At 63.0% G+C, this 56,252-nt stretch carries 50 protein-coding genes and 1 tRNA gene (2 of these 51 running past the window's edge); 21 read left to right on the forward strand and 30 right to left on the reverse strand.

The window, feature by feature from the left end; all coding sequences use genetic code 11:
- The 3 genes from ACQZAB_RS07660 to ACQZAB_RS07670 all read left to right on the forward strand — a co-directional run.
- Positions 1–419 carry the 3' end of an esterase/lipase family protein gene (locus tag ACQZAB_RS07660; protein ID WP_428388585.1) on the forward strand. 1,468 nt of this gene lie to the left of the window's left edge, so only the last 419 of its 1,887 coding nucleotides appear in the window; the start codon falls outside the window, past its left edge; its stop codon occupies positions 417–419.
- 217 nt (positions 420–636) lie between these two features.
- On the forward strand, positions 637–1,086 hold the full coding sequence (locus tag ACQZAB_RS07665; protein WP_428388587.1) for a SprT-like domain-containing protein: 450 nt from the start codon (positions 637–639) through the stop codon (positions 1,084–1,086).
- Between the two features lie 111 nt (positions 1,087–1,197).
- Complete coding sequence (locus ACQZAB_RS07670; RefSeq protein WP_428388589.1) at positions 1,198–1,689, forward strand: hypothetical protein; 492 nt, start codon at positions 1,198–1,200, stop codon at positions 1,687–1,689.
- A 244-nt stretch (positions 1,690–1,933) separates the two neighbouring features.
- Here the strand turns inward: ACQZAB_RS07670 and ACQZAB_RS07675 are convergent, their stop codons facing one another.
- Positions 1,934–2,182, reverse strand: a complete 249-nt coding sequence (locus ACQZAB_RS07675) for a hypothetical protein (protein WP_428388591.1) — start codon at positions 2,180–2,182, stop codon at positions 1,934–1,936.
- A 131-nt stretch (positions 2,183–2,313) separates the two neighbouring features.
- Here ACQZAB_RS07675 and ACQZAB_RS07680 point away from each other — a divergent pair, with 131 nt between their 5' ends.
- Complete coding sequence (locus ACQZAB_RS07680; RefSeq protein ID WP_428388592.1) at positions 2,314–3,576, forward strand: NupC/NupG family nucleoside CNT transporter; 1,263 nt, start codon at positions 2,314–2,316, stop codon at positions 3,574–3,576.
- A 116-nt stretch (positions 3,577–3,692) separates the two neighbouring features.
- Here ACQZAB_RS07680 and tpx read toward each other — a convergent pair whose 3' ends face one another.
- Both tpx and ACQZAB_RS07690 read right to left on the reverse strand, forming a co-directional pair.
- Positions 3,693–4,208: a thiol peroxidase gene (tpx, locus tag ACQZAB_RS07685; RefSeq protein ID WP_428388593.1), complete on the reverse strand. Its 516-nt coding sequence runs from the start codon at positions 4,206–4,208 to the stop codon at positions 3,693–3,695.
- A 76-nt stretch (positions 4,209–4,284) separates the two neighbouring features.
- Positions 4,285–5,175: an alpha/beta hydrolase gene (locus tag ACQZAB_RS07690; protein WP_428388595.1), complete on the reverse strand. Its 891-nt coding sequence runs from the start codon at positions 5,173–5,175 to the stop codon at positions 4,285–4,287.
- A 220-nt stretch (positions 5,176–5,395) separates the two neighbouring features.
- On the opposite strand from ACQZAB_RS07690, the gene cysK reads away from it, so the two are divergent.
- The 3 genes from cysK (at position 5,396) to ACQZAB_RS07705 (ending at position 8,987) form a co-directional block, all read left to right on the forward strand.
- Positions 5,396–6,361, forward strand: a complete 966-nt coding sequence (gene cysK / locus ACQZAB_RS07695; RefSeq protein WP_428388597.1) for a cysteine synthase A — start codon at positions 5,396–5,398, stop codon at positions 6,359–6,361.
- Positions 6,362–6,431: 70 nt separating this feature from the next.
- Positions 6,432–6,505, forward strand: a tRNA-Cys gene (locus ACQZAB_RS07700).
- A gap of 88 nt (positions 6,506–6,593) precedes the next feature.
- Positions 6,594–8,987: a PQQ-binding-like beta-propeller repeat protein gene (locus ACQZAB_RS07705; RefSeq protein ID WP_428388599.1), complete on the forward strand. Its 2,394-nt coding sequence runs from the start codon at positions 6,594–6,596 to the stop codon at positions 8,985–8,987.
- 36 nt (positions 8,988–9,023) lie between these two features.
- On the opposite strand, the gene ACQZAB_RS07710 is transcribed toward ACQZAB_RS07705, so the two are convergent.
- The 3 genes from ACQZAB_RS07710 to ACQZAB_RS07720 are packed head-to-tail and all read right to left on the reverse strand — an operon-like array spanning position 9,024 to position 11,521.
- Positions 9,024–10,340: an MFS transporter gene (locus ACQZAB_RS07710; protein WP_428388601.1), complete on the reverse strand. Its 1,317-nt coding sequence runs from the start codon at positions 10,338–10,340 to the stop codon at positions 9,024–9,026.
- Between the two features lie 54 nt (positions 10,341–10,394).
- Entirely contained in the window at positions 10,395–11,018 is a 624-nt protein-coding gene (locus ACQZAB_RS07715) for an NrsF family protein (protein WP_428388603.1), read from the reverse strand.
- Positions 11,015–11,521, reverse strand: coding sequence for a sigma-70 family RNA polymerase sigma factor (locus ACQZAB_RS07720; RefSeq protein WP_428388604.1), 507 nt, complete (start codon positions 11,519–11,521; stop codon positions 11,015–11,017). The genes ACQZAB_RS07715 and ACQZAB_RS07720 overlap by 4 nt, the downstream gene beginning before the upstream one ends.
- Positions 11,522–12,030: 509 nt before the next feature.
- Here ACQZAB_RS07720 and ACQZAB_RS07725 point away from each other — a divergent pair.
- Complete coding sequence (locus ACQZAB_RS07725) at positions 12,031–14,310, forward strand: hypothetical protein (protein WP_428388605.1); 2,280 nt, start codon at positions 12,031–12,033, stop codon at positions 14,308–14,310.
- 59 nt (positions 14,311–14,369) lie between these two features.
- Here ACQZAB_RS07725 and ACQZAB_RS07730 read toward each other — a convergent pair whose 3' ends face one another.
- The 4 genes from ACQZAB_RS07730 to ACQZAB_RS07745 all read right to left on the reverse strand — a co-directional run bounded on the left by ACQZAB_RS07730 (position 14,370) and on the right by ACQZAB_RS07745 (position 17,404).
- The gene (locus ACQZAB_RS07730) at positions 14,370–15,131 is read right to left on the reverse strand and encodes a type II secretion system protein (protein ID WP_428388606.1); all 762 of its coding nucleotides are present in this window, start codon (positions 15,129–15,131) and stop codon (positions 14,370–14,372) included.
- Positions 15,128–16,132: a dockerin type I domain-containing protein gene (locus ACQZAB_RS07735; protein WP_428388607.1), complete on the reverse strand. Its 1,005-nt coding sequence runs from the start codon at positions 16,130–16,132 to the stop codon at positions 15,128–15,130. Before ACQZAB_RS07735 ends, ACQZAB_RS07730 begins: the two co-directional genes overlap by 4 nt.
- A 77-nt stretch (positions 16,133–16,209) precedes the next feature.
- Positions 16,210–16,908 carry a hypothetical protein gene (locus ACQZAB_RS07740; protein WP_428388609.1) on the reverse strand — a complete coding sequence of 233 codons (699 nt, stop codon included), beginning with the start codon at positions 16,906–16,908 and terminating at the stop codon, positions 16,210–16,212.
- Positions 16,909–17,035: 127 nt separating this feature from the next.
- A complete protein-coding gene (locus ACQZAB_RS07745) occupies positions 17,036–17,404 on the reverse strand; it encodes a hypothetical protein (protein WP_428388610.1) in 369 nt (122 codons plus the stop codon).
- A gap of 79 nt (positions 17,405–17,483) precedes the next feature.
- Between ACQZAB_RS07745 and ACQZAB_RS07750 the strand changes: the two genes are divergently transcribed.
- Positions 17,484–18,878, forward strand: a complete 1,395-nt coding sequence (locus ACQZAB_RS07750) for an alkaline phosphatase (RefSeq protein WP_428388612.1) — start codon at positions 17,484–17,486, stop codon at positions 18,876–18,878.
- Here ACQZAB_RS07750 and ACQZAB_RS07755 read toward each other — a convergent pair.
- The 4 genes from ACQZAB_RS07755 to ACQZAB_RS07770 all read right to left on the reverse strand — a co-directional run bounded on the left by ACQZAB_RS07755 (position 18,875) and on the right by ACQZAB_RS07770 (position 25,013).
- A complete protein-coding gene (locus tag ACQZAB_RS07755) occupies positions 18,875–20,953 on the reverse strand; it encodes a hypothetical protein (RefSeq protein WP_428388614.1) in 2,079 nt (692 codons plus the stop codon). The genes ACQZAB_RS07750 and ACQZAB_RS07755 overlap by 4 nt on opposite strands.
- A gap of 161 nt (positions 20,954–21,114) precedes the next feature.
- Positions 21,115–23,028, reverse strand: coding sequence for a PEP-CTERM sorting domain-containing protein (locus ACQZAB_RS07760; protein ID WP_428388616.1), 1,914 nt, complete (start codon positions 23,026–23,028; stop codon positions 21,115–21,117).
- Between the two features lie 77 nt (positions 23,029–23,105).
- Positions 23,106–24,107, reverse strand: a complete 1,002-nt coding sequence (locus ACQZAB_RS07765; protein WP_428388618.1) for a type II secretion system protein — start codon at positions 24,105–24,107, stop codon at positions 23,106–23,108.
- Between the two features lie 228 nt (positions 24,108–24,335).
- The gene (locus tag ACQZAB_RS07770) at positions 24,336–25,013 is read right to left on the reverse strand and encodes a lamin tail domain-containing protein (protein WP_428388620.1); all 678 of its coding nucleotides are present in this window, start codon (positions 25,011–25,013) and stop codon (positions 24,336–24,338) included.
- A 326-nt stretch (positions 25,014–25,339) separates the two neighbouring features.
- Here ACQZAB_RS07770 and ACQZAB_RS07775 point away from each other — a divergent pair, with 326 nt between their 5' ends.
- Positions 25,340–26,557 (forward strand): endonuclease/exonuclease/phosphatase family protein, encoded by a 1,218-nt coding sequence (locus ACQZAB_RS07775; protein ID WP_428388622.1) that lies wholly within the window; start codon positions 25,340–25,342, stop codon positions 26,555–26,557.
- A 344-nt stretch (positions 26,558–26,901) separates the two neighbouring features.
- The gene (locus ACQZAB_RS07780) at positions 26,902–27,270 is read left to right on the forward strand and encodes a hypothetical protein (protein ID WP_428388624.1); all 369 of its coding nucleotides are present in this window, start codon (positions 26,902–26,904) and stop codon (positions 27,268–27,270) included.
- 66 nt (positions 27,271–27,336) lie between these two features.
- On the opposite strand, the gene ACQZAB_RS07785 is transcribed toward ACQZAB_RS07780, so the two are convergent.
- Positions 27,337–28,446, reverse strand: coding sequence for an ATP-binding protein (locus ACQZAB_RS07785; protein WP_428388626.1), 1,110 nt, complete (start codon positions 28,444–28,446; stop codon positions 27,337–27,339).
- 57 nt (positions 28,447–28,503) lie between these two features.
- Here ACQZAB_RS07785 and ACQZAB_RS07790 point away from each other — a divergent pair, with 57 nt between their 5' ends.
- Entirely contained in the window at positions 28,504–29,304 is an 801-nt protein-coding gene (locus ACQZAB_RS07790; protein ID WP_428388628.1) for a ferredoxin--NADP reductase, read from the forward strand.
- A gap of 60 nt (positions 29,305–29,364) precedes the next feature.
- Here the strand turns inward: ACQZAB_RS07790 and ACQZAB_RS07795 are convergent, their stop codons facing one another.
- The gene (locus ACQZAB_RS07795; RefSeq protein ID WP_428388630.1) at positions 29,365–29,844 is read right to left on the reverse strand and encodes a nucleoside deaminase; all 480 of its coding nucleotides are present in this window, start codon (positions 29,842–29,844) and stop codon (positions 29,365–29,367) included.
- Positions 29,841–30,845 (reverse strand): ParA family protein, encoded by a 1,005-nt coding sequence (locus tag ACQZAB_RS07800; protein ID WP_428388632.1) that lies wholly within the window; start codon positions 30,843–30,845, stop codon positions 29,841–29,843. The genes ACQZAB_RS07795 and ACQZAB_RS07800 overlap by 4 nt, the downstream gene beginning before the upstream one ends.
- 265 nt (positions 30,846–31,110) lie before the next feature.
- Between ACQZAB_RS07800 and atpD the strand changes: the two genes are divergently transcribed.
- Positions 31,111–32,553: a F0F1 ATP synthase subunit beta gene (gene atpD / locus ACQZAB_RS07805; RefSeq protein ID WP_428388633.1), complete on the forward strand. Its 1,443-nt coding sequence runs from the start codon at positions 31,111–31,113 to the stop codon at positions 32,551–32,553.
- Positions 32,554–32,746: 193 nt separating this feature from the next.
- On the opposite strand, the gene ACQZAB_RS07810 is transcribed toward atpD, so the two are convergent.
- Positions 32,747–33,325 carry a response regulator gene (locus tag ACQZAB_RS07810; RefSeq protein WP_428388634.1) on the reverse strand — a complete coding sequence of 193 codons (579 nt, stop codon included), beginning with the start codon at positions 33,323–33,325 and terminating at the stop codon, positions 32,747–32,749.
- A 257-nt stretch (positions 33,326–33,582) separates the two neighbouring features.
- On the opposite strand from ACQZAB_RS07810, the gene ACQZAB_RS07815 reads away from it, so the two are divergent.
- Entirely contained in the window at positions 33,583–34,761 is a 1,179-nt protein-coding gene (locus ACQZAB_RS07815) for an MFS transporter (RefSeq protein ID WP_428388635.1), read from the forward strand.
- Positions 34,762–34,794: 33 nt separating this feature from the next.
- Here ACQZAB_RS07815 and ACQZAB_RS07820 read toward each other — a convergent pair whose 3' ends face one another.
- From ACQZAB_RS07820 to ACQZAB_RS07830, 3 genes are all read right to left on the reverse strand, one after another.
- Positions 34,795–35,313 (reverse strand): hypothetical protein, encoded by a 519-nt coding sequence (locus tag ACQZAB_RS07820; protein ID WP_428388637.1) that lies wholly within the window; start codon positions 35,311–35,313, stop codon positions 34,795–34,797.
- A gap of 185 nt (positions 35,314–35,498) precedes the next feature.
- On the reverse strand, positions 35,499–36,989 hold the full coding sequence (locus ACQZAB_RS07825; protein WP_428388639.1) for a hypothetical protein: 1,491 nt from the start codon (positions 36,987–36,989) through the stop codon (positions 35,499–35,501).
- Between the two features lie 40 nt (positions 36,990–37,029).
- The gene (locus tag ACQZAB_RS07830; RefSeq protein WP_428388641.1) at positions 37,030–38,172 is read right to left on the reverse strand and encodes a glycosyltransferase family 4 protein; all 1,143 of its coding nucleotides are present in this window, start codon (positions 38,170–38,172) and stop codon (positions 37,030–37,032) included.
- A 71-nt stretch (positions 38,173–38,243) separates the two neighbouring features.
- Here ACQZAB_RS07830 and ACQZAB_RS07835 point away from each other — a divergent pair, with 71 nt between their 5' ends.
- The 3 genes from ACQZAB_RS07835 to ACQZAB_RS07845 are packed head-to-tail and all read left to right on the forward strand — an operon-like array spanning position 38,244 to position 41,662.
- Complete coding sequence (locus ACQZAB_RS07835; RefSeq protein WP_428388643.1) at positions 38,244–39,803, forward strand: S8 family serine peptidase; 1,560 nt, start codon at positions 38,244–38,246, stop codon at positions 39,801–39,803.
- A 44-nt stretch (positions 39,804–39,847) separates the two neighbouring features.
- Positions 39,848–40,768, forward strand: coding sequence for a D-hexose-6-phosphate mutarotase (locus ACQZAB_RS07840; protein ID WP_428388644.1), 921 nt, complete (start codon positions 39,848–39,850; stop codon positions 40,766–40,768).
- 36 nt (positions 40,769–40,804) lie between these two features.
- Positions 40,805–41,662, forward strand: coding sequence for a Cof-type HAD-IIB family hydrolase (locus ACQZAB_RS07845; RefSeq protein WP_428388646.1), 858 nt, complete (start codon positions 40,805–40,807; stop codon positions 41,660–41,662).
- Between the two features lie 13 nt (positions 41,663–41,675).
- Here the strand turns inward: ACQZAB_RS07845 and ACQZAB_RS07850 are convergent, their stop codons facing one another.
- Both ACQZAB_RS07850 and ACQZAB_RS07855 read right to left on the reverse strand, forming a co-directional pair.
- Positions 41,676–42,155, reverse strand: coding sequence for a type II secretion system protein (locus ACQZAB_RS07850; protein ID WP_428388648.1), 480 nt, complete (start codon positions 42,153–42,155; stop codon positions 41,676–41,678).
- Positions 42,156–42,250: 95 nt separating this feature from the next.
- Positions 42,251–43,177 carry an aminotransferase class IV gene (locus ACQZAB_RS07855; RefSeq protein WP_428388651.1) on the reverse strand — a complete coding sequence of 309 codons (927 nt, stop codon included), beginning with the start codon at positions 43,175–43,177 and terminating at the stop codon, positions 42,251–42,253.
- Between the two features lie 114 nt (positions 43,178–43,291).
- Here ACQZAB_RS07855 and ACQZAB_RS07860 point away from each other — a divergent pair, with 114 nt between their 5' ends.
- The gene (locus tag ACQZAB_RS07860; protein WP_428388653.1) at positions 43,292–44,344 is read left to right on the forward strand and encodes a DUF1611 domain-containing protein; all 1,053 of its coding nucleotides are present in this window, start codon (positions 43,292–43,294) and stop codon (positions 44,342–44,344) included.
- Positions 44,345–44,357: 13 nt separating this feature from the next.
- On the opposite strand, the gene ACQZAB_RS07865 is transcribed toward ACQZAB_RS07860, so the two are convergent.
- The 4 genes from ACQZAB_RS07865 to ACQZAB_RS07880 are packed head-to-tail and all read right to left on the reverse strand — an operon-like array spanning position 44,358 to position 48,025.
- On the reverse strand, positions 44,358–44,750 hold the full coding sequence (locus ACQZAB_RS07865; RefSeq protein ID WP_428388656.1) for a hypothetical protein: 393 nt from the start codon (positions 44,748–44,750) through the stop codon (positions 44,358–44,360).
- Between the two features lie 2 nt (positions 44,751–44,752).
- Positions 44,753–45,043 (reverse strand): DUF1294 domain-containing protein, encoded by a 291-nt coding sequence (locus tag ACQZAB_RS07870; protein WP_428388658.1) that lies wholly within the window; start codon positions 45,041–45,043, stop codon positions 44,753–44,755.
- A 40-nt stretch (positions 45,044–45,083) separates the two neighbouring features.
- On the reverse strand, positions 45,084–46,214 hold the full coding sequence (gene nagZ / locus ACQZAB_RS07875; protein WP_428388660.1) for a beta-N-acetylhexosaminidase: 1,131 nt from the start codon (positions 46,212–46,214) through the stop codon (positions 45,084–45,086).
- 50 nt (positions 46,215–46,264) lie between these two features.
- The gene (locus ACQZAB_RS07880) at positions 46,265–48,025 is read right to left on the reverse strand and encodes a TolC family protein (protein ID WP_428388661.1); all 1,761 of its coding nucleotides are present in this window, start codon (positions 48,023–48,025) and stop codon (positions 46,265–46,267) included.
- A 183-nt stretch (positions 48,026–48,208) separates the two neighbouring features.
- Between ACQZAB_RS07880 and ACQZAB_RS07885 the strand changes: the two genes are divergently transcribed.
- The gene (locus ACQZAB_RS07885) at positions 48,209–49,624 is read left to right on the forward strand and encodes a 3-isopropylmalate dehydratase large subunit (RefSeq protein WP_428388663.1); all 1,416 of its coding nucleotides are present in this window, start codon (positions 48,209–48,211) and stop codon (positions 49,622–49,624) included.
- Between the two features lie 102 nt (positions 49,625–49,726).
- On the opposite strand, the gene ACQZAB_RS07890 is transcribed toward ACQZAB_RS07885, so the two are convergent.
- A complete protein-coding gene (locus ACQZAB_RS07890; protein WP_428388666.1) occupies positions 49,727–50,470 on the reverse strand; it encodes a non-canonical purine NTP pyrophosphatase in 744 nt (247 codons plus the stop codon).
- Between the two features lie 4 nt (positions 50,471–50,474).
- A complete protein-coding gene (locus ACQZAB_RS07895) occupies positions 50,475–52,187 on the reverse strand; it encodes a 1,4-alpha-glucan branching protein domain-containing protein (RefSeq protein ID WP_428388668.1) in 1,713 nt (570 codons plus the stop codon).
- Between the two features lie 70 nt (positions 52,188–52,257).
- On the opposite strand from ACQZAB_RS07895, the gene murC reads away from it, so the two are divergent.
- A complete protein-coding gene (gene murC, locus ACQZAB_RS07900; protein ID WP_428388670.1) occupies positions 52,258–53,682 on the forward strand; it encodes a UDP-N-acetylmuramate--L-alanine ligase in 1,425 nt (474 codons plus the stop codon).
- Here murC and ACQZAB_RS07905 read toward each other — a convergent pair whose 3' ends face one another.
- Entirely contained in the window at positions 53,683–54,870 is a 1,188-nt protein-coding gene (locus ACQZAB_RS07905) for a phosphoribosylaminoimidazolecarboxamide formyltransferase (protein WP_428388672.1), read from the reverse strand.
- Between the two features lie 232 nt (positions 54,871–55,102).
- On the opposite strand from ACQZAB_RS07905, the gene ACQZAB_RS07910 reads away from it, so the two are divergent.
- Positions 55,103–56,252, forward strand: partial view of an LEPR-XLL domain-containing protein gene (locus tag ACQZAB_RS07910; RefSeq protein ID WP_428388674.1) — the start only. It continues 2,870 nt past the right edge of the window; the window shows 1,150 of its 4,020 coding nt (coding positions 1–1,150); its start codon is at positions 55,103–55,105; the stop codon falls past the right edge of the window.

Raw genomic sequence — 56,252 nt, forward strand, 5'->3', positions numbered from 1 at the left:
CCAGACTGGGTTCTGTGTTCGTGAATCTGCCTGACGACTTCGAGACGTTGATGCGTGGGTTGGCGGCGGCGAATCGTGAGAGGCTGACGGCTGGTGCACGGCGGCTGTTTGAGGGGGGAGGTGTGACGAGCATCCAGGCTCTGGGTTCGGGTTCGCCGATCATTCTGTCGTTGGCGGACCTTCCGATTGCTGAGGGGATTACGTATCACACGATCGTGGGTGATCGTGGTCGTGGTGACGGGGTTCGGAGTTCGGATGGAGTGGTTCGGTTCACGAGTTCGTATTTGGAGGGTGCGGCATCGACGCTTGTGGTTCCATCGGGTCACGATGCGCACGCTCATCCCCGGGCGGTGGCGGAGGTTCGGCGGATTCTGGGTGAGCACTGGCGTGGGCGGGACTCTGTGTTAGCCCGGCGATGACCGGAGGTTTTTTTTGCTGATTGCGGCTTGTTTCTGCGAACTGTTTTTGAGACGGGGACGTATCATTAGGGAATAAAATGAGTGATGTTCTCAAGTGTTTTGAGGGCTTCGTCCGATAGCTTTTTTTGTCAAACACGCTTTCTCCCCTCCGCCCCGTTGATGCCTCGGTGTCAACGGGGTTTTCTTATGGTCTTACACGTTTTATAAAGCGGTTGCTATGGAACTGATTGAGGCGGAGCGTCTGGCGCGGGGGTTGATGGCGGAGCATGGTCTGTCGGACTGGGGTTTTCGGTTTAATCGTCGGAAGCGGGTGCTGGGGCTGTGCTGTTTTACGGATCGGCGGATTGAGTTGTCGCGGGTGTATGTGGAGCTGCATGGGCGGGAGGAGATTCGGGAGACGGTGTTGCACGAGATTGCGCACGCCCAGGCGGGTGCGAAGGCGGGGCATGGCCTGGCTTGGAAGGCGGCGTGTCTGCGGTTGGGGATTTCGCCTCGGGTTCGGGGGGATGCGGCGATGCCGGAGGGGCGTTGGCGGGCGGTGTGTGGCGGGTGTGGGGAGGCGCATCATCGGTATCGCAAGCCGATGCGGGGTCGGGTGTACTACTGCCGTGCCTGCGGGGCTGAGGCGGGGGTTTTGCGGTTTCGGGCGGGTGGTCTGGAAAGTTGATGCAATAGGGATCGGTTGAGGTCGTTGAGTGGGGTGTCGGCCGTGTGGTGCGGCTGGAATCACGAGAAGGGCGATTCGCCCGCGTTTTGAGTTCTGAAAGGATGGTGTCTGATGAAGGTTTCAGGATGGTTGTCGTCTGCGCTGGCCGTGGTGGTTTTGGGTTTTGGCGTGGTGCCGGCATTGGCTCAGGATGCTCCTGAGCGTCCCGAGCGTCCGATTGTTCAGCCGTCGCCTGAGCAGGTCGCTGAGCGTGCGCAGGCGCGTGTGGAGGCGATCGTGAAGCGTTCGCTGGCTGCGATCGAGCGGACCGAGCGTCGGACGGTGGCTCTGGTTGAGCGGCTTCAGGAAGAGGGTCGTGATGCGTTGGCGGTGAAGGCCGCTCGTGAAGGCGCGGCGGCGATCAAGAAGCAGACGCGTGCGGCGCAGGCGCGGATTCGTGCGGTGTGCGTGGCGTCGTTGAGGTTGTTGGATGGGCACCCGCTGAGTGCGAAGGTGAAGGCGGTGTGCGAGCGGGGTGCGGAGGCGGTGGGGACTTCGGCTCGCGAGTCGCTGGGTGCGATTCGTGAGGCGGTGAAGCCGAGCGATGATCCTTCGGTTGGGTGAGTGAACGGGTTTAGGTAACCCAGCGGGGCCGTGGGCCGAATGGCCTGCGGCTCTGTTTTGTTTGTTTGGCAGGGGGCTCGGCGGCGTCGCGACCGAGTGTATGGAGGCTTTGGTTTTGTGGTTTTGGTTTCAAGAAGGTCTGCCCGGGCCGACACGGCCCTGCTCACCCAGCGCGCAAGAAAGCACACACGCCTAGGACGGTGAGGTCTTTGACGTGTGTGCTTCGGTGGTGGCTGGTTTGGTTTTAGCTCTGGATGTTGCCGATGGGGGCACCGGTGGTGGCGGCCTGGGCGGCCTGCTGGGCGCGGGCGGCCTGCTGCTGGGCGTTCTGGAGGATGATCTGGCTGCCGAAGATGTGCGTGGCGACTTCCATCATGACGGGGTAGTCGGCGAAGGCGGCCTGGTACTTGTCGGCGGCTTCGCCTGAGGTTTCGCCTTTGGATTCGGCCTGGAATTTCTGCTGTACGAGGTTGAGGGCTTCCTGAAGCTGCATGGGGTCGGTCTCCCGTGTTCGTTTGAGTGATAGAGAATTATCGTGTCCCGTAGTGTAATCGATCCGGGCTGGGGGCGCAAACCGGCGGTTTGCGCAGCGGGTTGGGCCCGGGGACGCTAGCATGGCCGCCCATGACTTCGATGCTGATCTTGCGTGGACTGCTGGGGCTGGCGGTCCTGGTGTTTCTGGCGTGGTTGATGTCGTCCCACAAGGGAAAACTGCCTGTGAGGGTGGTTTTGTGGGGTTTATCGCTCCAGATCGCGTTGGGGGTCCTGGTTTTGGGGAATGACTGGGGTCAGGGGGCGTTTCGGGCGGCGTCGGATTTCTTCATCGCGTTGGTGTCGAAGGCAAAAGAGCCGGCGGTTTTGCTGTTCGGGAGCGGGTTCGCGGAGCAGGCGGGGGATTTCGGGCCGGGGATTGCGTTTGCGGCGAGTGGGCTGGTGGTGGTGATTTTCTTCTCGTCGCTGATGTCGGTGCTGTATCACCTAGGGGTTCTGCAGGTGGTGATCTGGGCGTTGGCGCGGCTGATGAGTCGGGTGATGGGGGTGAGCGGGGCGGAGTCGATGGCGATTGCTGCGAACGTGTTTGTGGGTCAGACCGAGGCCCCTTTGGTGATCAAGCCTTATCTGGCGGGGCTGACGAAGTCGGAGTTGTTCGCGGTGATGACGGGGGGGTTTGCGACGATCGCGGGGTCGGTGATGGCGATCTATATCTCGATGCTGGGGTCGGAGCTTGGGCCGCATTTGTTGGCGGCTTCGGTGATGAGTGCGCCGGCGGCGTTTGTGTTTGCGAAGGTGATGATTCCGGAGGTGGAGGAGCCGAAGACGGGTTCGCACATGCCGCTGAAGCTGAACCGGACGTGCACGAATCTGGTGGATGCGGCGGCGACGGGGGCGTCGGATGGTTTGCGGTTGTGGCTGAACATCATCGCGATGATTCTGGCGTTTGTGGCGCTGGTGAATGTGGTGAACTGGCCGCTTGAGCTGATCGAACTGGGGGGCGAGCCGATGTCGCTGTCGCGGTTGTTCGGGTGGGTGTTTGCGCCGCTGGCGTGGGTGATCGGGATCACGTCGTGGGCAGATTGTCAGGTGGTGGGGTCGTTGATCGGGACGAAGATCGCGGTGAATGAGTTTGTGGCTTATCTGGATCTTCAGGCCTTGGTGAGTGGTGGTTCGTTTGAGGATGAGCGGTCGGCGATGATGGCGGCGTACATTTTGTGTGGATTTGCGAATTTCGGTTCGATCGGGATTCAGATTGGTGGGATTGCGGCGCTGGCTCCGAGCCTGCGTGAGATGCTGGCGAAGATTGCGTTCCGGGCGATGCTGGCGGGGCTGCTGGCGTCGCTGGCGACGGCGACGGTGGCGGGGATGTTTGGGACGGTTGTTTCCAGCTAAGGCGGAGCACGCCCCTGAAGGGGTGTGGCACCCGGACGGGTTTTCTACGGCGAGTAGCACAAAAAAAGCACCGACTTTGTGGCCGGTGCTTTTTTGATGTTGGGTTGTGCCGACGCTCAGAGAGCGGCTTTGGCGGCTTCGAGGACGGCGTCGTAGTTGGGTTCTTCGGCGACTTCGCTGACGAGGTGGGCGAGGGTGATCTTGTTGTTTTTGTCGATCACGAAGACTTCGCGGGCGAGGAGGCCGATCTCTTTGATGCGGACGCCATAGGTGGTGCCGAAGCTGTGGTCTTTGAAGTCGGAGAGGCACTCGACTTTTTCGACGCCGGCTGCGCCGCACCAGCGTTTCATGGCCATGGGGGTGTCGACGGAGACGGTGAGGACGACGATGTCGTCACCGAGGCTGGCGGCTTCTTCGTTGAACTTGCGGGTCTCGACGTCGCAGACGGGGGTGTCGAGGGAGGGGACGACGGAGAGGATCTTGACCTTGCCTTCGTAGTCGGCGAGGGACTTGGGTGACATATCGACGGCGGTGAGGGTGAAGTCGGGAGCGGTGTCGCCGGCTTTGAGCTCGGGGCCGACGAGGGTCATGGGGTTGCCCTTGAGGGTGATGGCTGAGGGGCGTTCGGACATGGTTGGGTTCTCCGGTAGAGGGTTGTTTGGGGAAGGGGAGTGTAACGGGGTTGTGCGGGTGAGAGTAGGTGTGCGGTCAGGGTGTAGGGGTCTCGATCCAGCCGAGGTCGGTCAGGAAGGTGATGATTTCCTGGTGCCATTGGGGGTGGATGGGGTCGAGTTCGTGGCCGATGCCTTCGTAGGTGATGAGGGTGGCGTTGGAGTTGGAGGCGGCGTTGGTGAGGGCGTGGTCGTAGGGGATGATGGGGTCGTCGGTGCCGTGGCCGAGGAGGATGGGGCCCTCGAAGGCGGTAATCACTTGATCGGAGTCGAAGGGGTGCCAGAGGAGGAAGCCCGGGGCGAAGAGCTGGGCGGCGATGGTGCGGATGGAGGTGAAGCTGGATTCGATGATGAGTGCTGCGGGTTTGCGGTCGCGGGCGATGGCGCAGACGACGCCGCCGCCCAGGGAGCGTCCGTGGAAGGCGATGCGGGTGGGGTTGACTTCGGGTCGGGCTGCGAGGATATCGTAGAAGGCGACACCATCTTGTCGGATGGCTTTTTCGGAGGGCGAGCCGGCGGAGCGTCCGAAGCCGCGGTATTCGATGAGCAGGACGGTGATGCCCTGGGAGGCGTACCAGTCGGCGTGGTGGTAGCAGATCTGGATGAACTCGAAGTTGCCGTGGGCGTAGAGGACGGCGGGTCCGGGGTTTTCGGCGGAGCGGTTTTTGCCGGGGATCAGCCAGGCTTCGACGGGTCCGGCCTCGGTTTCGAGCCAGATGACTTCGGCCCCGAGGTAGGCGGGGGGTTCCATGGCGGTGTTGGGCAGGCGGTGCTGACCGGGGAAGATCATGCCCCGCTGGGAGAAGAAGAGGGTGCCGTAGTAGGCGACGGGCAGGAGGATGGCGAGGAGAAGGAGGATGTTGATGATGCGTTTTAGGGGGTTGCAGGTTTTGGCCGTGGGTTGGGGCTCGGGTGGTGCCTGGGTCATGGGGGGAGCTTTGTGAGGTGGGTGGGTTCGGACTGCCCTAGGCACGAATAGGGCGTGGTCATGGGGGCTCGTGGCTGTAGGCTGGGGTGGTTGTGGGTCGGTCCTGGATCTGGCAGCTTGGTCTGGTTGCCTCACGGAAATAGTACTCATATGATGCGGTTTGTAAATGCCCGTAGATTGAGGGATTGAGACTCCTAGCCTTTTTGAAGGAAGCATGAGCATGGCCAGCACGACGGCGAATCTGTTGCATCGGAAGACTTACGCGAACATGGCTGACACGGTGTTCAACACGCCGTTGGTGAAGCTGAATCGGGTGGTGCCTGAGGGTGGGGCGACGGTGCTGGTGAAGTGTGAGTTCTTCAATCCGATGGCATCGGTGAAGGATCGGATTGGTAAGGCGATGATCGAGGCGGGTGAGGCGTCGGGCGCGATCAAGGCGGACACGCACATTATTGAGCCGACCTCGGGGAACACGGGGATTGCGCTGGCGTTTATCTGTGCGGCGAAGGGTTACAGGCTGACGCTGACGATGCCGGAGTCGATGAGTCTGGAGCGTCGGGGTTTGCTGAAGGCGCTCGGTGCGAACCTGGTGCTGACACCTGCTGCTCAGGGGATGAAGGGGGCGATCGCAAAGGCGGGTGAGTTGGTGTCGACGACGGATAACGCGTGGATGCCGCAGCAGTTTGAGAACCCTGCGAACCCGGAGGTTCACTATCAGACGACGGGTCCGGAGATCTGGGCGGACACGGATGGGGCGGTGGATATTTTCGTGTCGGGCGTCGGCACGGGCGGGACGATCTCGGGGGGTGGGCGGTATTTGAAGGAACAGAAGCCGGGCGTGAAGCTGGTGGCGGTAGAGCCTGAGGATTCGCCTGTGATCTCGGGTGGCGAGCCGGGCCCGCACAAGATTCAGGGGATCGGGGCCGGCTTTATCCCGAAGAACCTGAATACGGACATCGTGGACAGCGTGGAGAAGGTGAGCAACGAGGAGGCGTTCGCGATGGGCCGTCGCGTGGCTCAGGAAGAGGCACTCTTTGGGGGGATCAGCACGGGTGCGAACGTGGCGGTGGCGTGCCGGCTGGCGGCGCTGCCGGAGAACCGTGGCAAGACGATCGTGACGATCGGCTGCAGCTTCGGCGAGCGGTATCTGTCGACGGCGATGTTTGCGGATCTGCTGGGGGGCTAGCGTCTGATTTGAATGGGCCCCGGGGCTCCTGCCCCGGGCTCGTTGATTTGGCTAGAATCCGGATGCATGCGGCCGCGTGCCCGAGTGGACTAAGGGAGCTGATTGCAAATCAGCGATTCGTCGGTTCGAATCCGACCGCGGCCTTTTTTGTGAGTATCGAGACCGGTGGGTTGTAGACTGCTTCGCGTAGCGGCTGTTTTTTGGGGTTGCGTGCGGATGTCGGAGGTGTGTTATGTCGGGTTTCTGGTCTCGTCGTCGATTTTTGGGATCGCTGGTGGCGGGGGCTTCGGTGGGTAGGCTTGATCTGTCGGGCTGGTTGGGTGAGCGGTTCGGGTCGGTGAAGGCGGTGGGATCGGCGGCGGGGGGTGTGGGTGACTTTGCGTTCTTTCATCTGTCGGATTCGCATCTGGAGCCGCGGCCTGCGGGCGAGGTTTTCAACGCGGAGGGTCGCAGTGTTGGGGTGCTGGACTGGTTCTGTCGGCAGACGGCGGAGCCGATCCGGATGTCGGTTTATCCCGAGGCTGGTGCGCTGCCGGGTTCGTTCGCGATTCATACGGGCGATATTTTTGAGTACAGCACGGTTGATGATTGCTGGGCGGATTGGGCGCGGGTGCTGGATGCATCGGCTTGTGAGATTTATGGGGTGGCGGGTAACCATGACAACACGTGGGGTTCGATCAATCCCGAGTTGCAAGCTCGGTATGGGGGTGATTCGTACAGCTTTGACCATGGGGGTTGTCATTTTGTGTGTTTGAACTCGTCGGGGTCGTTGTCGCCTTTGCCTTGTTGGGACGAGCGGACGCTGGTCTGGCTGGCGGAGGATCTGGCGGGTGTGGATGAGCGGACGCCTGTGTTTCTAGCGATGCATCATCCGTTGTCGGGGAACAGCGGTTATGCGAGCGAGTTCGACAAGCTGCGGTTGTGGGAGGTGATTCGTCGGCATCATGTGGTGCTGATGATGGATGGTCACTGGCACACGGTGCATGTGCGGCAGTGGCAGAATCTGCATCGGGTGAATGGTGGGGAGACGTTTCGGAACAACAGCGGGTACGGGATGGTGAGTGTGGTGGGCGGGGTGCTGAGGTGCGGGTATCGGTTTCATGCATCGGCGGGGCGGCCGGTGCGGGCGTTTGATGGTGAGCGGATGGTGGCGGTGCTTGAGAAGCCTGTGGCTAAGGTGAGCCCGCGGGTTGATTTTTCGGTTGAGCATCGGATGGAGCCGGGTTCCGGGATGATCGGGCTTCGTGTCGAGATCGATTCGTGCCAGGGGATGTCGGCTGGGGACTCACCAGCGGAGGTGGCGGGTGATCTGGGTGTGCGTGCCTGGGTTGATGATGATGAGGCTGCGGCTGTGGCCCTTGTGGTCGCATCGGATGCTTCTGCGACGGGCGAGCCGGTTTTTGTGGGGCGTCTGGCGGGAGGGTCGCTGGTTGCGGGTCGGCATTATCTGACTGTGGACGTGGCTTCGAAGACTCAGACGCAGGTGACTGACAGCGGGCGTGAGCCTGTGGCGAATCGTCGGGGGGTGGCGTTTACGGTGGCTGCGTCTATGGGTGATTGGCGGGCGGATACGGTGCGGGTGGGGTCGGGTGTGAAGGCGCCGCTTCGGTTGTCCGATCGTGCGTCGTTGTTGTGCTTCGCGGGGACTGACGGGCGTGTGCGTGTGTGGGATTGGGAGAGGGAGCGGTCGCTGTTGGACGTGGCGACGGGTCGGGAGATTCTGCATGGGCTGGCGTTGACGCGGGCGGTTGGTGGCTCGGAGGTGCTGTTGGTGGGGACGGCGGGCGGTCCGGGTGAGGCTGGTGGCGCGTTGTCGGCTTACCGTTTGGCAGGCGGGGACGAGGGAACTGAGCTATGGCGTCGGCCGTTGCCGTCGGCGGTGTATGCGCCTGCTGTGGTGCGTGAGGGCGTGGCTTACTTTGGGGATGGGGATGGGGTGATGTGGGCGGTTCGCGTAGATGATGGAGGGGTGTTGTGGTCCAGTGATGTGGCGACGTATGGCGTTGAAGCGGCGGTCGCGATGGATCCGGCGGGAGATCGGATGTACGTCGGGGCGTGGGACGGGTTTTTGTATGGGGTGTCGGTGGAGGATGGTCGGCGGCTGTGGCGATCGTGGTGCCCGCGTGGGCAGGTGGACAGGCAGAGTCGGTATTACGGTCCGGCGGATTGTTCGCCTGTGCTGTTGACTGGGGTTGATGGTGAGACGCGGGTGTACTGTGCGGATCGTGGTTACCGGCTGGGGTGGTATTCGCGGGATGGGGTATTCGGCGGCGAGGTGATGGCAGAGGTTTCTGCGATTTCGGGAACGGTGTCGGGTGATGGTTTGTACGCACGGGGGCTGGATGATCGGTTGCTGCGGCTGGATGCGCAGGGCGGTGTGGTGTGGGAGAGCGCGGTGCCGACGGGACGGATCCCGAATCCGGCGGTGGCTGTGGCGGATGTGGTGGGAGTGGTTTCGGATCGGGGGTTGCTGACGGTGTTGTCGTCAGAGACCGGTGAGGTGGTTATGCGTTACTCGGTTTCTCCGTCGCTTTATGTGATGGCTTCGCTGGCGGCGAGCGCTGATGGGCGTGCCTGGTATGCGGCGGGGATGGATGGTGCGGTTACGAGGCTGAGGCGTGCTTAGGCGCGGTTGCCTGCCCTTGTCCTGATAGCTGAGGTTTTACTGATTGTCTTGCTGGACTTCGTCGAGGGTGGCGGCGGTGATGGTTGCGAGGGTGGTCATGGTGGCGAAGGCAAGGAGGGTGGCGGGGACGCCCAGTGTTTGCGTGAGTCCTGCGAAGGCGGAGGCGGCGAGGAGGAGGAGTCCGATGGTGGTGTTGGAGAGAGCGGTGTAGGCGGCGCGGGTGTCGGGGGTTGCCATGTCGACGAGGTGGACGGAGCGGCCGAGGCGGACGCCTTGATAGGCGATCATGAGCAGGAAGAGGCTGGCGGGGAGGGCGTAGGCGAGCCAGGGGGCGTCTTGTGCGTAGAGGCCGAGGGTGGCGGTGGCGAGGAGGCTGATGGTGGCGATGATGGCGGCGAGGATGAGGACCCTTCGTGAGGAGCGGTCGGCGAGTCGTCCCCAGATGTAGTTGGTGGTGAGGGCGGCGAGAGATGAGGCGATGATGAAGAAGCCGAGTCGGGCGTCATCGGGGGCGTTGGAGCCGGCGAGGGCGAGGATGTAGGGTGGGGCGAGGGCGGTGGCGGTGAGCAAGGCGCGGGTGGCGATGAAGCGTCGGAGGTGGCAGTCGGTGTAGAGGAGCTTGAGGTTGTCTCGGGCGGTGAGCAGGGCGTTGTTGCCGCCTTCGGTTTCGCCTGGCTCTTCGGTGAGGGTGGACATGAGGGCGGCGGCGGTGAGCCAGAGTCCGGCGGCGAAGGTGAGGACGATGGCGATGGTGGTGGTGGTTCGGGGCAGGAGGTCGAGAGCGAGGAGAATGCCGAAGAGGAGGACGGCGGAGGCGGCGAGGGTTCCGGCAGAGCCGGTGGCGGTTCCGCGGGTGGCTTTGGCGACGGTTTTGCCGAGGACATCCTTGTAGGAGACGGAGCAGACGGAGCGGCCGAGCGCGAAGAGTGCGAGGAGGGCGATGATGGTGACGCCGGCGGCGCCGCCCTGGAGGGTGAGGGCGGTGGCGGCGATGGCGAGGACGGCGAGTCCCTGGACGGCCGAGCCAGCGACCCAGGCCCATTTTCTTTGTTTCATCGCGCGGATGTATCCGGCGGTGATGAGTTGGGGCAGGAGTGCTCCGGCTTCGCGGACGGGGACGAGGAGGCCGACGATAGCGGCGGGTGATCCGAGGGCGGTGAGCAGCCAGGCGAGGACGAGCTTGGGGTCGAGGAGTCCGTCGCCGGTTTTGGTCATGGCGAGGGCGGTGACGTGGGTGAGGAAGTTGGCTGGCTGCTCGCGGCAGGCGCTGTCGGGGATATCGCGGCAGGTGCGGCCGTCGTCTTCGGAGGTGAGGGCTTTGTGAACGCGTTGGAGGGTGGTGGTGTCTGACATGGGCTTTGGGCTTGTGTCAGACACTGTAGGTCAGCGGGCGGTGGGGGGGTGTTGTTACCAGCGGAGGAGTCGGGCTCCCAGCAGGTATCCAAGTGTGGTTGTGACGAGTATGGCGACGGTGTACCAGACGCCAATGAAGGCCAGGCCGTCGATCCTGCAGCTCATCCCGTAGGCGAGTGCTCCCAGCAGTCCTGCTGCAGCCCCGGCCAGTGCTCCGGCGAGAGCGGGCTGAGTGGCTGCGCGTTGCGAGGCGAACCAGAGGATCAGTGTCAGAGGCAGGATTGCGAAGGTGATGATGGAGCGTACACACCCCCAGGCAGAGGGTATGAGCACCTGCGCGTCGGGGTTGGTGAAGCCTGCGGCGGTGAAGCCTAGCAGCAAGAGGATCGCGAGTGTGAGTGTGATGTGTGGCCCTGGTCGGGAGGGTTTTCCGGGGATGGTCTGGTCGGTGGCCAGGGTCATGCAGGCAATCGCTCCCAGGGCGAAGGGCAGGAGTTTGAGCCAGGACCAGACGGTCTGCGATGGATCGCCGGAGATCATGCGGTTGCCGCGCATCAGCCAGGCGAACAGGAGGGTTGCGAGCAAACAGGTGATGAGGAGGCGGAGGCTGGCCTGACGACCGGCGGGTTTGACGGGTTTGAGGTCTCTGACAAGCGTATCGATGAGATCGGGCTTCATGTGTTATCCCTTTCTGCATCGGCCTTCATGGTTTTGATACCACGATGGATATTGACTTTGATCCAGGATGGGCTCTTGTTCAGGTGTTCTGCGGCTTCCCTGATACTAAGTCCCTGGAGTCTGACCAGTCTTATGGCTTCGGCTTGTGACTCGGGTAGTCGGTCCATCAATCGGCAGAGGAAATCATGGTCTTCGTGCTGGCTGGCGTTCTTGTCCCTGTGAGGTTTGTCGCTGGTGTGTGTCAGTAGTTCCTCGCGCAGTCGTGCGCGTCTTCGGTAGAAGTCGATGCGTTTGTATCGAGCGATGGCTTTGACCCATGGCAGCAGGGGTTGCGAGGGGTCGTAGGTGGCTCGCTTGAGATGGATCGCCAGGAGTGTTTCCTGGGTGAGGTCATCGGCGTCAGCAGGTCGGCATTCGGCTTCGTGACATCTGCGCAGGTAAGGGACGAGTGCTTCGAGCAGGCAGCGATAGCTGGTGGCGTCGCCTTGCTGAGCGGCGGCCATCCACTGCTGGGCTTGTTGTTCTGTTAATCCTGTTCGTTGGTCCGGGCACATCGGTTACACGTCGGGCGTTTTTCTGGGCAGGTTTTGTATCGCGTTGGACAAGTCTTCTGCACGATCGGCTTTCCTGGGCATCTTTTTTCAGAATATCTGTAACCCTTGATCTTCTGCCAGCGAAATTGAAGTAAGCGGGTATCGGGACGGTGGTGTTGGCTCGCCCGCGGCTATCCCGGCCGATGGGGCGAGTCGTAAGCCTGTGGCAGTAGCCGCTGGAGGTGGTGTGATGCGCGTAGTTGTGTCTACGTATTTTCCAGTGATTCAAGGCATGAGTTGGCGGGCTGGCGTTTTTTTATCGCCAGCATTTCACGGTGTGTGGCCGAAGCGTATCGATCAGCGAAAACCGAGTGGCGTTGCGCAGGTGCTTGGTTCTTTGAGCGTATTTAGCGGGGCCGGCGCGTGTGGTTCCGGCGAGTCGAAGTCTGCCAACCATGATGGTTGAGAGGAGTCTGGTGATGAAGGTTGATGGTCTGCGTACGGGTGTTCTGTTGTCGGCGGTGCTGGGCGGGGTGATGGTGCCGCCGGGTTGGGGAGCAACGAAGAGCTGGGACGGCTCTACAGGCCTGGAGCCCTGGAGTTTGATCGGGAACTGGACGCCTTCGGGGGCGCCGAATTTGGGGGACGATGTGTTCATCGGGGATCTGATTGGCGTGGAGAACGGGACGGTTCAGCTTGATGTCAACACGACGGTGACGAACCTGACGGTCGAGGATGGGATGGATCTGGTGACGCTGGGTTCGCGGCTGGTGGTGTTGCAGCAGACGGTGTTGACGGGCAGCAACAGCAACGGCATTACCTTGTTCCCCTCGCGGATCGGGATTACGCCGACGGGCAGCGGGCTGGCGGGTCTGGATACGGATTTCTTGCTGATCACCGATGAGGGTTCGGTCATTCTGCAGAACGGCGGGCTGCTGGAAGTGGATGTGCAGCTGGAGATCGACGCGGACTCGTCGCTGCGTGGTGTGGGGACCGTCGATCTGAATGGTGGTGGGGCTACGCCGAGCCTGATCAATGATGGGCGGATTGATCCGGGTACGGGGGGGATGGTGATCAATCAGCAGGGTACGGGGCGGATTGATCTTGATGGTGTGACTGGCGGCGGGGTTGTCAACGCTTCTGCGGCTGGGATCGACGGGACGAACATTGACAACCTGACGATCAACGGGACAGGACTGCATGATGCGTTCAATGGTCAGATATCGCTGGTGACGGGTGGGTTTCTGGCGATGAACCTGAGCGAGGGGTGGAGGACGGCGGCGGGTTCTGAGGTCCGGATGTTCGGCAACAGCCAGGCGAGCGGGCCGGGTGTGATCTCGGGGGGCGAATGGACGATGAGTGCAGGCGATTTCAGCGTGCTTGGGACGGACGGGGCGTGGGCCCGGGTTGAGGCCGATGTGGTGATCCAGTCTGGCGCTACGGTGTTTGTTGGCTCGGATGACGAACTCGACTACGTTGGCGAGGCGGATGTGCAGGGCGGGACGTTCGATCTGGATCAGGGTGGGTCGAGGCTCGATTTTGTGGGGCCAACGACGCTCTCGGGCGGGGTGTTCAACACGGCGAGCACCGATCCGGCGGATGGTGTCGTGCGCTTTATGGGATCGACGAGCTATCAGGGGGACATTGTCATCAATGGTTTTGCCGAGCAGAACGGCTCGGCGACGGTGTCGCTGATCTCGACGGTCGATGCCGGTGTCTTTGATATGGATGGCAATGGTCTCGCGAGTTGGGACATCAACAGCGGGCTGACGGTGAACGCGGAGCGGATTGACGCTTTCGACAACGTGTTTGACGGGACGCTGAACTTCAGCAGTGGTTTCACCTCACGGTTGACGGTGAACCTGGATGATCCGGCCGAGACGTGGGAGATGGCGGGGTCGATGGATCTGGTGGGCAATGGGCTTACTTTCATGACGCGTCTGGCGGGTTCGGAGGTGAGCATCACGGGGCAGACGGAGGTGACGAGCCAGGCGCAGATCACGGCCAACGCGAACTTTTTATGGTCGAGTGTGACGACGTGGGCGGCACCCTCGGCGCGGCTGCGGCTGACGGGGGAAACGGCGATTGACGACGCGGCGACGTTTGTCGGGACGGGGACGCTGATCAATGGGGTTGGGGGTGAGATGCGTTTTGAGACTGGTTTAGACCTGGATCTGACATCCGTCGAGAACGCCGGCACGATGCGGATCGGGCCGACGGCGGGGAACCTGTTCGCGTCGGGGTTCGATCAGACGGTGGATGGGTTGCTGGAGATGAAGGTCTTCGGCGAGAACCCGGGCGAGTATGACCGGATGTTCATCGATGGACCGCTTGAGTTGGCGGGGTCGCTGAGGCTGGTGGTTCCGGGTGCGGATTTTGCCGACTATGGCACGGTGTTTCCGGTGATCGATGGCTTGTCGCGTTTGGGTGAGTTTGACGAGGTGATCGGTCAGGTGGTGTCGTCGACGTGGGCGTTGGCGGTGATCTACCAGGCGACAGATGTGCAGGCGGTGGTGGCGCTGCCTGGGGATGCCAACCTGGATGGCGTGGTTGATCTGGTGGACCTGTCGATCCTGGCTTCCGGTTTCAATGGCGGCGGAACCTGGACGGATGGGAACTTCAACGGTGATGGTGTGGTTGATCTCATCGATCTGTCCTTGTTGGCGACGAACTTCGGGCAAGAGGCGGGGGTGCTGCCTGAGCCGGCGAGTGAGGCTCTGGTGGGGCTGGGGCTGCTGGCGGGTCGTCGGCGGCGGTGAGCGTGTGAAGAGTAGGATCGAGCCGGCGGCTCTCCGGGGCCGCCGGCTTTTTTGTGAGGTCAGCGGGCGGTGGCGGGGTTCCATTGGTCGCGGTTGTCTGGGCGGGAGAAGGTTTCGGTGATGGGGCCTGAGGTGGCGTGGCCGTCGGCGAAGGTGGTGCTCAGCTTGTTGTTGTGGCGTAGGGCGAGGTCCTGCTCGGGCTCGACGTTATAGAGTTGCCAGTAGTGGGCCATGATGTGGTTGGATCTGCCGTCGACTTCGCTATGGATGGCGGTGGCGGAGGGTGCGGGGATTTGGCGGAGGGATTGCCAGAGCTGGCCGTTGAGGACCTCGCGTTCTTCGGGGACCTTGGGGGAGAGGCTGGGGTAGACGGATTGGGCGTAGGCGTAGTCGGTGGTGGCGGTGCGCTCGTCTTCGGGGCAGCGGAGTTGGGTGTTGTAGTAGGCGACGGCGTCGGGGTTGTCTTCGAGGTAGAAGTCGACGAAGGAGGCGAGGTAGACGGAGTTAGCACCGAGGTAGGGTGCGAGTTGGAGGTCCCAGTCCGGGGTGTAGGCGAGGCTGGGGTCGGGGAACCCGCCATGGTTGGTGGGGGGGAAGCGGTCGTCGTTGTCGTGGAGGTAGATGGTGAGGGCCTGGGCGATGGTTCTGGCTTTGGCGAGGCAGCCGATCGCGCGGGCCTGATTGCGGGCAGCGCTGAGCGCAGGGAGGAGGATGCCGATGAGCAGGGCGATGATAGAGATGACGACGAGGAGTTCGATGAGTGTGAACCCCCCCGCATTCGTTGCCATCGCCGGCTTAGATTTCTTGGGCTGTGGATTCATCGGCAGGCTCTTCGACTCATCAAGGCAAGGGTGATGAGTAGCGAGGTCGCGATGGGTTCGGGGACCTGATTGAGGTTGGTGCCGAAGTGGGTGGCGAGGTTGGAGAGGTCGATCAGATCGACGGTGCCATCGGCGTTGGTGTCGCCTTGTTGCCAGAGGGCGCCGGGGGTTAGGTTGAAGTGTGTGGCGAGGTTGGAGAGGTCGATGAGGTCGACGGTGAAGTCGAGGTTGGTGTCGCCTGGGACGGTTCCGATGAGGGTCTGGATGAGGTAGGTGTAATCGTCGAAGGTGACGGTGCCGGAGTTGTTGTAGTCCTGGGTAGGGGTGGTAGTCTGGTTGCGGAGGTCGGCGGCGAGTTGGTTGATGTCGTCAAGGGTGTAGGTGATGGGTTGAGAGACGTTATCGATCCAGGCGAGGGTGATTTCGCCTGGGAGGAAGGTGGGGCTGAGATCGCCGGGCGCGCCGTTTAGGTTTTCGGCGACGTAGATCTGGAAGGTGGCTTCGTAGTTGCCGGGGGCATCGGAGACGACCCAGTGGTGGGTCATGCGGCCGTCCCACTGCCAGAGGGTGGAGGTGTCCTCGGTGCCAAAGATGGGTGCGAGGGTGTGTTGGCCGTTGAGGTCGTCGGAGGTGCCGCCGTTGGCGTCGGTGCCGAAGGCTCCTTCGTAGATGGAGAGCCCGGGGGTGGCGTCGATCAGTTCGATGAACACGCCTTCACCCGGTCCGGGTCCCCAGCGGCCTTGTCGGAGCCAGCCGTACTGGGCGTTGTAGGCGCGGTCTTCGAGGATGTTGAAGGGTTCTTCGAGAGGTGGCTCGCCGAGGACCATCTCGAGGCCGTCGCCTGGGTTGGTGTCGAAGCTGATGGTGAGTGGGAAGGTGCCGTTGACGGGCGCGGCGACGCCGACGTTGAGGTGGTTCATAAGCCCACCCAGCGAGACGCCGTTGGCGTGGGCTGTGGTGGTCAGGCAGAGCGTGGCGAGTGCGGTGGTGATGGCTTTCATGGTGTTGGGCTTTTGGGTTGTTGGGTGGTTGCCTCTTGCAGGTCCCCTCGGCCTGCAAGAGGTCACCCGTGATGTGGTTAGTGCGAGCGTCGGCGCGTCAGTGCGGCGAGTGGCAGCAGCAGCGCGGCCGAGCCGGGCTCCGGGATAGCGGTAAAGGTGAGGATGAGTTGTGCGGGTGTGTAGGTGGAGAGTGACGCACCGTTGTTGTCGCCGACGTAGATGTTGAAGGTGAGGTCGTAGTCACCTGGCGTAGAGAAGGTGTACCAGTTGTGCTGCATGAGGAAATCGTCGTCCCACTGCCAGGCGGCGGGTGAGCCGGCGGTGCCATGGATGGGTGCCATGGTGTGGCCGGTGGCCGTGAGTTGCTGGCCGTTGCCGCCTTCGTAGATGTTGACGGTGCCGGGGCCAGCGGTGGAAAGCAGTTCGATCCAGATGGATTCATCGGGCGTGATGTCGATGGGTGTGAAGCCGATGGTCTGGTCTTCGAGCCAGCCATACTGGGCGTTGTAGAGCCGGTTGGAGAGGACGTTGTAGGGTGGGTCGAAGGCGGCGGCGGGTCCGGCGACAAGTCGGTTGTCGGGGGTGGCGCCGCCGGAGGGACCGTCGCGAAGGACGGCGGAGACGGTGTTGTTCTGGACGGCGATTTCGGCGTGGATCATGCCGTTGCCGGGCATGCCGAGGCCGGAGGTCATGCCGGGCATCGGGGGTATGGCGGCGAGGGCTGTTGAGGTGGTTGCGAAGGTGAGAAGGGCGGTCGTGGCCATCGGTCGGGTCATTTCTCGGGCTCCGTGCGCGGGTTGCGCGTTGGTGAACTCAGGCTGCTGTTGGAAAGCACGCTCCGGTCGAAGCGGAGGGTCGTGCCGAAGGGTTTCCCGGAAAGGGTGGTGAGTTGGCGTTAGCGGGTCAGGCTGTGGGTGGGGCCCTGCCGAGTTTGGGCAGGTGGCGATCGATCTGGTCGATGAGAGAGGCTTCGGTCAGGAGGGGGAGATCATCGAGCTGAGTGAAGATGGGCTCGTAGACGATGGGCGCGGGAGGGGGTGCGGTCCCGAGTTTGAGGTGGCAGATCAGGCAGCCACCGGAGCAGGGCTGGAGGGGCGTGTCGGTATCGGCCGGGATTTTCAGCAGGTCGCAGAACGGGCAAACGTTGACGCTTCGGAGGTCCTGGGTTTCGCCCGGGAGTGCGATGGCCCCGCGTTTATGGCCGGGCAGGATGACCGCGAACCAGAGGACGCACCAGAGGAGGACCGTGAATCGGAGGGTTTGGCTTTGCACCTGACCGAACTTTAGCACGATGATGGCGGAATGCTTCGGTGGATCGATTAGAATCGGGGAATCACTGAGGAGCTTTGTCATGGGTGGAACAGGTCAAACGTCTCGTCGCGGGTTTCTCAAGGGCACGGCGGCGGTGGCGGCGGGCGCTGCGGGGCTGAGTCTGGGGACCGGGGTGAAGGTTGCCAGGGCGCAATCGGTTCGGGGTGGGCGTGGGGGTCGGGCGCGGAACGTGGTGTTCATGGTGGCTGACGGCATGAGTCAGGGCGTGTGGACGATGGCGGACATGGCGAGCCGGCAGTTGCATGGCCGGCGTTCGGCGTGGGCATCGCTTTACATGGGCGGGGCTCCGGTGACGCAGATGATGACGCATTCGGCGAACTCGCTGGTGACAGATTCGGCGGCGGCGGGTTCGGCGTGGGGGTCAGGTGTGCATATCGATAATGGGGTGATCAATCAGCGTGATGGGCGTGATCTGGAGCCGATCCTGGTGACGGCTCGTGATCGCGGAATGGCGACGGGGCTGGTGACGACGACGCGGGTCACGCATGCGACGCCGGCGAGTTTCGTGGCGAACGTCCCGAGTCGGAACATGGAGGATGAGATCGCTGGCCAGATGCTTGATCGGCGGGTGGATCTGATTCTCGGGGGTGGGGCCCGGCATTTTTCGGATGATCTGCTGTCGAAGCACGAGGACCTGGCGGTGGTTCGTGATACGGCGGGTCTGCGGGCGGCGGCAATGACGGAGGGGCGATTGCTGGGTCTGTTCAACGGCAGTCACATGTCGTACGACCTCGATCGGCCGGAGACTGAGCCTCACCTCAAGGAGATGTCGCTGGTGGCGCTTAAGCATCTGGCTGCGAAGTCAAAGGGTGGGCGTGGGTTTGTTCTGCAGATCGAGGGTGGGCGTGTGGACCATGCGGGTCATGGGAATGATGCGCCCGGGAACCTGTTTGATCAGATTGCGTTTGATGATGCGGTGGAGGCGGTGGTGGGCTGGGCCAGGCGTCGCGGGGATACGCTGGTGCTGGTCATGACCGATCACGGGTGCGGTGGGCCTGAGTTGACGCTTTATGGCGATGAGGGGAACGAGGGTTTTGCGAAGCTGCTGAAGGCGAAGTCATCGGTGACGGCGGCACAGATCGCAGCGGGTCGTGAGCAGGATCGGGTGGTGAAGCTGGTGGCCGAGCTGCGCGAGCGGATGGGTGTGGAACTGGCGATGGATGAGATCGATCATCTGGAGCGCGTGCTTGTGAATGATGCGATGGGTGATGGTTTCTCGGGCAGTCGGAGTGACAGCGCGGTGATTGGTTCGGTGCTGGCGAATCACTGGGGTGTGGCGTTTGTGAGCGGTAACCACACGGCAGAGATGGTTCATGCGACGGCCGTGGGCCCGGGCAGTGAACTGTTGCGGCCGGTGATGGACAACATCGATTTCTATGGTGTGGTTGTCGAGGCTCTGGGCCTGCGGGGTTAGTGGCGGCGCGGCCGTAGGCCTGCCAGAGCGAGCAGAGCGATACCGGTGGCGGGTTCCGGGATGGGGTTGCCATCGAAGCCGAAGTTGCTGGCGAGCAGGGAGAGGTCGATGAGGTCGACGGTGCTGTCGGCGTTGAAGTTGCCTTCGGCCCAGCTGGTGGCGTCTGACCCGAAGTTGGATGCGAGCAGGGAGAGGTCGATGAGATCGACGGTGCGGTCGAGGTTGGCGTCGCCCGGCACGGAGCCGAAGAGTGAGGCGAGCCAGAAGTCGATGTCGTCGTTGTTGACGAGGGTGTCGTTGTTGAGGTCGTAGCCCGGAGCGTCGGTGCCGAAGCGTTCGGCGAGGGTATCGATGTCGCCAGCGTCGAAGTTGCCTGAGCCATTGATGTCGCCGGGGAAAGCGGCGATGGTGGCGCTGACGTTGATGGATAGCTGGTGGTTGGTTTCGCCGGGGATGTCTTCATCCGAGAGGTTGAGGATGAAGCTGGTGTCTCGGGTGTCGGCGGTGTTTCCGACGAACATGCTGATGGAGAAGGGTTGAGCGCTACCGGCTTCGAGGCCGGAGAAGGGCGAGAGGTTGAGCATGATCGTGCTGCTGCCTGAGGGCAGGATGTTGTCGAGATCGAGTGAAGCGGTGAAGTCGGCGGTGGTTTCGTTGTTGTAGAGATGGAGGGGGATGTTGAGATCGGAGGCACCGGCGAGGATGACGCCGAGGTCGAGGTTGGGTGTGTCGGCGTCGGTGCCATCGGCGAAGGAGGGATTGGCTGGTTCGAGGACGGTGAGTTCCTGGAAGCCGATGATGGGGGTGGTGTCGGTGTTGGGGTTTGTTGAGGTCAGTAGGCCACCGATACTGATCGTGCCGGGGGTTGAAGTGTCGGCCAGGGTGTCGTGTTCGGTGGGGCCGGCGAGCGCCTGGGCGGTCCCGGTGATGCTGGCGGTATCGGTGTTGAAGACGGTGATGTCGTAGTCGAGTTCGTCGGCTCCGATGGCGGCTACGACCGGGGCGATGTTGGTGGCCTGGAGGGTGGCGGTGACCGTGGCTCCGACGATCGCGCGGTTGTCGGAGAGTTGGACGTCGAAGGCGGGCTTGGCGGGGAGCTGGTAATCGGCGACGACGGGCAGGTGGTCGGAGACCTGGGTGAGTCGGGTGAGGATGGTGGGTGAGGCACCGGTGCCCGTGGTGATGGACTGGTTCATGGTGTGGCTGCCATCGTTGCCGAAGGCGCGGTAGGAGCCGGGGATGTAGTCGAGGCCTTCGGTGTCGAGGAGTTCGCCGGTGACGAGTTGGAAGTCGAAGCGGTCATCGACGCCGCCGCCGACGAGGCCGCCGGGCGGGCTGGAGGAGGGGGCTTGGGTGTGTGTCTCTCTGAAATTGTCGTTGTTGGACCAGTTGCCGCGTTTATCGATGGGGTCGAAGGCGATGCCTGCGCCCGGGGAGGTGAGGAGGTGGGCGTAGGCGGGCTCAAAGGCAGTGTAGAGGTTGAAGTCTCCGGCGTAGATGATGGAGGTGCCTTCGCCGAGGGCGTCGGCGTCGTTGCGAACCTGGATGGCTTCCTGGAGTCGCCTGCCTTCGTTGGTGGAGCCGCGGCTGGCCTTGTAGTGGTGGTTGTAGAGGTAGAAGTCGGCCTCTTCGCCGTAGCCGACGGGGCGTAGTTGGTAGCGGGTGAACTGGCGCGCGGGGCCGGAGCTGCTGATGGTGCCGAGGGCGGCTTCACTGATGAGTGAGACGGTTTGCGTGTTGTAGATGAGGCCTGGGCCGCCGGCTCCGGTCGAGCCGGGGCTGACGTTCGCGCGGGCGTAGGTGCCGGAGCCGTAGACGCTGTTGAGCAGGTTGACGATGGCCTGGGTGGTGGAGCCAGGGGAGTTCTGTTCCTGGAGCGCGAGGACATCGATGGGCTTGGCGAAGCCGTTGCGGTTTTCGTCCCCGATGGCTTCGAGGACGTCTTCGAGGCCGGTGCGTGGCCCGCCTGCGGTGTTGTAGGAGACAACGCGCAGCTGTGCTTCAGCGGCGGCGGTGAAGGCGAGCAGGGCGGAGAGCGAGAGGGCGGCGGTGATGGCCGAGCGGGTGGAACGCATGGTGTGGGGTATCCGTCAAAAAACAGGCGGGTTGAGGGGTTCGTGCGTGCGGGGCACGGATAAGCATTTAGTGTGCCACGTATTGGCGTGGCGGCCAGAAAAAAACCCCGCGAGCGTGTGCCCGCGGGGTCCTGGTTATGAGCGTCGAAAGGTCGCAGCGATCAGTGGCTGCGGCGGGTGAGGGCGAGGGCGCCGAGGCCGAGCAGAGCCAGCGAGGCGGGCTCGGGGATGGTGTTGGTCGAGCCGAAGTTGGTGGCGAGGATGGAGAGGTCGATCAGGTCGACGGTTCCATCGGCGTTGAAGTCGCCACCGGCGTAGCCGGCCGGACCGTTGAAGTTGGTGGCGAGGTTGGAGAGGTCGATGAGGTCGACTTCGCCATCGAGGTTGGCGTCACCAAGGAAGCTGCCGAAGAGGGTTTCGACCCAGAAGGTCAGGTCGCCGGCATCAATGGCTTCGGAGCCGTCGAGGTCGAACTCGCTGTCGGTCGAGCTGGCCAGGATGGCGGCGACGAGGAGGTCGACATCGGCGTTGTCGAGGACGCCGGAGAGGTCGAAGTCGCCAACGAGACCGGGGAGGTCGCCGATAAAGAAGAAGCCGGCGTAGCTGCCCTGGCTGAAGATCTGGAAGTTGCCGGCATCATTGGCGACGAGGGTGGTCTGGCCGGTGTTGAGGTCGAGTGCCCACCAGTCGCCATCGAAGGAGCCACCATCGGTCGGGGTGTCGCGGTCGTAGAAGTAGACGACGTTGTTGACGAAGTCGTAGACGGGGTAGCGACCGTCGGTGACGACGGTGTCGTCGTCGCCGGGCTGGTTGCCGTCGAGCTGGTCGAAGCCCCAGGGGCCAAAGAGGATTTCGCCGTTGGTGTCGTAGCTGATCACCTCACGCGTGATGATGCTGGGTTCACTCTGAGGGGTCTCGAAGAAGCCGGACTCAGAGATTAGGAGGTCGCCGGTCAGGGGGTTGACCATGATCCGGTCGGCGTTGCCGTCGTTGGAGAGGACGTCAATGGTGGGATTGTCGTCGAGGATGAAGGCGTCGCCGCCGCTGGTGAAGGGCTTGTAGCTACGGCTGTCGATGTCAAAGAAGCGGACTTGGTCGCCGTCTCCGTCGTCTTCAACAATCCAGACGCCACGGGTGCCGGTGGTCGGGTCGACGTAGGCGAACATCGTTGTCGGTTCGCTGCTGCCTTCGCCATCGCCCTGAACACGGCCGATGATCTCGGAGGTCCAGACTTCGGTGGTGCCTTGCTCGAAGCCGCCTTCGTACTCGGTGACGGTGCGGGTTTCGAAGACGCCAGGCGAGACTTCGATCTGGAAGTCAACGTCATTAGTGATGACGCCAGGAGCCTGAACGGTTTCATCGTTGGTTTCTGCGATGCGGGTGAAGAGGCGGATCTCGTGGTCGCCTTCGAAGGTGGTGCCATCGATGCTGGCGCCAGCCTGGGTGGTGGGGGAGTCGTCGTCGATCATGACGATGGTGTTCTCGTCGATGAAAGCGATCGGGGTGTTGAAGAAGCCATCGGAGTCGCCGCGGGAGGTAGCGACTTCGCCGATCTTCTGGATGCCCGTGGAAGCGAGCGAGCTGTTGGCGAGGACGGGGTTGGGGGCTCCGCCGAGGATCGGGTCGCCAAAGAAGTCATCGGTCTGGGTGTAGTACGAGACGTACTGGCTGCCCTGGTTGGTGACCCAGTCGTTGTAAAAAAGATCGAAGTCGATGCGGTAGAGGTCGGAGTCGCCTTCGGTATCGGTCTGGTTGTTTGCGAAACCGGTGGAAGTAACTTCGTCGCCGGGGTTTCCGCTGTCGAAGGCAAGGACGTATACGTCACCCGTTGTTGGGTTGACAGTTAACGCAGAGAAGTCTTCACGGTTGGAGGTGGTTGTCTCAAAGGGCAGCGCGACGGTGAAGAGCGGGGTGGCGAGGCTGTCGGTGCTGTAGAAAGTGATGGTGTCACTGGTAGCAGTAGAGTTGCCGATATCACCGATGGCGATGAAGCCCCCCGTGGGGCTTGAGGCCAAAGCGGCGGAGGTAAGTGTGGTGGCGGCAAGGGCGCTGGTTAGCAGACGTGCGGTGGACATGCTTCTGTTCTCCTGGTCTTCCGTGGTTGTGGGAGCGGTCCTAGGTTAAGGCCCGTTTTTGGATCGGGCCGGTTGGCTTATCTGACGACGTAGCCGTTGGTGATGAAGGGCTCGCGTCGGTCGCGGGTGTTGTTGCGGCTGGTGATCACACTTCCCGTGGGCAGGAAATGATCGACCGTGGTGGCTTCTTCGACGGAGAGGCGGGAAGCATGGCCACCGAAGAAAGACGCGTTGAGTTGTCCGGTGTGTCGGAAGGCGTATCGCTCACTGGTTTCGGTTGGCACGTTGCGTATGCCCGGCTCGTACTGGTAGGGCGATCCGCTTCCGCCTGCGAATGCGGGGCCGCTTACCATGAAGTTGCCGCCTTGGAACTGTTTGACGATGCCGTTGAAGGTGATCTGATCCGGGCCGTTGACGAATCTGGCTCCATCGAGGGCGTAAACCTTCTCGCTGCCGGATCCCAAGACATCGAGTTTACTGGCGTAGTCGTTGGGGACGCTGGCGGCCATGCTCACTGCTGAACCACGACTGTTAGAGAGATAGATCGGATCATCGCTGCCGTTGGCGTAGGTGTCTCCCCACAGGTGGAAGCCGAGGGGAGACGAGTAGCTGGAGACGAATGTGGTTTCAGCGTTGATGTTGACATCACCGGCGGCGAAGACGTCGGTGTAGTTTTCCTGATTGGCGGGGCAGCGGAATTCGTTGTTGAAGATGTCTTCGATCCGGTTGCTCCGATCATCGGAGAGTCCGAGAGACGAGCCCATGGTCGGTGATACCCAGTCCATGTTCTGTGTGGGTTCGTTGGCTCCATCACGGAAGGTAGCTGCTGGATTGTTGTAGCGGGCACCCGAGGTGTTCGGCCCGGCGAGCCAGCCGTCGTTATCGACGGTGTAGGTGAACATGCCCTGTGCGGCGGAGCGGAGGTTGCCGAGGCAGATGGCGGAGCGGGCGGTGCCGCGGGCGGCTCCGAGGGCGGGGAGGAGGATGCCGATGAGCAGGGCGATGATGGAGATGACGACGAGCAGCTCGATGAGGGTAAAGGCTGCGGCCTGACGGGGTCGTGAGGTGGTGGGTGTCATCGTTAGGTCTCCGTGCGGGGTGGGGGTCGGACCGATCAGGTTTCTTCCCTGCCACGCGAGCACGGCTTGGCGGTGAGGGAACTCACCTAGTTTAGCCGTTGGCATCCGTGCTGTTCGCGGCGGCGTCCATCGCCGGGCAAAAGAAGGGCGAGCCTTTCGAGGCTCACCCTTCAGAATAGCAAGTTGTCTTCACAAGATTAAAATCTTGCGGTGGTTTGCTTAGCTTGTTCAGGCTGAGCGGCGGGCCAGGGCGAGCACGCCGAGGCCGAGCAGAGCGGCCGAAGCCGGCTCGGGGATGACGAACTCGTGGGTGCCGGGGGTGGTCAGTTCGAGGAGCAGAACCTTCTCAGCGGCGTCGTCGAAGTTGGCATCTTCGAGGCCATTCACGCCGGCGTGGAACCACTCGGAGATATCGAAGTTGCCGTTGTTGCCGGAGATGGCGGTCGGCAGGCGGAAGGCGTAGCTGTCGGTGTATTCCCAGGCTTCGCCGGTGCCGTCGGTATCGATCTGGCCGTGGATGTCGACGATGACGCCATCGAGGTTGAGGATGTAGCGGTCGTCGCCATTGCTGAAGAAGGCGGGGGTGTAGAGGTCGGCGGCGAAGCCGTAGGTGTCTTCGAAGACGCCCTGGCCGCCGTTGCTCGACGACTGGATGACGAAGGACTGGCCGGCGAAGATGGTGACGCCGGTGAGGTCGACATCGATGTCGAGGTCGGTGTTGGCATTGGACTGGTTGATGATGCCGCCGGAGGCGAAGGTGATGTCGGTGGAACCGGTGTTCGTGATTTCAACGAACTTGGGGTTGCCGCCGCCACGGGTGCCGTCGACGACTTCGGAGATTATCAGGCCAGCGGAAGCGGTGCTGGTCATGGCCAGGGCGGCTGCAAGGGTCAGTGCGGTGCGCATTTTCTCAATCCTCCAGTGTGCAAAAGGTCAAAACAGGCGAGGGTGTCCGTGGTGATCGACGCTACGTTGCGTGTCTCGGTGGGTTGGACGGATGTCTAGCGGGTCGACAGACCCCGCATGCGACGGCAAGAAGATACCGCGCTGAGCCTTGCTCATCCAGTGTGTCTTCTGAGATTTCGTGTTAGGAAATCGTGAGCGGGCGGTAGATGATGTTCTCTGCAGCAGATGCCGTAGGTGCGGTAGGCTTATGTGGGGCGACCGAGCAGGGCTGGCTGTTTGCGTACCAGCGTGTCAGGAAGTCTGTTAAAGCAGGAGCGACAGTGAACATGGGTGATTTCCGCGTAACTCGGCTTGGGGTGACGATCGTCGTTTTTGGCCTGCTGGCGGGGTTTTTGGGTTTAGTGGGGGGGTGTGCGTCGATTCACGAAGCGGGCAGCGAGAAGCCGGTGGTGATCCGGGTGGCGTCGTTTAATACGTCGCTGAGCCGGACGCCTGAGGGGAAGATGCTGGCTGATTTTGAGACGGGGCATGATCCTGCGGCGCGGCGGACGGCGGAGATTCTGCAGCGGCTGCGGCCGGATGTGGTGCTCATGAATGAGTTCGACTGGGATGCGGAAGGGCGTGGCGTTGAGTTGTTCAAGGATCTGTACCTGGGTGTGAGTCAGTCGGAGCAGACGCCGATCGACTATCCGTTCGTGTACCAGCCGGATGTGAACACCGGTCACCTTATGGATGTGGACGTGAATGGGGATGGTCGGGTGGCGTTGCCGGCGGATGCGCAAGGGTTCGGACTGTTCCCGGGGCACTTCGGGTTTGTGGTGTTGTCGCGTTATCCGATCGTGAAGGATGAGATCCGGCGTTTTCAGACGCTGCTCTGGCGCGACATGCCGGGGGCGTTGCTGCCGGACGATGAGGAGACCACCGAGCCGGGGGATTACTACCGGGGGGAGGTGCTTGATCGGCTCCGGTTGTCTTCGAAGAATCATGTGGATGTGCCGGTGGAGGTGGTGGGTCGGCGGGTTCATGTGCTGGCGAGCCATCCGACGCCGCCTGTGTTTGACGGGCCGGAAGACCGGAACGGCCGGCGGAACCACGACGAGATCCGGCTGTGGGCTGATTACCTGGATGGGGCGGATTACTTGATTGATGATGCGGGTGTCGCAGGAGGGCTGGCGGAAGGGGCTCACTTTGTGATCGTGGGCGATCTCAATGCCGATCCGTTTGACGGGGATTCGATTCGGGGTGCGCCGCAGCAGTTGCTGGAGCATCCGCGGGTCAATGGTGCGGTGCGGCCTGCGAGTCGTGGGGGCGTGGCGGACGCTGAGGCGGAGGGCGGGGCGAACCTGACGCATGGCGGCGACCCGTCGCTGGACACCGCGGACTTCGGCGGTCCGGGGAATCTGCGGGTGGATTACGTGCTGCCTTCGACGACGCTTGGCGTGGTGCGTTCGGGTGTGGTCTGGCCGGTGGCGGGCGACCCGCTGGCCGATCTGGTGGAGACCTCGGATCACCGGGCGGTGTGGGTGGATGTGGTGGTGGAGTGAGCGGCGTCTTTTTGTTTTTGTTTTATCTTTAGAAATATATTGACACCGCCGATGGGTTAGGTATCTTTCGCCTTCCTACTTAGCGAAGGGCTGAGTTATGTCTTCCATGTTGACCCGACAACTTGATGGCTGTGACACACCGATGGGTGTGGGCGGCGGATGGGTCATCTGGAAGGATGGCTCGCGCGGCTGAGTGTTCTGCTCGTCGGTTTCGCTTCCCCGTCCATTTAATCTGTGTTTCAGCGTTTGTGTGCTGTCTGATGCATCATTGGCTCACGCCGTGTGGTGTATCGGGTGGCGTTCTTTTGCCGTGGATACCCCAGCAAAGAAAGGGGACGATTGTGATGGACTTTGAGATACAGGAACTTGAATACCAAGAGGCTGAGGTCGCGAAGCTACTTGCACCCGAGGATATTGCGCCTCATCAGTATGTAGCGATCAGCAGGCTGATCGAGTCGCTGCAGCCTGAAGAGTGGGCGGAGATTGAGCGTTTTGAGCTTGACGAGGTCAGGCCGCACAAGATCAGCGTGCTGCCTCGTAACTCCGGTCAGCCGTTTCGGGTGAGCCGGGTGGCGCTGCCTTACGTGCTGGTGCGCGACCACGATGGGCGTGCGCACGTGTTTGACCTCCGACGGATACAGCTGTCGCTGCTGCCTGATGGCTTCGGCAAGGCGGCGTTTCTGGCGCTCGGTGAGAAGAAGCGGAGTTCGTGATGGTGTGCTTAGAGGCACCCGGCCGGTGAGAGCCGGTCGGGTGTTTTTGCGTTGTGGTGTTTGGATTCAGTTGAGGGTGGCTCGTTCGAGGGTGGCGACGAGGTGGTCGCAGGCGAGAGAGAGGTTGACGTTGGAGCGGACGAGGCCCTGCCAGTGATCGACGGCGTCGATGGTGGTGAGAGGACCGGCGAGGGTTTGCTCGGCGGCGATGGGGTCGTCGGGATCGAGGTTTGGGGCGTGGGTGGCGAGGGCTCGGCGCGCGCGGCCGGACAGGAGGGAGGCCATCAGGCCGAGGCCGAGTCGGTTGGCGGCTTCCTTGGAAGCGCCGGCGTGTTTGTCGACCCAGGCGGCGGCGAAGCCGTCGATGGCCTGATGGATCTCGGCACCGAGTTCGGGCTGGGGGCTGCCCTGGTCGATGGCATCGAGGTGTGGGGTGAGGGTGTTGATCCAGTGGTGGAGTTCGAAATCGATGGCGATCCGGGCGCGGCCGAGGCTGCCATCGGCGAGCGAGGCGAGCTGCTGACGGGTCGGGCTCGGGAGATTGGGCGCGTGCTGCTCGAGGTAGTCCTCGACCGCCTGCTCGGGCAAGGGGATAAAAGGGATGCGCTGGCAGCGGCTGCGGATGGTCGGCAGGAGCTGATCCTCGGAGCTCGTCACGAGGATGATCATGGTGCCGTCGGGGGGTTCTTCGAGGGTCTTGAGCAGGGTGTTCTGGCCGGTAGGGTTGAGCAGTTCGGCCTCATCGACGATGAAGGCTTTGCGCTGGCCGAGCTGGGCGGCTTTGTGGGCGGGCTCGATGAGGGTGTCGCGGAGGATTTCGGCAGGGATCTGGGTGAGTTTGCGGTTTCTGACCTGGCTGTCCTTGTGGTAGCGGGCCAGTTCCTTGGCGATGACGTGGAGGTCGGGGTGGTTGAGGGAGAGGGTGCCCTCATCGTCGTGGGAGAGCCCGGCGGCGTTGAGGATGTCGTCGCCTAGGGCTTTGCAGCTGTTGCAGTCGCCACAGGCTTGGCCGTCTTGGGGGTCGTGACAGAGGAAGGCTCCGGCGAAGGCGAGGGCGCAGGTCATTTTCCCGACGCCCTGGGGCCCGTGGAAGATGTAGGCGTGGTGGAGGCGGTCGGCCTGGAGCTGGCGTTGGAGGAGTTCGGTGGCTTTGGGTTGGCCGATGAGTTTCTGCATGGCGATTCGTCGTCTTGAGCCGCGAGCAAGAGAGTGTTTGGTCTGTAAACTGTCCGTATGACTGAGGACAACCCTTATAACGCACACCTGCTCGAGCGCGTCGATTTTAACGATGAGTTGGCGGCCTTTCGGGTGGCGTATGACGACGACGTGGCGATTGATTTCGAGCCCGGACAGTTCGCGACGCTGGGGGTGATCGACCCGGATGCGAAGCCGAACCCGAAGCGCAAGGGGCCGAAGTTGATCCGGCGGGCCTATTCGATTGCTTCGGCGCCGAAGGTTGGGGATCACCTGGAGTTCTTCATTGTTCGGGTGGATGAGGGCAAGCTGACGCCCAAGCTCTGGGAGTTGAAGGCGGGCGACCCGCTATTCATGGACCCGAAGATCAAGGGTCACTTCACGCTGGATGGCGTGCCCGATGGCAAGGACCTGGTGATGGTCGGGACCGGCACAGGGCTGGCGCCTTACTTATCGATGATGGATCAGTATCGGGGCACGGGGCGCTGGCGGAAGATCGTCATCATCCACGGCACGCGGCTCGCGGCGGACCTCGGGTACCGGGCCGAGCTTGAGAAGGTCGCGGCAGAGGATGATTCGGTGGTGTACCTGCCGATCTGCACCCGGGAGCCGGATACGTCGAACTGGTCGGGCCTGCGCGGCCGGGTGCACGTGATTCTCGAGCCTGAGATGTACAAAGAATTGACGGGGGTCGAGCTCTCGCCTGAGCAGACGCACGTGTTTCTCTGCGGCAACCCGGCGATGATCGATCAGTGTCAGGAGAACCTCGAAGCCCGCGGCTGGGTCACCAAAGGCCGTGAGCACCCGGACGGCAACCTGCACTTCGAACGCTACTGGTAACCCCCCCCGCACTTCCCGCTGTATTCGCTTTGACTGGCGGTTGCCTGACGAAAGGGGCTATCAGTAGGGCTGGCCGCCTTGGTCTTGCCATTTCTGGAAGAGGGCGACGGCTTCGTCTCTGAGGCAGCCGGCTTCGACTCTGACGGGTGACCCGCCCAGCCGGGCCATGTCGTGGTTGCTGATCGCGAGTTCGTTGAATCCGAAGCGGTCGGCATCGGCGATGGATGCGCCGTAGACGATCCGGTCGATCCGGGCCCAGTGGATGGCGGTGAAGCACATGGGGCAGGGTTCGGTGGTCGAGTAGATGGTTGCGCCTTCGAGGTGGATCGCCTGGCTGTGCCCGCAGGCGTCGCGGATGGCGCAGACCTCGGCGTGGGAGGTGGGGTCGTGGCGGAGGCGGACGTGGTTGTGGGTTTCGACCAGGATCTCGTCGCCTCGGGTGATGACGGCTCCGAAGGGGGACTGGCCCTTCTCAACGCCCCGGGCACAGGCGGCGAGGGCGCGGCGCATCATGGCCTGATCGTGATCCGAAAAACTCACGACGGGACATCCCCAGCGGTTTGGCTAGCGGGTTCTGAGGCGGTCTGCGCCGGGCTGCCGTGGCGGATGACGGACTCGGCGAGTTTGGCGTAATCGATGGCTCCGGGGCAGTTGGCTGCGTAGTCGAAGATGCTCTGGCCGAAGCTGGGGGACTCAGCGAGTTTGATATTCCGACGGACTGGCGGCTGGTAGACAACGGCCTGGGCCCAGGGTGCGGGGGTGTTGCGGGATTCGAGGAGGAAGCTCTCGACATCGGCGGTGACTTCGGAGGCGAGGATGGTCTGGCCCTCGTGCATGCAGAGGATGACGCCAGCGACTTTGAGCGTCGGGTTGATGCCTTCGCTGACGAGCTGGACGGTTTCGAGCAGCTTGCCGAGGCCCTGCAGGGCGAGGAAGTGGGCCTGCATCGGGACGATCACCTCGCGGGCGAGCGTGAGGGCATTGACGGTGAGCAGGCCGAGGCTGGGAGGGCAGTCGATGAGGACGTAGTCGAACTGGTCGGCGACGGCGCTGACCTTGTCGCGGAGGATGGTCTGGGCATTGCCTGAAGAGACGCGTTCGGCGAGTTCGGATTCGACGCCGGCGAGGTTGACGTCGGCGGGGAGGATGCCGCGGTTGGGGTCGAGCTCGATGACGGTTTCTGCGGCGGTGACGTTGTCTTCGATGAGCAGGTCGTAGATGGTTTTTTCGAGGGTGTCTGGGTCGACGCCGTTGTAGAGCGTGAGGTGGGCCTGTGGGTCGAGGTCGACCATAAGCACGCGTTGGCCGGCGCGGGCCAGGGCGTGACCCAGATTCATGGTGGTGGTGGTTTTGCCGACCCCGCCTTTCTGGTTGATGAAGGTGATGACCCGGGTCTGCCGGCCGTCACTGGAGGGGGGCTCGGGAGGGGGCGTGCTTGCCTGGGTGACAGGGTCGCCGGTTGTCTGTTCCTGATCCGCGGCCACTGATTCGGGTGGGATGGTGTCGGTGGTGGTTTCGGTTGGGGCTGGTGAGTCGGTCATCTTGACGCCTCCCTGCGTCGGGGAACCGCGATCGGGCGGTGGCTTGATGGTCTGGATCATCCGGACCGGTTGCGAGTATATCGGCGTTCACTGGTCTCGCGGCCGCTGAGTCGGTCTGCGGTAGTGAGGAATCGGGTCTACTGGCGGGCTGTTCGGCTGGCAAAGGCGTGGGGAGCCCGCTAATCTACCGATCCTTTGCCTCGGTCAACGGGGCCCATTGACACCTTCTGTGAACGCAGTCCACGCGCCCGTTCAGGAGCCCAGCATGCCCGCCACCGGCACGATCAGCCAGGTCATCGGATCGACCTTCGACGCCAAGTTCCCCGAGGATCAGCTTCCCGACATCTACAACGCTGTTGAAGTTCACTTCAAGCTCGGCGAGCAGGACGTGAAGCTCGTCGGTGAGGTTCAGCAGCACCTGGGCGGCGGCCAGGTCCGCGCCGTGGCCCTCGGTTCGACGGATGGGCTGTCTCGCGGGATGGAAATTACCGACACCGGGGCCTCGGTCTCGGTGCCTGTTGGTTCCGAGGTGCTCGGCAGGGTGTTCAACCTGCTGGGCGAGCCGATCGACAACGCAGGCCCGGTCGAGGCTCAGAAGCGTCGTCCGATCCACGCGGATCCGCCCGAGTTCACCGAGCTGAACCCGAAGACCGAAATCCTGGAGACGGGCATCAAGGTCGTCGATCTGCTCTGTCCGTTTGTTCGTGGCGGCAAGATCGGCCTGTTCGGCGGGGCGGGTGTCGGCAAGACCGTCATCATTCAGGAAATGATCGCCCGTATCGCGCGTGAGCACGACGGCTACTCCGTGTTCGCTGGCGTCGGTGAGCGAACCCGTGAGGGCAACGACCTCTGGCGGGAAATGGACGAGGCGACCTTCACCGATGCTCAGGGCAACACCATGCGTGTGCTCGACCGGGTGGCGATGGTCTTTGGCCAGATGAACGAGCCGCCCGGTGCTCGTCTGCGTGTGGCGCTGTCCGGCCTGACGATGTGCGAGGAGTTCCGCGACTCGTCGGGTAAGGAAACGCTGCTGTTCGTCGACAACGTGTTCCGCTTCACGCAGGCTGGCTCGGAAGTGTCGGCGCTGCTTGGCCGTATGCCTTCGGCCGTGGGTTATCAGCCGACGCTATCGACGGAGATGGGCGATCTTCAGGAGCGCATCACCTCGACCGAGCGTGGCGCGATTACCTCGGTGCAGGCCATCTACGTGCCCGCGGACGACCTGACCGACCCGGCCCCTGCGACGACGTTTGCTCACCTTGATGCGTTCGTCGTGCTCGAGCGGTCGATCGCTGAGAAGGGCATCTACCCCGCGGTGGACCCGCTGACCTCGACCTCCCGGATCCTCGACCCGAACATCATCGGCGAGGAGCACTACCAGGTGGCCCGCCAGGTGCAGACGATCCTTCAGCGGTACAAGTCGCTGCAGGACATCATCGCGATCCTCGGCGTCGATGAGCTGGCCGAAGAGGACAAGATCACCGTGGCCCGTGCCCGGAAGATCGAGCGTTTCCTCTCGCAGCCGTTCTTTGTCGCTGAGCAGTTCACCGGCTTCCCGGGCATCTACACCTCGCTGGCCGAGACGATCGATTCGTTCCGCAGGATCTGCGCCGGCGAGGCGGATGATCTGCCGGAAGGGGCGTTCATGTACGTCGGCACGCTGGATGATGCGAAGGCGAAGGCTGAGAAGATGGCGGAGACGGTGTAAGAGCCGGTTTCAAATTAAGACTTCTAGCAAGCCCTTCATGGTTCTCCATGGAGGGCTTGTTCGTTATAGAGTTATTGAGAACACAATGCAGTTGCAGCCAATTCCTGACCTTCTGCTCATAGCTCCATAAACAACAAGCCACCCTCGCGGGTGGCCTGTGTCCTCAACCTTCTCTTTTCGGTGGGGTGCCTGGTCAGTAGACCAGAGCGGTGGCTTCTTCGACGATGTCGATGATCTGCTTCACGTGGAAGGGCTTGCGGAGGAAGCCGTCGAAGCCGGCGGCGGTCAGGGCGCCGGCCTGGCCTTCGGTGAGTTTGCCGCTGACGGCGATCACCTTGCTCATCGAGAGGTCGGGGTTCTCGCGGACGAGCTTGAGGACGTCTTCGCCCGAGACGTCGCCCAGGTGAAGATCGATGAGAATGACGTGGGGGCGGAACTTCTCGCACTCGACGCCGGCCGAGAAGCCGGAGTTGGCGATGCCGACCTCGTAGCCGGCCTGCTCGCGGAGCATCTTGGTCAGGACGTCGAGCGTCTCCGAGCCCTGGTCGACGAGCAGGACCCGGGTCTTGCCGGACTGGAGCCCGTCGAGGGGGATCTGGTGCTGTTTCATGAACTTGACCAGCGACGCCAGGGGGATGCGACGGTCCTTCGAGCCCGGGATCCGATAACCCTTGAGCTGTCCGGAATCGAACCACTTGCTGACGGTCCTCGGTGCGACGTTGCAGATCTTGGCGACCTCGCCCGTGGTCAGAATGTCTTTTTGTTTTGCCATGTCTCGGCCTTTCTCCGGGAAACTCCCTGCCGCCCGACGACATGCCTTGCGACACCCTTTCCATCGGAACGCGCAACGTGCGGATTAAGCGGGTTGGCACCAAAAAAGCGGGTTGTAACTCGCAGGTGCACCAGAACCGGGTCCGATCATCGCAACGGTCGTGAGGGATCGGTGCTGTCTGCGGGTTTGAGGGGTCCGGGAGAGGGGTTGATGGCTGGGAGCTTCTGATAGACGCGAGTCGCTAGACTGCGTGGTCTTTGAAGTTATCCCCGCTCCAAACTCACTATCTACTGGCCTACGCGGTGCTTGGCATCATCCAGCCGTACGCCCCGCTGGTGCTGGAAGATGCCGGTCTGACGGATGCTCAGATCGGGTCGGTGATCGCGTTGTTCGGGATCGCGGTTTTTATCACTCCGCCATTGCTGGGGGCGCTGGCCGATCTGCACCTGCAGCCCAGGCGGCTGATCGCGTGCATCTTCATCGTGATGGCGGTGGGGCTGTGCTTCTTCGGGATGGCTCAGGGATATACCGCGGCGGCGATCGGTTATGCGGTGCTGGCCTTGTGCATCAATCCGACGTTTCCGGTGTCGGACGCGCTGCACTTTCGGATGCAGCAGGAACGGCCTGCGGGCGAGCCAGAAACGCCCTTTCACAAGATCCGTGTCTGGGGGGCCTATGGGTTTATTCTTCCGGCGATCCCGCTGGCGATTCTGCTGCCGGATGATGGCATCGGCCCGCGGCTGGCAATGGCCTTCGGAGCGGTCGTGAGTCTGCTGACGATTCTCAACACGAGACGCCTGCCGGCGGTCAGACACGAGCCGTCCAAGCGCTCACTGGCGAATTTCCCGACGTGGACCGCGGCCAAGCGGTTGTTCAAGCCGGACGCTCGCTGGTTCTGCCTGTCGGTCCTGCTGTTCTCGAGTGCTTTGTCGGCGTACTACGGCTTCTACCCGCTGCACCTTCGGGACCTGGGGATTGAGGATCGGTACGTCGCGTTGATCGCTTCGTTTGGGGTGCTCGCGGAGATCGGTTGCACGCTGATCTTCGGGACTCTGATGGCCAAGATCGGGCTGCGGAACATCCTGATCCTCGGTGCGGCGTCGCTTTGTGCCAGACTGCTCTTGCTCTATCTGGTGCAGACGCCCGAGGCGGCGATCATCTCGCAGGTGTTTCACGGCCCGGCGATGCTGCTGCTGGTGATCGGTACGCCGATCTACCTCAATCAGTTGGCGTCGGACAGCGACCGGACCTCGATTCAGGGCGTGTTCGCCCCGCTGGTTTTCGGGATGGGGCGGACGTTCGGCCCGCTGGTCGCCGGCTTTATCGCAGGGGAGCAGCTCGGCACCGTCTTCGGTGTCGGGGCGTGTCTCACGGCTTTCGCGGTGGTTACGCTGGCACTTGGCTTCCGTGAGCCCGAGCGTAGCGACAGCGCTTAGGAATCCCAGCTTTCTTCGTTGTTGTACGGGGGGTCAGCCGGCCAGGCGTTTGGCCTGGTCGACGAGTTCGCCGCTGACCTCGGGCATGGGGAAGTATTGCCGGAGGAAGAGCTGGAGCTGTTTGGACTCGGCGATGCGGGTGTAGACGTCGCGATCGATCCGGCGTGCGGCGAAGGTGACGGCCCGGGCCAGCCGGCTCCGGGAAGCGGCCATGAGCAGTTGTCCGTCCGGTTCGAAGCGGATGGGCAGGATCTCGAACTGCCAGGCCTGTCGGCGATTGATGAGCTTGAGTGCCTCGGTGTCGATTTCGACCTCGTTGAGATCGAGCGTGCCCGAGAAGCGGTGGTACTGCTCGATCCAGGCCGACTCGACGCTATCGAGGGTCACATCGAACATGCGCTCGGCGAGGACCCCAAAAGGGAGGTGTTGTTTCTTCTGGGCCTGCGTGATCTCGAAGACCTGATGCTCACTCAAAACGCCTCGTTCGACAAGGATTTCGCCGATGCGGACGCCTCGACGGGGCGGGATGGAGCTGTCTTGCTCAAAACTCATGGCAGGTCCTCTCAAAGGCGGCATCCAACGACAGGCCGCTTGCGAGTCTCTGCATCGACGAAATCTCGGACCCACCTAACTCCGGCAAGGGGGTTAATCCATCTGTTCACGCATGCGACGCTAGCGCAGTGGCACAGCCTTCCCGGCTTATCCAGACGTCAGGATGGGCATAAGTCTGCGAGTCGTTACGGTCGGGCCGAGAGGATATCGATCTGTTCGGGGGTGATGATGTTGATGCCGAGGTCGGCATCCCGCTGGACTTCACCGACGATGCCGACGAGTGCCGAGATGGCTCTGCGATCCGACACGGTCCGTGTGACCAGATACCCGAGCGTGCGCCGGGTGGTCGGGTCCATCAGCCGGAGCAGAGAGGGGCGGCCCTGTTCGCCGTTGTAGAGCGAGGACTGCAAGAGCACCCCTACGAAGGCGTAGTCTTCGATCTGGGCCGGGTTGAGCGTGGTGGCGGTGGGTTCGCTCGGTATGGCAGCGGTCGGGCTGCTGGTCTCAGCGGTTTCGGGTACGACCACCGGCGCGGGCTCGGGTTCTGCGATGACGGGGATCTCAGCGGCTTCGGCTTCGAGCTCGGCCCTGAGCTGGCGGTTGCGTTCGAGAGCGATCAGACGGATCTCGACGATCTGCTGGTCCTGGGCGCTGAGGTCCTCGTTCTCCCGGAGGCTGGTGTACGTCGCGATCATCTCCTCGATGGGCATCTCGGTCAGCGGGAGGCTGAACTTGGGACGCAATTCGGCCTCGACGGCGGCGAGGGTCACGGCTTCGGGCTCGGTCGGCACGCGCGTCACGGCGTCCTTACCGATGGCTGGCCAGACAGCGCCCTCGGTGTCGGCCGTGGCCTGCGTGCTGATGTCGGTGTTGGGCTCGGGCTCGACGACGGTAGCGGCTCGCGTCGCCTCTGCTTCAACGGGCTCCGCAGCGTCGGCCGCTGTGGTTTGTCCCCGGGCGGGTTCAGCGTTCACCGTTTGGGCTGTGGTTTCGGCTGGAACGGGGATCAGCGGACGACGGGCGGGCGCGGCCTGCTGTTCGATGACAGGCGTCGGTTCGGGCTCCGCGATGATAAGCGGTTGCGAATCTTCGGCGGCGACTTGCACCGGTTCTTCGGCGGTTTCCTGGGCGGGGGTGATCGGATCCAGTTCGGCAGCGGCACGTTCGCCCGGGCTGGCCAGCCGCACGGCATCGCGGGCGACGAACACCCGGGCCGAGTCGGGCGGCAGGATCTTGTAGAAGCTGCCTTCCTCGGCCACAATCGACACCTCGTCGCCTGGGTCGAGCGTCGTCTGCGACTTGTAGCTCCAGCCGGTGCCCCGGAGGCTTGCGGCCCGCACGGGTGCGCGCTCGTCGATGACTACGCCGGTGCTGCCGTCGCCTTCGACCCTGACGAAAGCTTTAGAGATGTAGCTGAAGACGCCTTCGGGAGCGCTGATCTTGTACCAGCCGAGCAGGGCTTCGTGGACTTCGACAAAGTCGCCTCGCTCGGAAGCACCGACGGTGTAGTAGGCCTTGCCGGGACCGGCTCGGAGTTCGGCGTTCTCCGGGACCACAACGCCGATAAAGGGCAGATCGACTTCCTCCGCTGCCTGTGCCTGGACCATGCTGGTCAGTCCAGCGGTCACGAGCAGGGCGGTGATCCAGAGGGCAAAGGTCTTGATGGGCTGATGCATGGCAAGTCTCCTGGCGGTGATAGCGCCTGACCTGCCTATCTTAATGCCTTTGCGCTTCGATCATGCTCCGGTAGAGCCGAATTGTGTCCTCAATCTGCCTGGGCAGGGTCAGGTGCTCCCGGACGTGGGCTGCTGCCCGCTGGCCGATGGCTCGAAGGCCATCCGGATCGCCGAGCATCTCCAGACCGGCCATCAGGAAGGCTTCCCGCTCGATCTTGCAGGATTGGCCGGTCTGGCCTTCGATGATGTGTTCCTCCCAGCCGGCGGTACGTGTTCGGAGCACCGCACAGCCGATCGCCATGGCCTCGGTCGTGACGTAAGAGAAGCCCTCGAGGAAGGAGGGGATCACCACCAGGTCAGCGGCTCGGTAAACAGGTGTCGGGTCGCCGTACTCACGAACCAGCACACGCTCGGTCAGCCCGCGATTTCGGATCGCTCGGCGGACCTCTTCTTCCCGCGGGCCCTCGCCTTGCATCACGAAGATGGCGTGAGGGGCGATCTCGCGGCTGAGGTCGGCCAGATCGATCACCCAGGCCTCGTTCTTGGGATCGTCGAACCGGCCGACGAAGCCGACGACGGGCGTGTGATCGCCCAGCTTGAGGGTCGCACGCGCGGCCTGCCGTTCGGGTTCCCCTGCCTGCTGGTAGTGCTGGGTGTCGATGCCGTGTGGGATCAGCTCGATCCGATCCTCATCGATGCTGGTTTCTTCGAGCAACCAGTCGCGCGCTTGTGAGGATGGCACGTGGGTGCGGTCGCCCCAGTCGCTGAGCATATTCGCCGTGCGGCTCAGCGGGATACCGGTCAGGTGCAGGGTATAGAGCAGCGGGACCTTCCACCGCTTCGCCAGCCAGCGTCCGACGAGGGATGAGCGTCGATAGTGGGCGTGGATGACATCAATAGGCGGTCGGTCGTCGAAGCCCGCTGACCTGAGGCCGCGGGCGATGGTGTGCTGGGCGCGCCAGAGCCCGATCGGTCCTGCCTTGAGCGGGGCCTCGACCCAGGGCCAGCTGACAGTCTCGAACAGTTCGTGCCAGGCACCGACCTCGCCGGCGATCACCGGCTTGTGGCCTTTGCGAACCAGCTCGCCGCAGAGGACGTGTAGATAGCGGCTGATGCCCCCTGCATCAGAACCGGAGGTCAGGTGCAGCACACGAAGCGAGCGATCGGATGAGTCATCTGCCAAGTGATCGATCCTGCACACACGGCGAGCCGCGGGACAAGTCCCGATGTGAATGTCCCGATAGCATCGTCGGCATGATCCGCGTTTTGCGGCCACTCATGACGGTTTTTCTGGTCCTACTGGTGGTAGGGGTGGTCAGCCTGCGCCTTGATCCGCTATCGGCTCGGGCCCAGCAGGGGGATCAGCGTCTCGATGGCCGGCTCCGGCCTCAGCCCCCCGGGCAGCAGGAACGCCAGGCGGTGGAGCAGACGCTGCGGATCCCTGCCTTTCCCCGGCTCACCACGGTGCGTGCGATCGGTCTCGATACCGCCAGGGCCAGGCTCGGAAGGCAGATGCCCCGCGGCCACCGGGTGATCGCCGGGCACGTGGAGGGCAGCGCCACCGCCTACATGCCCGATGTCGAGGCCCCCTTTTTCCGGCAGATCACTTTCGTCCCGCGGACCGGTCCCTCGACCAAGTTCGATCATGCGACAGCCACCGCGCGCATTATCTATGGTAGGGGGGGGCTGGCTCCGGGCATCCGCACGGTGCACGCCTTCAGCTCGCTCGAATGGATTGGCGACGACTACCTCCGGACCAGCACCGAGCTGCCGCCTCTTGAAGACGATCCGATCCGCGTCTTCAGCCATTCCTGGATCACGGATGAGACCCGTGGCATCGAGCAGGTGCTGCGTCGGGTGGACTATCAAATCGATACCCGTGATGTCGTCATGGCCGTGGGCGTCAACAACGGCGAGGAGTCACAGATTCCTGCGGCCCTTGCCTCGGCCTACAACGTGATCGCCGTCGGTTCGATCAATGGCCGCAGCTCCCGGGGCACGACCCGGCTCGATGGTGTTGGCCGCTCGAAGCCGGACATCGTCGCGCCGGGCGGGATGACCTCGTTCACCACACCCGCGGTCGCCGCAGCGGCGGCGATGCTGATCGAAGCCGGCGAGGTGCTCGATGAGCACGCCGACCTGGCTCAGCGATCCGAAGTCATCAAAGCCATCCTCATGGCTGGCGCGACCAAGCCGGATAGCTGGGAGCAGCGAGCCGGCCGCCCGCTCGCTGACCAGATGGGCGCCGGTCTGCTGAACATCGATAACGCCCTCAAAATCCTGCAGTCCGGTGCGATGGCACTGCCAGACCATCCGGCTGTCGATTTGTCTGAGGCGGCCGAAGCTGAGGTAGAAGAAGCCAGGATCGTCCGGCGATTCGGCTGGGCGGTTGATTCGCTGGAACGCCATCAGTCCAGGCGGATCACACTGAAAGCCAATCGATTGCTCGGTCCGATCTCGATCATGCTGGTCTGGAACCGGCAGATACGAGGTGAGGTCGTGGGCCCGCCTTTTTCGACGCGTCCGGTCTGGCTGCCACGACCGCTTCTCTCGGATGTGGACATCAAGCTCCTGGCGCTCCCCGATGAGGAAGCCGGCCCTGAAGCAGCCGCCACGGTCTACGCAGAGTCCAGCTCACGCGTGGACAACGTCGAGCACCTCTACATCGAAGCCCTGCCGCCCGGCGAGTACGAGTTGGTGATCACGCGGCATCCGTTCCCGTTGACCTACGAGCCGGCTGAGCAGGAGGTGGCCCTGGCCTGGCGGATCGAACTGCCGAGCGATCAGCCCGCCGTCTCCGAAGCCGCAGACTGAGGCAGCAAGGCCCGCTGAGCTTCGACGCTCTACACTTGCTGTCTATGACACTCGAAGAATCCACCGTAATGACCTACGACCAGCGACTCGCCGATGCCCGCGAGCGCTTCTCGCTGCCCGGGCTATCGTTCGAGGCCGGTCCTGACGGCGTGCCCTTTGCCCACCTGAGCAACAGTCATGGACGTGCGAGCATCGCCTTCCACGGCGCGACAATCCTTGGCTACCAGCCGGCCAACGAGGCCGCGGTACTGTACCTCTCCGAAGACGCCGTCTTTCAGGAGGGCAAAGCGATCCGTGGCGGGGTGCCGATCTGTTTTCCCTGGTTCGGCCCACACGCTCAGGACGCCTCGGCACCGGCACACGGGCTGGTGCGCACCCGCTGCTGGGATCTCATCGAAGCGGGTTCCTCCAACGGCGCTCTTTTTATACGTTTCGGTATACGGGTCGGAGCGCTCGAAGCCACGTTCGAGATGACGCTGGGTCCGCGGCTGGGCATGGTGCTGACGGTTCACCACGCCGAGGCCGCAGGCGACCCAGAGCGTTTCGAGTCGGCATTGCATGCCTATTTTGCGGTCTCCGACATCCAGGAGATCTCGATCACCGGTCTGGAGCAGACCGACTATCTGGACAAGCTCCAGCAGGGCGAACGGTTCTGCCAGGGGGACGATCCGATCCGCTTCGCCGGGGAAGTTGATCGTGTGTATATCGATACCTCTGCGGCCTGCCTGCTCCACGATCCGGCACTCGATCGGACCGTGATTGTCGAGAAAGACGGATCGCGCTCGACCGTCGTCTGGAATCCCTGGATCGACAAAGCGGCCTCGCTAGGCGACCTGCCCGATGACGCCTGGGAACGCTTCGTCTGTATCGAGTCTGGCAACCTGGTCGACAACGCCGTGACCCTCCGGCCGGGTGAGCACCACCGGATGTCCTGTGCGATCTATGTCCAGCGATCTGAAAGCTGACCAAACGATCCGCCCCGAATGGCGTAGGCTTTGGACATGAAGTACCGCCTCATCGGACTCGACCTCGATGGCACCCTGCTCCGGGAGGACTCGACGGTATCCCCCCGGGTGGCCGCTGCCATCGATGCCGCTCAGCAGGCCGGCGCAACCGTGGTGCCCGTGACCGGTCGCACCTGGCGTGAGGCCAGACGTGTCCTCAAAGACACCCCACAACTCGATCTCGGCATCTTCCTCACAGGTGCCCACACCGCCCGGCTGTCCGATGGCCACACGCACGATGCACGTGAGATCCCGCGTGACCTGCTCGAGCAGGTGCTCGGCCTGCTCTGGGACCTGCCTCAGGCCCTGCTTGTTTTTCGCGATCCCGATGTCGCCGGCTACGAGTACATGATCACGGGTGGCGGCGAGATCCAGCCCGAGACCTACTGGTGGTTCGAGCACAACGGCACGCCCTGGCAGGAGGTGCGCGAACTCGAAGACAACCACCACGACAGCGCACTGCGCCTGAGTGTCGTTGGTTTCCGGGAATCGATCGAGGCTTCCTATCAGCGGGTCATCGACGAACTCGGCGACGCTGTCGAAACCCACCACTTCGAGACGATCCCCGCGCCCGATGGGGTGCACATGTACCACCTGCTCGAAGTGTTTCCCGCTGGCGTGACCAAGTGGACGGCGCTGGAACGACTGGCCCAGGAACAGGCCTTGAGCAGGGAGCAGATCGCGGTGGTTGGCGACCAGGTCAACGACCTGCCGATGCTCCGCGAGGCAGGTCTATCCGTCGCGATGGGCAACGCTCAGGCAGCGGTCAAGGATGTGGCCAATCGTGTCACGGCAAGCAATCAGGAGGATGGCGTCGCGGTCGCGATCGAGAACATGCTCGAAGGCAAGTGGTGACTTTTTCCGCTGACTAGGGCGTGATCTGCCGGAGCGACGTCACCGAGGTATTGTTGACCCGATTGTAGAGATCGATCGTTGCCTGCTCGGTCGCCTGCTCCGGCACGCGAGCCCGGAAGGCGCCGTTGAGTGCGTTGTACCAGTAGATCCCGCCCCAGGATTCAGGGATGCCTTCTTCGGGCACGCCCTTGGCGATGGTGTGCCACTTGTCTGAATTGTTCGAGGCATCGACACCGACTGCATCGGCCAGCGAATCGCCGATGGGGCTGTCGACCGAGCCGACGAACCATTCGTCCTGAATCGTTGGCGGGAACGCGCCATGCTCGGCGTGATACACGGCGATTCGGCCGGAAATGGCTCGTACATTGGCCGCCGATGCCGCGACCTTGGCCTCGGTGGCGGCGTCCGAGAACTGCGGGATCACCACCGCCGCGAGAATTCCCAGAATCACGACCACAATCAGGATCTCAACGAGTGTGAATGCGTGCTTCATCGATAGGCCTTTCTTGCTACAGGCCAGATCGGAAAGAGACCGGTACAGATTAACTCGAAACCGCCAGTTCTAACACGACGCACGTTGCAGGAAGTTCAACCGGGTGTATCGACCGTGCAGACTGGCGCTTCCATGCCACAGGTCTGTGCGATTCTGGCCATGAGCGCCTCGTGTAACCGCAAGGAGACCTCGCCGATGGTGCCCGAACCGACGTCCCGGCCGTCGATCTGGAGGATCGGCGTTACATGGGTCGTCGTCCCTGCCAGGAAGGCTTCATCGGCACCCGCCAAGTCGGCCAACCGGTACTCGCTTTCGTGGACCTCGATCCCCAGTTCTCGCGCAAGATCGATCAGTACCTGGCGGGTGATGCCGTTGAGAATCCGACCATTGTCCGGATGAGTGTAGAGCACGCCATCCTTCACGATGAACAGATTGGCCGAGGTCGCCTCGGTGATCACCCCCTCGCGGTGCATGATGGCCGCTCCGTAACCGGCTTCCCGAGCTCGGTTGTAGGCCAGATTGTTCGGCAGCAGCATCGTCGACTTGATCCAGCAGTTGGCCCAGCGCTCGTCGGTGGTGACCATGGCCGTGGTGGTGGGCGGAGCCGCCGCGGGATCGATCGCACCAACCGGATACGCCATCGCGAAGACGGTTACCTGGTCGTCCTGCTTGAACAGGAAGGACCGCGGCTGAGAGATGCCCCGCGTGATCTGCCAGTAGATCAGCGCCTCGGTCAGGTCGTGAACCTTGAGCAGCTCCTGAGAGACCTCACGCAGCTTGGCGCACTCGGCATGGCTCTTGTCATCGGCGATGCCAATGCCACGCAGGCTGTTGTGCATCCGCTCAAGGTGTTCATCCAGCGCGAACGGATGCCCGTTGTAAACCCGAACCACCTCGTAAACGCCCTCACCGAAGAGGGTCGATCGTTCTTCCAGCGGCAGCTGTGCCTCCTGCCGAGGAAGGTAGCGGCCATTGAGGTAGACGGTCGGTTCGGTATCGAGTGTCAGGGCTTCCTGAACCATGGTTCTTGCTTTCCTCACGCCGAGGAGCCCGGCGGGGCAGTCGTGCAGGCTCACTAGAACATCCATAATATTAGGGATCGTCCCCCCGATCGACCCAACGAAGGATGTTCATTCATGAGCGTGGTCCCCCCACCCAGCCGGATCGTGGTCCTCACCGAGGGTCATTCCAGCGTTTTCTATGCAAAAACCGCCTATAGCGTCATCCGCTACCGCCGGAAAGAGGTCATGGCCCTGCTCGATTCGACCCAAGCCGGCAAGACCTCAGGCGAGCTTCTGGGCGTTGGCGGCGACCTTCCAGTCATCGCAGGGCTCACCGAAGTCCCCGAAGCCGACACCCTGGTCATCGGGATCGGCGTCCATGGCGGGAAGTTCCCCGAGACCATGAGGCGGCACGTTCTCGAAGCCGCCGAACGGGGTATGACCATCATCTCCGGCATGCACGACTTCCTCTCGGACGACCCCGACATCGCCGCCGCCGCCGAGCACTCCGGGGCCCGGCTCTGGGACGTCCGCAAGAACCACGAGCACGACGTCGCCGAAGGCAAGGGCCTCGACGAGACCTGCTACCGGATGCTGACCGTCGGCCAGGACTGCTCGGTCGGCAAGATGATCGTCTCTATCGAGATCGCCAACGAGCTCAAGAAGCGAGGCGAAGACGCCAAGTTCGTCGCGACCGGCCAGACCGGCATCATGGTCGAAGGCGATGGCACCCCCATCGACACCGTCGTCGCCGACTTCATCAACGGGGCCGCAGAGAAACTCGTCCTGCGCAACCAGCACCACGACATCCTCTGCGTCGAGGGCCAGGGCTCGATCCTCCACCCCAGCTACTCGTCGGTCACCCTCGGCCTGCTCCACGGCTGCCGGCCCGACGGGCTCATCCTCTGCTACGAGGCCGGCCGCCAAACCATCAAGGGCCTCGATCACCTCACCCTCAAAGACCTCAAGACCTACCGCCGACTCTACGAAGACCTCGCGACCGAACTGCACCCCTGCACGGTCATCGGCGTCGGCATGAACAGCCGCCAACTCAACGACGATCAGGTCGCCGACGAACGCAAGCGGGTCGAAGACGAACTCCAATTACCGGTTTGTGATGTTGTCCGCGACGGGCCCGGCGTTCTCGTCGATAGCGTGCTCGAACACAAGGCGGCCGTAGGCAAGTAGAACAGCTCAGACGTTACTCAGCGGGTGGCGGAGCGACCAACCGCCGCTGCAGATCATTCAATAACGTCGGATCGAGTTCGTGCGTCCGCTGGAGCCAAAGCCGGGTGGTTTCCACATCCGCGTCTTCCCGCTCCGCAGCCGCCAGCGCGCTTCGCGCCGCCGCTGATCGGATGTCCGCTTCAATGGTCCCCGTCTCCCCGGCTTCGACCAGCGACATCAGCTGTTCGTAAGCCGCCTCGTACTCACCCTGATTCATCAGATTCTGGATGATCCTGTTGTACTCCGTGCGCGCCGATCGCTCGCCCGCGTTGATGCTCCAGACGCCAATCGCCACCGCGATCAGCACGATCACCAGAAGGAGCTTGCCCTTCTGGCTAGATCCGGATGTTGCTCTTTCGTCGCTCATCCTCAGGCACTCCCAAAACGCAGATACAACCAGCCGCCGATCAGTCCGACGTGAAGCAGAATAATCACCCAGGACACGAACTGAAACGATCGCTTCTGCGATTTGTGCCGAAACCAGCGACGAGCCAGAAACCCGCCGGGGTACCCGCCCAGAAGCTCGATCAGGTGCAGCCGCCCCTCAGGCGTCCGCTGCTTTTGCCTGATCGCCGAACGCTTGTCGCTGGCATACATCACGATGGCCAGGAGGCTCATGACGGCCAGCAGCACGATGTAAACCTGCAACTCGATCGGCATAGTGGATGTCGGCCTGAGTAGGGGGTGGGGGGGAGGGGGGTCAGGTCGGCTTGACGATCGAGGCCATGATCTCGGTCGGGTCGATCCCCGCCTCGAGCGCCGCCGCTTCGGCACGCCGCTTGATCTCATCGACAACAGCCATGTGCTCGTCGCTGGCCAGACACGAGAGGTCGGGCTTCTCTTCCGCCGGACGCACAAAACGCTCACAGAGCCGATCGAGCCGCTGATTGGCCTGCCGGACCCGGTCCTCGGACAACGCGCCCGATTCGACTGCTTTCACCAGCGCATCAATAGCCCCATTCGCCAGTTCATTCGTGTGGCAGCACAAGGCAAAGTCCACACCCGCTGTGATCGTCCGCACCGCAGCCTCGGGAACCGGGAAGTGATTGGCGATCGCCTTCATCTCCAGGTCATCGGTGATGACCACGCCGTCGTAGCCGATTCGCTCCCGGAGCAGCCCGGTCTGCACCTTCGGGCTCATGGTGCCAGGCGTCTCCGGGTCGAGTGCTTCGAAGATAATGTGAGCCGTCATCATCGAGGCGATGCCGGCTTTCACCGCCGCCACGAACGGGGGTAGCTCCACGGCATCCAGCCTCGCCATGTCGTGAGCTAACGTCGGCAGCGTCAGGTGTGAATCCTGATGTGTGTCGCCATGCCCCGGGAAGTGCTTCCCACAGGAGGCCACCCCGGCCGACTCGATGCCCTGCGCCACCGCCACGCCGAGTCTCGAAACCAGGTCCGCCTCGCGCCCCAGCGACCGGGTGGCAATAATCGGATTGTCCGGGTTCGAGTCCACGTCCAGATCGGGCGCAAAATCGAGATCGAAACCAACCGCTCGGCACTCGGCACCAAGCACCGCACCGGTTCGTCTGGCCAACTCCTCATCGCCGATCGAACCCAGCGCCCGCATCGGCGGGACATCCGTGAATCCCTCGCGTAGCCGCTGCACCCGCCCGCCCTCCTGATCCACCGCCACGATCAGCGGCCGACCGTTCGCGCGGCGCTTCAGCTCGTTCGTCAGCTCGGCGACCTCCGCAGGTGTCCCGACGTTCCGGGCAAACAGCACCACCCCGCCAACCCCGCGGTCGATCAGCTCCAGCACCTCGGCTGAAGGCGACTTGCCCGGAAACCCCACGCACATCAAGCGAGCCACGGATGCCTCAAGCGTCATAACGATCTCCCTGATGTCCCATCAATCGCGTCTTAATGCAGAAGAATCGATTAATCCTCGGCCACGATCGAGATGCTGTTGCGCTCCAGCAGCGTGCCGGTGACTTCATAAAGCTGAGCGATGGCCGTGGCGTAATCGGCCAGTGCCTGCGCCTCCTGGATCTCGGCATCAGCGAGGCGCTGCTGGGTTGCCAGTTTCTGATCCAGCAGGAACTCCGGCGTCAACGCGACCCCGGCATCTTCCTGTTCCTCGATGGCCCGCAAGCTGTCCGCGGTCGCACGCCGAGCCGCCTTGGTCGATCCGATCAACTCGTAGGCATTGATGACCGAACGCATCGCGTTCTTCACATCCAGAATCACATCCTGCACCGTGCGCTCGTAAGCCGCCGCCGCCGCACGCCGTTCGAGACGCCGCTGTTCAAGCACGGCTTCGGCCGACCGATTGCCGATCGGCTGCTCAAAGGCCACGCCGACGTTCCAGTCGATGTAGTTGCCCTCAATGCTGTTGCTCGCCGCATCACCAACCGAATCGACGCTCACGCCGTTGAAAGCAACGCCCGTCGTCAGGTCCAGCGCTGGCAGCCGGAGGTTGTCGGCCAGCCGCATCCGCAGCGAGGCGTCCTTGATGTCGTACAAAGAAATCGCCACCTCGGGCCGACGCTGAATCGCCGTGCCCACTGCATCCAGCAGCGAATACCGGATCGCCTGATCGGGCGGACGATCCGTGGTCAGCACGAGGGTTTCACCGGCGATCGGCAGATCGTTGTCACCCAGCAGCCGCTTCAGCGTGTCCGACTGCTGCCGGACCACCTGACGGGCACGAATCACCTCCGCACGCCGAAGCTCGACAAAGCTGTTGGCCTCGGTGATGCGCACCGGGCTGACATCAAACTCCTGCCGCTTGATCAGCCGATTGCGGTCCTCTTCGGTCCGCTGCAGCAGCCGAAGCTGGATCAGCAGCGTCTGCTCGGCCACCCCGAGATTCCAGTAGGCCTGTTCCACCGACAACGCCAGCGCCAGCAGGTTTTGCCTGAGCGTCTGCTGACTGACCGCCTCGGCATGACGTGAGATCTGGATTTGCGTCAGGTTGACATCACGCCCAAAGCCGCGGAGCAGCGGCTGCGTGATCGTCGCGGAGATGTCGTGATCAAAGAACGAGGTCGTGCCGGAAAACTGATCCTCGGTGTACGTGAAAGACGTCGCGACCTGAGCCGACCCTCCGGAGATCAGGTTCTTCCGGATCCCCACCTGACCGCTGACCGAATCAGACACCACGTCCACCCCACTACCGAAGCCTCCGCCACTGCCACGAGGCCCCGGCGTGTTCGTCCGGAAGTACCCCAGATCCGCAAACAGCGTCGCATCGAACGCCGCCTCGGCCTGCACCCGCTGAGCCCGAGCAATCCCGGGGCCGAACCTCGCGACCTGCAAGTCCACGTTGTTCCGCACCGCCGTCTCGATCGCCTGCCGTAGCGTCATCCGTACCCGAGGCCCATCGAGCACCCCCTGCAGATCGGGCCCCAACTCCAGCGGGTCGTTCGCGTAAGCAGCCACCCCCGACATCTCGTCGAGTTCTTCCAACCGCTCGTCCGTCATCTCCGCCGTGACATCGGAGTCCTCCCGGCTCACCTGCGTGACCGGTGCGGTCACCATCGCCTCGAGCTCGGCCCGATGGCTGTTTAGGATGGCATCGCGAAGAGCGATCTCGGGATCGTGGTCAAGGGGGCTCTGACAGCCGGAGAGAAGGCCTGAGAGCACCAGCCCTGCCGCCAGAAGCCGCCGGGTCGGGAAAAAACGGTGCGTGGCTGTCATAGTCGTGCGAATATAGGCAGGCTCAGAAGGGGGGTCAAAGCAGCGAACCTGCTTCTCACGCATCCTGCTCCAAAGGGCTGGCCTTAAAAGGGTTGCCGGTCTACGATGAGGGTCTGTCGCGAAGCACAAGTCGGGCTCTCGCAGCCCGCTGATATCCGTCTAACCCCCGCAGGAGTCCGACTTATGGCCCGTCCGATGACGATCACCGAAAAGATCATGGCCGCTCACGCCGGCCGGTCTGAAGTCACCCCCGGTGAAAACGTCTGGGTCGATGTCGACATCCTCATGACCCACGACGTCTGCGGGCCCGGCACCATCGGCATCTTCAAGGAAGAGTTCGGCGAGGACGCCCGCGTCTGGGATCCCACCCGCATCCCCATCATCCCCGACCACTACATCTTCACCGCCGACGAAAAGTCGCACCGCAACATTCAGATCCTCCGCGACTTCGTGAAGGATCAGGGTATCAAGTACTACTACGACCCCGACTTCATCAACACCGAAGCCGGCTCGGGCATGCCCAACCCCTACCGCGACCCGACCAAGACCTCCTACAAGGGTGTCTGCCACAAGGCCCTCCCCGAGGAAGGTCACTGCCGACCCGGCGAGATCCTCCTAGGCACCGACTCCCACACCTGCACCGCCGGCGCGTTCGGCCAGTTCGCCACTGGCGTCGGCAACACCGATGCCGCCTTCGTCATGGGCACCGGCCGCACCTGGCTCAAGGTGCCGCCCACCATGAAGTTCGTCTTCCATGGCGAGATCCCGCCCTACCTGACCGCCAAGGACCTCATTCTCGCCGTCATCGGCCAGATCTCCGTCTCAGGGGCCACGTACAAAACCATGTACTTCACCGGCGAAGGCATCGCCTCGCTCACCCTCGAAGACCGCATGACCCTCACCAACATGGCCATCGAAGCCGGCGGCAAGAACGGCGTCTGCGATGTCGACGAGAAGACCCTCGAATACGTCCGCGCCAGATCCAACCGACCCGACTGGACCATCCACGAGGAAGACGAAGGCGCCGAGTACGACTACGTCCACGAGTGGGACCTGGGCACCCTCGAACCCCTGGTCGCCAAGCCCCACTCGCCCGACAACAAGGACACCGCCCGCAACTGCTCCGACGTCAAGCTCGACCGCGCCTACATCGGCTCCTGCACCGGCGGGAAAATCACCGACATGATCATGGCCGCCCACCTCCTCAAGGGCCAGCAGGTCAAGATCCCCACCTTCGTCGTCCCCGGCTCCACCGAAGTCCACCGCGACATGAAAGAACGCGGCCTCGACGGCGAACTCCGCAAGCTCGGCGAGCCCACCGTCGAAGAAGTCCTGACCGACGCCGGCTGCATCATCGGCCCGGCCAGCTGCGCCGCCTGCCTGGGCGGGCCGGTCGACACCTTCGGCCGCCTCAACGACCCCATCAACTGCATCTCCACCACCAACCGCAACTTCCCCGGCCGCATGGGCCACAAGGAAGCTGGCGTCTACCTCGCCAGCCCCCTCACCGTCGCCGCCTCCGCCCTCACCGGCAAGGTCACCGACCCCCGCGAGTACATCGACGCCCCGATCCTGACGGGATCGGCGGGGGTGATGTAAACCACTTGCTGACGGCCATCAAAAAGCCGCCCTTTGATAGGGCGGCTTTTTTGATACCCGATTAGTCTTGAAGCGCCGTCGAAGAGGAAAACTCTAGGCTCTTTAAACCACCCCAAACGCCACCAACTTCGCACACGCCCGCCCGCGATGCGAGATCGCGTTCTTCTGCTCCGCCGTCAGCTGCGCCGTCGTCATCCCCGGATGAGGCGCGTCCTCCGCCAGCAGGAAGAGCGGGTCATACCCAAACCCGTTCGCCCCCCGACCCAGGTGCGGTTCCGCCGGGTTGTCCGCCTCCTCTGGCAGCAGAATGTGCCCGAGCACCTCACCCACCACCAGCGCGCTGCAATACCCACGCAGGTCCGCCGGGATCTCCGAGACATCCGTCCGCGTCTGCTTCACCGGCTCCGGCCCGGCCAGCACCATCGTGCACAGAAACCGGGCCTCCCGCTCACCTACCGGCTTGTCCTTTAGTGACTCAAGCAGCTTCCGATTGTTCGCCCGATCCCGCTCGCCCCGTGGCATCGCCTCCCACTCGCCGTCACCAAACCACTCCTTGGCAAAGTAGGCCGAGTCCACCCCCGGCTCCCCGCCAAGCGCCTCCACGACCAGCCCCGAATCATCGGCCAGACAAGGCAGCCCGGTTGCCTTGGCATAAGCCACCGCCTTGAGCGCCGCATTCCCTGCGAACGTCCCCCGATCCTCGACCGGTTCCTCGATCCCCGGCGACACATCGCTCAGCGACAGCAACCGCAATCCATCGACATGCCTGGCGAGCGCCGCACCGATCTCCTCCACCTTGTGCGGGTTCCCCGTCGCGATCAGCAGCTCTCGCACCGCATCCGCCATCGCCCTACATGTCCCACCAGTGCAGGTTGATCTCCGGGAAGATCACATCGTGGATGTCCGAATCCTGGATCTCAAACTTCTCGACCTCGGTCAGCTCACCCAGGTACGACGAGTCTGCCGCCACCTTCTCCGCGATATCGGCCAGACACTCGAAACGCGACACATGCTGCATGTACCGCTTGATGCCGTAGTCCACCGCCTGACCCCGACGAATCACAAACGGCCAGTCCGACGCCTGCATCAGCAGCAGCTCACGGCCCGCCTTCTCAAGCAGTTCCTGAACCTTCGGCGAATCCTTCCACTTCAGCTGGCTGGTCAGCCGGCCGAACGTCGACTCGCAACGGTACTCGATGTCCCACATCCAGTTGACCTGCTCGTTGGTCCAGACCCGGTGATCCCCCTCCTCGCCCCAAGAACCCTCAGGCAGCGACGCGACCATGTCCGAGGGATGCCGCTCCAGATACTCCGTCGTCGTCACCACGTTGATCTCGGGATCGGCATTCAAGGTCAGCATCAGGTCACGGATAAACCGGGGGCCCTCAAACCACCAGTGCCCGAACAACTCCGCATCAAAACAGGCCGTGACCAAACCCGGGCGCCCGCCCGTCCGATTCAGATGGCCTCGCAGCCGGTGCTTGAGCTGGTCCACAAAGTGCGACACGTGCTGGTGAACCTTATGCGGAACATCATCCGGGTAGTACAGATGCTTGTCGCCAAGATCGACCTTGTTCCCGGTCACCTTCCAGTACCGAAGCCCGCGCTTGGGCGACCACTTCTTGTGAAACTCCAGGTACTCACCCGACGCCGGATACCCAAACGATCCCGACCACACCTGCTCGCAGATCAGCGGGTCCCTAGCAAACGCACTGCACCGTGACAGGCCCGTGCCGTCCGAGTTCACGCCATGCGGTTCGTGCACCGAGTTCCAGCCCCGCCCGGGATACTTCGCCGCTTCATCCCACCCCACACGCCACCAGTGACCATCGTTAAACACATGCTCCGACCGCGCCTGCTCGATCAGATGATGCTCCACGAAGAAGTGCGTGATCCCCTCATCCGCCACCAGATGCTCGATCCCGATCCGGCCCGCCCGCCTGCCCCAGTTGATCGGCGGGTCCCAGTCGCCACCCGGCCGGTACGCGCACTCCGGCAGCCACATCCCGGTCGGCTTGAAACCAAGAATCCGCTCCGAGGTCGCCACACCCGCCCGGATCTGAGCCCGGATCGAAGCGTCTTCCAGGAGTAACGGCATGTAACCGTGTGTCGCGTTCGAGGTCAGCAGTTCGAGATACCCATCCTGAGCCCGCTTGGCATACGCCTTGGGAATATCCCGATCCAGATCCTCAAAACGCTCCAGCAGCCCGTGGTACGTCTGCGCCCACCAGTCCGCGAGATAGGCCATGTGCCCATTGTCGATCTTCTCGAACTCTTTCTGATCCGCCCGCGCCTGATCGATCCGATCCTCGAGGTAGTGAACAAACCCCTTCTTAAAATCATCGTGCGCCAGCTGCTCCAGCAGTACAGGCGTCAACCCCATCACCATCTTCGGATGCGCATTGAAAAAGACACATTCATCGATCACGTTCAGCAGCGGGATATACGTCTCCGCTGCCGCTTCATAGAGCCAGTCCTCACCATGCGGCCATGTGCCGTGACGCAGGACATAAGGAAGGTGACCATGCAGGACGAGGGCAAAGGAGCCAAGGAAATCGCTCATGCCCCTATCGTACAACCGATAGCCTTGGGGTGAGCAGCCGCAGAAACACCGACCGACAGAGACCAAGCCCATGACACCCACCGAAGCCGATTCTTCCGATACAGCCATCCGGTCCGCCCAGCACGTCCACTGGGTCGGGATCGCTGGCGTAGGGATGTCCGGCCTCGCCCGAATGGTCCGACACTTCGGAGCCACCTGCTCGGGCACCGACCGTTCGGCCTCCGATGCCACCGCCGCCCTCGATAGGGATGGCATCCGGGTCTCACTCGATCAATCCGGCCAGGCCCTCCCCGAGCAGACCACCCTCCTCGTCGCCTCCGCCGCCATCCCGGAAGACCACCCCGAACTAGCCAAAGCCCGCAAGCTGGGCATCCCCGTCCTCCGCTACGCAGAAATGCTCGGGCGCGTGATGAACGATCGCACAGGCGTCGCCATCGCCGGCACCCATGGCAAATCCACCACCACGTCGCTGCTCAGCCACATCCTTATCCAGGCAGGCCTCGACCCCTCCCTCATCGTCGGGGCCCGATGCGAACAGATCGGTGGCGGCTGGCGCGTCGGCGAAAGCGATCTCCTAGTCGCCGAAGCCTGCGAATATGCCCGATCCTTCCACCACCTCAAACCCAGACACGCCGTCATCCTCAACATCGAGGCCGATCACCTCGATATCTACGCCGGACTCGACGAAATCATCGGAGCCTTCCGCACCTTCGCTCACGGCATCGATCCCGACGGTTCGCTCCTCATCCAGCACGAGCTCGCCCAACGCATGGACGTCGTCGCCGGGCTCAGCTGCACCGTCGAAACCCTCGGCTTTGCACCTCAGGCCGACTGGCGACTCACCATCGAACACGCCACCCAGCCAGGCCAGCCCATGACCGCCAGACTCCGAGGACGCCAAGGCGACGAAGCCGCCTGGCTCATGCCCCTCCCCGGCGAGCACATGGCCTACAACGCCGCCGCCGCCGCCGTCACCGCCCACCGGCTCGGCGTCGGCTGGGCTGAAATCACCCGAGCCATCGAATCCTTCGCCGGACTCGATCGCCGCATGCAACGCATCGGCGAGGCCGGTCCCGGCGTGACCGTCATCGACGACTACGGCCACCACCCCACCGAGATCGATACCACGCTCCGCGCCCTCCGCGACGCCTACGCCCCCAAACGACTTATCTGCGTCTTTCAGCCCCACCAGCACAGCCGCACACGGTTCCTCATGGAGCAGTTCGCCACCAGCTTCGGACACGCCGACATCGTCATGGTCCCAGAGATCGTCTTCGTCCGCGATTCCGAGCAGGACCGCCACGAAGTCCGCGCCGTCCACCTCGTGAGCCGACTCCGCACCCGAGGCGTCCAGGCCATGCACGTCGATCCGATCGACGCCATCACCGACCAGCTCCGCCACATGGTCCGTCCGGGCGATCTCGTCGTCACCATGGGAGCAGGCGATGTCTACCGCGTCTCCCACAACCTCGTCGAAGCCTTCAAGACCACCTGATCAGTGCAGGAAAAACCGCGTACCCGAGAAAGCCATCACCATCTGGTGCTCATTGGCCGCTGCGATCACATCGTCGTCCCGCTTCGACCCGCCCGCCTGCAGCACGTAACGAACCCCGGTCCTCGCCGCGCGATCCAGGTTGTCCCGGAACGGGAAGAACGCGTCCGAGGAGATCACCAGATGCTCGAACTGCTTGAGATACGCCTCGCGTTCCGATGGCATGATCGGCTCGGGATCCGCGATCAGCCCCTGCCGCACCTGCTGCTGCTCGATCGGCCCGAGGCCTTGCCAGCGTACATACTGGTCGATCAGATTCACCTTCTCCGCGCGTGCCAGGCCCTCCACAAACGGCAGGTCCAGCACCCGCGGATGGGTCTTGAGCAACCACGCCTCCGCCTTGCTGCACGCCAGCCGAGTGCACGCAATCCGGCTCTGCTGGCCCGCCCCGATCCCCACCGCCTGACCCGCCGTGGCCAGTGCCACCGAGTTCGACTGCGTGTGCTTCAGCGTCACCGTCGCGACCAACAGGGCCTCCACCGCCGCAGGACTGAACGCCTGCCGCTCCGTCACCACATTCGCTAACAGATCCTTCGAGATCACCTGATCGTTACGCTTCTGCTCCAGCTGCAAACCGAATTCCAGCCGCACCTCTGTCTCAGGCGGTTCAAACCCCGCATCTATCTCCAGCACGAGATAGTTCCCGCCCTTCTTCGCCTTGAGGATTTCCAGCGCATCCGGCTCATACCCCGGCGCGATGATCCCGTCCGACACCTCCCGCTTCAGCAGCCGCGCGACCGATGCATCCACCTTCCGCGACAGCGCCACGAAATCTCCGAACGACGCCGACCGATCCGAACTCCGTGCCTTCGCATAGGCCATCCCGAGGTCCGAAAGATTCGCCGCATCATCAATCAGGTGCCCCTTGGCAAAAGTCTCCGAAATCGGCGAAGCCACCGCCGCCCCAGCCGGCGAAACGTGCTTGTACGACGCCGCCGAGGCCTTCCCGGTCACCGCATCCAGCTCCCGAACCAGCTGCCAGCCCCGCAAGCCATCCAGAATATTGATGTACGAGGCCCCGCCGTTCAGCACCCGGAGTGGCATCTCCGACACCCCCTCAGGCAGCGTGATCCGGGCCGGGGTCTGATTCGGGTTGCAGCCGTAGCGAAGCGAAATATCCATAAGGTTCATTCCTGATCTGGAAGTCTGGGCAAAATAACGGCTTCTCTGCCTTGCCCGGCTGGCAGGAACCGGGCTCAGGACCGCCGAACCCAAAGTTAGCGAAATCCGTAGTGGACGCAGCACAGTTGGTGTGTTTCACTTGTTATACGACAAGATGGGCCATCTCCCGGCCCCGGCTCGCCCTACCTCCGTCGGCCACCCCCGACCCCCGGAGTCCCCGGACACTCAGGAGTTTCCCGTGATGCAAGTTGTTCGCACCACCCCGGCTCAGCCCGCACGCCTCGAAACCCTCGAAGACCGTGTCCTCCTCAGCGGGTCCCCCACCACCGACGTCTGGGAACAGCCCATCGAGCAGACCCTGCTCACCCAGGGCGTCCTCCAGATCGACAACTCCCTCACCATCGAACTCGCAGAAGCCGACACCTCCCAGCTCCCAGTCCCCGTCGGCCAGCAGCCCGAAGGTGCCCTCTCCGGCAAGATCGTCTACGTCCACGCCGGCCACGGCTTCACCTGGACCAACAACTCCTTTTGGACCACCCAGCGCGGTGAAGGCTTCGAACTCGTCGAAGACCTCGGCAACATCGATCAGATGAACTTCCTCATCGATCAACTCTGGAACGCCGGAGCCACCATCGTCCCCCTCCGCCCCGCCCAGCATCAGCTCAACGAGGTCGTCCTCGACAACGTCGATCCCGAAGTCACCTTCGTCGGCAACTGGTCCAATTCCTCGCAGACCGTTTACTACGGCGAAGCCGGTGAAGTCCCCTATCGCTTCGCCTCCACCTCCAGCACCGAAACCGCCTACGCCCGCTACCGACCCGACATCCCCGAGGCCGGCTACTACCCCGTCTACACCTTCGTCCTCGCCGGCAGCGACCGCGTCGATCAGCTCTACCGCGTCCACCACACCGGTGGGATCACCGAAGTCTCCATCGACCACACCAAGGTCGGCACCGGCTGGGTCTACCTCGGCAACTTCTACTTCAACGAAGGCACCGACGGCTACGTCGACATCTCCAACCGCAACGACGACTCAGGCGTCGTCATCGCCGACGCCATCCGCTTCGGCAACGGCATGGGCGATATCGAGCGAGGCGGAACCACCTCCGGCCGCTCCCGCGAAGACGAAGCCGGCCTCTACTGGGTCGAACGGCTCGTCAACGACAGCCAGGGCATCCCAACCTCGGAGTACCGAACCGCTTCCGATGACCGCGACGCCACCGTCAGCCTCGCCCCACGCTGGGCCGAGTTCATGAACCGGGAAGCCTCTGGCTCACTCCAGGACCGTGTCTTCCTCTCCTTCCACTCCAATGCAGGCGGCGGCCGAGGAGCCGTCGGACTCCACAACACCAGTTCCGGCGGCGACACCCCCAATCAGTTCCTCTGGGCCG

This window comes from Mucisphaera sp. (assembly GCF_965279675.1).
GTDB lineage: Bacteria > Planctomycetota > Phycisphaerae > Phycisphaerales > Phycisphaeraceae > Mucisphaera.

Coding starts and splice junctions, on each gene's coding strand:
- ACQZAB_RS07665 (WP_428388587.1), top strand. CDS start 637: ATGGAACTGATTGAGGCGGAGCGTCTGGCGCGGGGGTTGATGGCGGAG.
- ACQZAB_RS07670 (WP_428388589.1), top strand. CDS start 1,198: ATGAAGGTTTCAGGATGGTTGTCGTCTGCGCTGGCCGTGGTGGTTTTG.
- ACQZAB_RS07675 (WP_428388591.1), bottom strand. CDS start 2,182: ATGCAGCTTCAGGAAGCCCTCAACCTCGTACAGCAGAAATTCCAGGCC.
- ACQZAB_RS07680 (WP_428388592.1), top strand. CDS start 2,314: ATGACTTCGATGCTGATCTTGCGTGGACTGCTGGGGCTGGCGGTCCTG.
- tpx (WP_428388593.1), bottom strand. CDS start 4,208: ATGTCCGAACGCCCCTCAGCCATCACCCTCAAGGGCAACCCCATGACC.
- ACQZAB_RS07690 (WP_428388595.1), bottom strand. CDS start 5,175: ATGACCCAGGCACCACCCGAGCCCCAACCCACGGCCAAAACCTGCAAC.
- cysK (WP_428388597.1), top strand. CDS start 5,396: ATGGCCAGCACGACGGCGAATCTGTTGCATCGGAAGACTTACGCGAAC.
- ACQZAB_RS07705 (WP_428388599.1), top strand. CDS start 6,594: ATGTCGGGTTTCTGGTCTCGTCGTCGATTTTTGGGATCGCTGGTGGCG.
- ACQZAB_RS07710 (WP_428388601.1), bottom strand. CDS start 10,340: ATGTCAGACACCACCACCCTCCAACGCGTTCACAAAGCCCTCACCTCC.
- ACQZAB_RS07715 (WP_428388603.1), bottom strand. CDS start 11,018: ATGAAGCCCGATCTCATCGATACGCTTGTCAGAGACCTCAAACCCGTC.
- ACQZAB_RS07720 (WP_428388604.1), bottom strand. CDS start 11,521: ATGGCCGCCGCTCAGCAAGGCGACGCCACCAGCTATCGCTGCCTGCTC.
- ACQZAB_RS07725 (WP_428388605.1), top strand. CDS start 12,031: ATGAAGGTTGATGGTCTGCGTACGGGTGTTCTGTTGTCGGCGGTGCTG.
- ACQZAB_RS07730 (WP_428388606.1), bottom strand. CDS start 15,131: ATGAATCCACAGCCCAAGAAATCTAAGCCGGCGATGGCAACGAATGCG.
- ACQZAB_RS07735 (WP_428388607.1), bottom strand. CDS start 16,132: ATGAAAGCCATCACCACCGCACTCGCCACGCTCTGCCTGACCACCACA.
- ACQZAB_RS07740 (WP_428388609.1), bottom strand. CDS start 16,908: ATGACCCGACCGATGGCCACGACCGCCCTTCTCACCTTCGCAACCACC.
- ACQZAB_RS07750 (WP_428388612.1), top strand. CDS start 17,484: ATGGGTGGAACAGGTCAAACGTCTCGTCGCGGGTTTCTCAAGGGCACG.
- ACQZAB_RS07755 (WP_428388614.1), bottom strand. CDS start 20,953: ATGCGTTCCACCCGCTCGGCCATCACCGCCGCCCTCTCGCTCTCCGCC.
- ACQZAB_RS07760 (WP_428388616.1), bottom strand. CDS start 23,028: ATGTCCACCGCACGTCTGCTAACCAGCGCCCTTGCCGCCACCACACTT.
- ACQZAB_RS07765 (WP_428388618.1), bottom strand. CDS start 24,107: ATGACACCCACCACCTCACGACCCCGTCAGGCCGCAGCCTTTACCCTC.
- ACQZAB_RS07770 (WP_428388620.1), bottom strand. CDS start 25,013: ATGCGCACCGCACTGACCCTTGCAGCCGCCCTGGCCATGACCAGCACC.
- ACQZAB_RS07775 (WP_428388622.1), top strand. CDS start 25,340: ATGGGTGATTTCCGCGTAACTCGGCTTGGGGTGACGATCGTCGTTTTT.
- ACQZAB_RS07780 (WP_428388624.1), top strand. CDS start 26,902: ATGGACTTTGAGATACAGGAACTTGAATACCAAGAGGCTGAGGTCGCG.
- ACQZAB_RS07785 (WP_428388626.1), bottom strand. CDS start 28,446: ATGCAGAAACTCATCGGCCAACCCAAAGCCACCGAACTCCTCCAACGC.
- ACQZAB_RS07790 (WP_428388628.1), top strand. CDS start 28,504: ATGACTGAGGACAACCCTTATAACGCACACCTGCTCGAGCGCGTCGAT.
- ACQZAB_RS07800 (WP_428388632.1), bottom strand. CDS start 30,845: ATGACCGACTCACCAGCCCCAACCGAAACCACCACCGACACCATCCCA.
- atpD (WP_428388633.1), top strand. CDS start 31,111: ATGCCCGCCACCGGCACGATCAGCCAGGTCATCGGATCGACCTTCGAC.
- ACQZAB_RS07810 (WP_428388634.1), bottom strand. CDS start 33,325: ATGGCAAAACAAAAAGACATTCTGACCACGGGCGAGGTCGCCAAGATC.
- ACQZAB_RS07820 (WP_428388637.1), bottom strand. CDS start 35,313: ATGAGTTTTGAGCAAGACAGCTCCATCCCGCCCCGTCGAGGCGTCCGC.
- ACQZAB_RS07825 (WP_428388639.1), bottom strand. CDS start 36,989: ATGCATCAGCCCATCAAGACCTTTGCCCTCTGGATCACCGCCCTGCTC.
- ACQZAB_RS07835 (WP_428388643.1), top strand. CDS start 38,244: ATGATCCGCGTTTTGCGGCCACTCATGACGGTTTTTCTGGTCCTACTG.
- ACQZAB_RS07840 (WP_428388644.1), top strand. CDS start 39,848: ATGACACTCGAAGAATCCACCGTAATGACCTACGACCAGCGACTCGCC.
- ACQZAB_RS07845 (WP_428388646.1), top strand. CDS start 40,805: ATGAAGTACCGCCTCATCGGACTCGACCTCGATGGCACCCTGCTCCGG.
- ACQZAB_RS07850 (WP_428388648.1), bottom strand. CDS start 42,155: ATGAAGCACGCATTCACACTCGTTGAGATCCTGATTGTGGTCGTGATT.
- ACQZAB_RS07855 (WP_428388651.1), bottom strand. CDS start 43,177: ATGGTTCAGGAAGCCCTGACACTCGATACCGAACCGACCGTCTACCTC.
- ACQZAB_RS07860 (WP_428388653.1), top strand. CDS start 43,292: ATGAGCGTGGTCCCCCCACCCAGCCGGATCGTGGTCCTCACCGAGGGT.
- ACQZAB_RS07865 (WP_428388656.1), bottom strand. CDS start 44,750: ATGAGCGACGAAAGAGCAACATCCGGATCTAGCCAGAAGGGCAAGCTC.
- ACQZAB_RS07870 (WP_428388658.1), bottom strand. CDS start 45,043: ATGCCGATCGAGTTGCAGGTTTACATCGTGCTGCTGGCCGTCATGAGC.
- nagZ (WP_428388660.1), bottom strand. CDS start 46,214: ATGACGCTTGAGGCATCCGTGGCTCGCTTGATGTGCGTGGGGTTTCCG.
- ACQZAB_RS07880 (WP_428388661.1), bottom strand. CDS start 48,025: ATGACAGCCACGCACCGTTTTTTCCCGACCCGGCGGCTTCTGGCGGCA.
- ACQZAB_RS07885 (WP_428388663.1), top strand. CDS start 48,209: ATGGCCCGTCCGATGACGATCACCGAAAAGATCATGGCCGCTCACGCC.
- ACQZAB_RS07890 (WP_428388666.1), bottom strand. CDS start 50,470: ATGGCGGATGCGGTGCGAGAGCTGCTGATCGCGACGGGGAACCCGCAC.
- ACQZAB_RS07895 (WP_428388668.1), bottom strand. CDS start 52,187: ATGAGCGATTTCCTTGGCTCCTTTGCCCTCGTCCTGCATGGTCACCTT.
- murC (WP_428388670.1), top strand. CDS start 52,258: ATGACACCCACCGAAGCCGATTCTTCCGATACAGCCATCCGGTCCGCC.
- ACQZAB_RS07905 (WP_428388672.1), bottom strand. CDS start 54,870: ATGAACCTTATGGATATTTCGCTTCGCTACGGCTGCAACCCGAATCAG.